General features: G+C 64.2%; 59 protein-coding genes and 1 tRNA gene (2 of these 60 cut by a window edge). 41 read left to right on the forward strand and 19 right to left on the reverse strand.

From position 1 onward, the window contains the following. Nucleotides 1–911 carry the 5' portion of an L-malyl-CoA/beta-methylmalyl-CoA lyase gene (locus B6V74_RS06355; protein WP_075773975.1) on the reverse strand. 46 nt of this gene lie to the left of the window's left edge, so 911 of the gene's 957 nt are visible here — the first part of the coding sequence; the start codon lies at nucleotides 909–911; the stop codon falls past the left edge of the window. A gap of 283 nt (nucleotides 912–1194) precedes the next feature. Between B6V74_RS06355 and dgcN the strand changes: the two genes are divergently transcribed. The 3 genes from dgcN (at nucleotide 1195) to B6V74_RS06370 (ending at nucleotide 4108) form a co-directional block, all read left to right on the forward strand. Beyond that, the gene (gene dgcN / locus B6V74_RS06360) at nucleotides 1195–2196 is read left to right on the forward strand and encodes an N-acetyltransferase DgcN (RefSeq protein WP_088722626.1); all 1002 of its coding nucleotides are present in this window, start codon (nucleotides 1195–1197) and stop codon (nucleotides 2194–2196) included. A gap of 69 nt (nucleotides 2197–2265) precedes the next feature. Next, nucleotides 2266–3228, forward strand: coding sequence for an N-acetyl-D-Glu racemase DgcA (dgcA, locus tag B6V74_RS06365; protein WP_088722310.1), 963 nt, complete (start codon nucleotides 2266–2268; stop codon nucleotides 3226–3228). Nucleotides 3229–3247: 19 nt separating this feature from the next. Then, the gene (locus tag B6V74_RS06370) at nucleotides 3248–4108 is read left to right on the forward strand and encodes a D-amino-acid transaminase (protein WP_075773977.1); all 861 of its coding nucleotides are present in this window, start codon (nucleotides 3248–3250) and stop codon (nucleotides 4106–4108) included. 90 nt (nucleotides 4109–4198) lie between these two features. On the opposite strand, the gene B6V74_RS06375 is transcribed toward B6V74_RS06370, so the two are convergent. From B6V74_RS06375 to B6V74_RS06385, 3 genes are all read right to left on the reverse strand, one after another. After that, nucleotides 4199–4690: a hypothetical protein gene (locus B6V74_RS06375; protein WP_088722311.1), complete on the reverse strand. Its 492-nt coding sequence runs from the start codon at nucleotides 4688–4690 to the stop codon at nucleotides 4199–4201. A gap of 214 nt (nucleotides 4691–4904) precedes the next feature. Beyond that, nucleotides 4905–5432, reverse strand: a complete 528-nt coding sequence (locus B6V74_RS06380) for a hypothetical protein (RefSeq protein ID WP_146694525.1) — start codon at nucleotides 5430–5432, stop codon at nucleotides 4905–4907. A gap of 61 nt (nucleotides 5433–5493) precedes the next feature. Beyond that, entirely contained in the window at nucleotides 5494–6240 is a 747-nt protein-coding gene (locus B6V74_RS06385) for an N-formylglutamate amidohydrolase (protein WP_088722313.1), read from the reverse strand. A gap of 136 nt (nucleotides 6241–6376) precedes the next feature. On the opposite strand from B6V74_RS06385, the gene pyk reads away from it, so the two are divergent. From pyk to B6V74_RS06435, 10 genes are all read left to right on the forward strand, one after another. Then, on the forward strand, nucleotides 6377–7822 hold the full coding sequence (pyk, locus tag B6V74_RS06390; RefSeq protein ID WP_075773982.1) for a pyruvate kinase: 1446 nt from the start codon (nucleotides 6377–6379) through the stop codon (nucleotides 7820–7822). A 36-nt stretch (nucleotides 7823–7858) separates the two neighbouring features. Continuing rightward, nucleotides 7859–8101 carry a hypothetical protein gene (locus B6V74_RS06395; protein ID WP_240497068.1) on the forward strand — a complete coding sequence of 81 codons (243 nt, stop codon included), beginning with the start codon at nucleotides 7859–7861 and terminating at the stop codon, nucleotides 8099–8101. Between the two features lie 143 nt (nucleotides 8102–8244). After that, nucleotides 8245–8445, forward strand: coding sequence for a 50S ribosomal protein L35 (gene rpmI / locus B6V74_RS06400; RefSeq protein WP_075773983.1), 201 nt, complete (start codon nucleotides 8245–8247; stop codon nucleotides 8443–8445). An 18-nt stretch (nucleotides 8446–8463) separates the two neighbouring features. Then, entirely contained in the window at nucleotides 8464–8829 is a 366-nt protein-coding gene (gene rplT / locus B6V74_RS06405; protein WP_075773984.1) for a 50S ribosomal protein L20, read from the forward strand. A gap of 404 nt (nucleotides 8830–9233) precedes the next feature. Further along, the gene (gene pheS, locus B6V74_RS06410; RefSeq protein WP_088722314.1) at nucleotides 9234–10307 is read left to right on the forward strand and encodes a phenylalanine--tRNA ligase subunit alpha; all 1074 of its coding nucleotides are present in this window, start codon (nucleotides 9234–9236) and stop codon (nucleotides 10305–10307) included. Beyond that, complete coding sequence (locus B6V74_RS18750; RefSeq protein ID WP_146694526.1) at nucleotides 10304–10933, forward strand: hypothetical protein; 630 nt, start codon at nucleotides 10304–10306, stop codon at nucleotides 10931–10933. Before pheS ends, B6V74_RS18750 begins: the two co-directional genes overlap by 4 nt. 77 nt (nucleotides 10934–11010) lie before the next feature. Beyond that, on the forward strand, nucleotides 11011–11442 hold the full coding sequence (locus B6V74_RS06420) for an ASCH domain-containing protein (RefSeq protein WP_088722316.1): 432 nt from the start codon (nucleotides 11011–11013) through the stop codon (nucleotides 11440–11442). Further along, nucleotides 11402–11695, forward strand: coding sequence for a YrhK family protein (locus B6V74_RS06425; protein WP_075773997.1), 294 nt, complete (start codon nucleotides 11402–11404; stop codon nucleotides 11693–11695). The genes B6V74_RS06420 and B6V74_RS06425 overlap by 41 nt, the downstream gene beginning before the upstream one ends. Before the next feature lie 10 nt (nucleotides 11696–11705). Next, a complete protein-coding gene (gene pheT / locus B6V74_RS06430) occupies nucleotides 11706–14114 on the forward strand; it encodes a phenylalanine--tRNA ligase subunit beta (RefSeq protein WP_088722317.1) in 2409 nt (802 codons plus the stop codon). A 350-nt stretch (nucleotides 14115–14464) separates the two neighbouring features. Beyond that, on the forward strand, nucleotides 14465–16087 hold the full coding sequence (locus B6V74_RS06435; protein WP_088722318.1) for a GMC family oxidoreductase N-terminal domain-containing protein: 1623 nt from the start codon (nucleotides 14465–14467) through the stop codon (nucleotides 16085–16087). Here the strand turns inward: B6V74_RS06435 and B6V74_RS06440 are convergent. Genes B6V74_RS06440 through B6V74_RS06450 form a run of 3 tightly spaced genes read right to left on the reverse strand, consistent with a single transcriptional unit; the run spans nucleotide 16063 to nucleotide 17625 of the window. Then, on the reverse strand, nucleotides 16063–16449 hold the full coding sequence (locus B6V74_RS06440) for a GFA family protein (protein WP_088722319.1): 387 nt from the start codon (nucleotides 16447–16449) through the stop codon (nucleotides 16063–16065). The genes B6V74_RS06435 and B6V74_RS06440 overlap by 25 nt on opposite strands. Then, complete coding sequence (locus B6V74_RS06445) at nucleotides 16449–17177, reverse strand: rhomboid family intramembrane serine protease (protein WP_088722320.1); 729 nt, start codon at nucleotides 17175–17177, stop codon at nucleotides 16449–16451. The genes B6V74_RS06440 and B6V74_RS06445 overlap by 1 nt, the downstream gene beginning before the upstream one ends. A gap of 40 nt (nucleotides 17178–17217) precedes the next feature. Then, the gene (locus tag B6V74_RS06450) at nucleotides 17218–17625 is read right to left on the reverse strand and encodes an META domain-containing protein (protein ID WP_075774002.1); all 408 of its coding nucleotides are present in this window, start codon (nucleotides 17623–17625) and stop codon (nucleotides 17218–17220) included. 167 nt (nucleotides 17626–17792) lie between these two features. Between B6V74_RS06450 and B6V74_RS06455 the strand changes: the two genes are divergently transcribed. Beyond that, nucleotides 17793–19760: a heme lyase CcmF/NrfE family subunit gene (locus tag B6V74_RS06455; protein ID WP_088722321.1), complete on the forward strand. Its 1968-nt coding sequence runs from the start codon at nucleotides 17793–17795 to the stop codon at nucleotides 19758–19760. A 3-nt stretch (nucleotides 19761–19763) separates the two neighbouring features. Further along, on the forward strand, nucleotides 19764–20240 hold the full coding sequence (locus B6V74_RS06460; protein ID WP_088719561.1) for a cytochrome c-type biogenesis protein: 477 nt from the start codon (nucleotides 19764–19766) through the stop codon (nucleotides 20238–20240). A gap of 261 nt (nucleotides 20241–20501) precedes the next feature. Here the strand turns inward: B6V74_RS06460 and B6V74_RS06465 are convergent, their stop codons facing one another. Continuing rightward, a complete protein-coding gene (locus B6V74_RS06465) occupies nucleotides 20502–21956 on the reverse strand; it encodes an NAD-dependent succinate-semialdehyde dehydrogenase (protein WP_088722322.1) in 1455 nt (484 codons plus the stop codon). Nucleotide 21957: 1 nt separating this feature from the next. Beyond that, complete coding sequence (locus tag B6V74_RS06470; RefSeq protein ID WP_075774006.1) at nucleotides 21958–23232, reverse strand: 4-aminobutyrate--2-oxoglutarate transaminase; 1275 nt, start codon at nucleotides 23230–23232, stop codon at nucleotides 21958–21960. Nucleotides 23233–23390: 158 nt separating this feature from the next. Between B6V74_RS06470 and B6V74_RS06475 the strand changes: the two genes are divergently transcribed. Further along, nucleotides 23391–23975 carry a cupin domain-containing protein gene (locus B6V74_RS06475; protein ID WP_088722323.1) on the forward strand — a complete coding sequence of 195 codons (585 nt, stop codon included), beginning with the start codon at nucleotides 23391–23393 and terminating at the stop codon, nucleotides 23973–23975. Between the two features lie 9 nt (nucleotides 23976–23984). On the opposite strand, the gene B6V74_RS06480 is transcribed toward B6V74_RS06475, so the two are convergent. Then, nucleotides 23985–24941: a LysR family transcriptional regulator gene (locus B6V74_RS06480; protein ID WP_075774008.1), complete on the reverse strand. Its 957-nt coding sequence runs from the start codon at nucleotides 24939–24941 to the stop codon at nucleotides 23985–23987. Between the two features lie 155 nt (nucleotides 24942–25096). Between B6V74_RS06480 and B6V74_RS06485 the strand changes: the two genes are divergently transcribed. From B6V74_RS06485 to B6V74_RS18935, 16 genes are all read left to right on the forward strand, one after another. Next, a complete protein-coding gene (locus B6V74_RS06485; protein WP_075774009.1) occupies nucleotides 25097–25882 on the forward strand; it encodes an ABC transporter substrate-binding protein in 786 nt (261 codons plus the stop codon). A 94-nt stretch (nucleotides 25883–25976) separates the two neighbouring features. After that, nucleotides 25977–26768, forward strand: coding sequence for a creatininase family protein (locus B6V74_RS06490; RefSeq protein ID WP_075774010.1), 792 nt, complete (start codon nucleotides 25977–25979; stop codon nucleotides 26766–26768). 10 nt (nucleotides 26769–26778) lie between these two features. Next, nucleotides 26779–27426, forward strand: coding sequence for an amino acid ABC transporter permease (locus B6V74_RS06495; protein ID WP_075774011.1), 648 nt, complete (start codon nucleotides 26779–26781; stop codon nucleotides 27424–27426). Nucleotides 27427–27473: 47 nt separating this feature from the next. After that, a complete protein-coding gene (locus B6V74_RS06500) occupies nucleotides 27474–28130 on the forward strand; it encodes an amino acid ABC transporter permease (RefSeq protein WP_075774012.1) in 657 nt (218 codons plus the stop codon). 16 nt (nucleotides 28131–28146) lie between these two features. Beyond that, nucleotides 28147–28917 carry an amino acid ABC transporter ATP-binding protein gene (locus B6V74_RS06505; RefSeq protein WP_088722324.1) on the forward strand — a complete coding sequence of 257 codons (771 nt, stop codon included), beginning with the start codon at nucleotides 28147–28149 and terminating at the stop codon, nucleotides 28915–28917. Beyond that, nucleotides 28914–30272, forward strand: coding sequence for an aspartate aminotransferase family protein (locus B6V74_RS06510; protein ID WP_088722325.1), 1359 nt, complete (start codon nucleotides 28914–28916; stop codon nucleotides 30270–30272). The genes B6V74_RS06505 and B6V74_RS06510 overlap by 4 nt, the downstream gene beginning before the upstream one ends. After that, nucleotides 30269–30961, forward strand: coding sequence for a CoA transferase subunit A (locus tag B6V74_RS06515; protein WP_088719567.1), 693 nt, complete (start codon nucleotides 30269–30271; stop codon nucleotides 30959–30961). The genes B6V74_RS06510 and B6V74_RS06515 overlap by 4 nt, the downstream gene beginning before the upstream one ends. Then, nucleotides 30948–31601, forward strand: a complete 654-nt coding sequence (locus B6V74_RS06520; protein ID WP_233242990.1) for a 3-oxoacid CoA-transferase subunit B — start codon at nucleotides 30948–30950, stop codon at nucleotides 31599–31601. Before B6V74_RS06515 ends, B6V74_RS06520 begins: the two co-directional genes overlap by 14 nt. A gap of 8 nt (nucleotides 31602–31609) precedes the next feature. Beyond that, nucleotides 31610–32902: an ArgE/DapE family deacylase gene (locus B6V74_RS06525; RefSeq protein ID WP_088722326.1), complete on the forward strand. Its 1293-nt coding sequence runs from the start codon at nucleotides 31610–31612 to the stop codon at nucleotides 32900–32902. A gap of 8 nt (nucleotides 32903–32910) precedes the next feature. After that, entirely contained in the window at nucleotides 32911–34086 is a 1176-nt protein-coding gene (locus B6V74_RS06530; protein ID WP_088722327.1) for an acetyl-CoA C-acyltransferase, read from the forward strand. A gap of 104 nt (nucleotides 34087–34190) precedes the next feature. Continuing rightward, nucleotides 34191–34967: an enoyl-CoA hydratase-related protein gene (locus B6V74_RS06535; protein WP_075774019.1), complete on the forward strand. Its 777-nt coding sequence runs from the start codon at nucleotides 34191–34193 to the stop codon at nucleotides 34965–34967. Between the two features lie 51 nt (nucleotides 34968–35018). Next, nucleotides 35019–35100: transfer RNA gene (locus B6V74_RS06540), tRNA-Leu, on the forward strand. 126 nt (nucleotides 35101–35226) lie between these two features. Next, nucleotides 35227–37008, forward strand: coding sequence for an ABC transporter transmembrane domain-containing protein (locus B6V74_RS06545; protein ID WP_088722328.1), 1782 nt, complete (start codon nucleotides 35227–35229; stop codon nucleotides 37006–37008). A gap of 169 nt (nucleotides 37009–37177) precedes the next feature. Next, a complete protein-coding gene (locus tag B6V74_RS06550) occupies nucleotides 37178–39067 on the forward strand; it encodes an acyl-CoA synthetase (RefSeq protein WP_088719572.1) in 1890 nt (629 codons plus the stop codon). 191 nt (nucleotides 39068–39258) lie between these two features. Next, the gene (locus B6V74_RS06555; RefSeq protein WP_075774022.1) at nucleotides 39259–40008 is read left to right on the forward strand and encodes a VPLPA-CTERM sorting domain-containing protein; all 750 of its coding nucleotides are present in this window, start codon (nucleotides 39259–39261) and stop codon (nucleotides 40006–40008) included. A 123-nt stretch (nucleotides 40009–40131) separates the two neighbouring features. After that, complete coding sequence (locus B6V74_RS18935; protein WP_157771605.1) at nucleotides 40132–40272, forward strand: hypothetical protein; 141 nt, start codon at nucleotides 40132–40134, stop codon at nucleotides 40270–40272. A gap of 102 nt (nucleotides 40273–40374) precedes the next feature. Here the strand turns inward: B6V74_RS18935 and B6V74_RS06560 are convergent, their stop codons facing one another. Together B6V74_RS06560 and ettA are read right to left on the reverse strand one after the other, a co-directional pair. Further along, nucleotides 40375–41184: a division plane positioning ATPase MipZ gene (locus B6V74_RS06560; RefSeq protein WP_075774023.1), complete on the reverse strand. Its 810-nt coding sequence runs from the start codon at nucleotides 41182–41184 to the stop codon at nucleotides 40375–40377. A gap of 191 nt (nucleotides 41185–41375) precedes the next feature. After that, entirely contained in the window at nucleotides 41376–43031 is a 1656-nt protein-coding gene (gene ettA / locus B6V74_RS06565; RefSeq protein ID WP_075774024.1) for an energy-dependent translational throttle protein EttA, read from the reverse strand. Between the two features lie 284 nt (nucleotides 43032–43315). On the opposite strand from ettA, the gene B6V74_RS06570 reads away from it, so the two are divergent. The 3 genes from B6V74_RS06570 to B6V74_RS06580 all read left to right on the forward strand — a co-directional run bounded on the left by B6V74_RS06570 (nucleotide 43316) and on the right by B6V74_RS06580 (nucleotide 45349). Continuing rightward, nucleotides 43316–43648, forward strand: a complete 333-nt coding sequence (locus B6V74_RS06570; protein ID WP_075774025.1) for a hypothetical protein — start codon at nucleotides 43316–43318, stop codon at nucleotides 43646–43648. Between the two features lie 275 nt (nucleotides 43649–43923). Beyond that, the gene (locus B6V74_RS06575; protein WP_088722329.1) at nucleotides 43924–44475 is read left to right on the forward strand and encodes a hypothetical protein; all 552 of its coding nucleotides are present in this window, start codon (nucleotides 43924–43926) and stop codon (nucleotides 44473–44475) included. 112 nt (nucleotides 44476–44587) lie between these two features. Then, nucleotides 44588–45349 carry an ion channel gene (locus B6V74_RS06580; protein ID WP_075774027.1) on the forward strand — a complete coding sequence of 254 codons (762 nt, stop codon included), beginning with the start codon at nucleotides 44588–44590 and terminating at the stop codon, nucleotides 45347–45349. A gap of 5 nt (nucleotides 45350–45354) precedes the next feature. Here the strand turns inward: B6V74_RS06580 and B6V74_RS06585 are convergent, their stop codons facing one another. The 3 genes from B6V74_RS06585 to B6V74_RS06595 form a co-directional block, all read right to left on the reverse strand. Continuing rightward, nucleotides 45355–45825, reverse strand: coding sequence for a CAP domain-containing protein (locus B6V74_RS06585; protein WP_088722330.1), 471 nt, complete (start codon nucleotides 45823–45825; stop codon nucleotides 45355–45357). Further along, nucleotides 45822–47207: a 30S ribosomal protein S12 methylthiotransferase RimO gene (rimO, locus tag B6V74_RS06590; protein WP_088722331.1), complete on the reverse strand. Its 1386-nt coding sequence runs from the start codon at nucleotides 47205–47207 to the stop codon at nucleotides 45822–45824. Before rimO ends, B6V74_RS06585 begins: the two co-directional genes overlap by 4 nt. Before the next feature lie 150 nt (nucleotides 47208–47357). Further along, nucleotides 47358–47960, reverse strand: coding sequence for a GcrA family cell cycle regulator (locus tag B6V74_RS06595; RefSeq protein ID WP_075774030.1), 603 nt, complete (start codon nucleotides 47958–47960; stop codon nucleotides 47358–47360). A gap of 220 nt (nucleotides 47961–48180) precedes the next feature. On the opposite strand from B6V74_RS06595, the gene B6V74_RS06600 reads away from it, so the two are divergent. Next, a complete protein-coding gene (locus B6V74_RS06600; protein WP_075774031.1) occupies nucleotides 48181–48975 on the forward strand; it encodes an ABC transporter permease in 795 nt (264 codons plus the stop codon). 20 nt (nucleotides 48976–48995) lie between these two features. Here B6V74_RS06600 and trpA read toward each other — a convergent pair whose 3' ends face one another. Next, complete coding sequence (gene trpA, locus B6V74_RS06605; protein ID WP_088722332.1) at nucleotides 48996–49787, reverse strand: tryptophan synthase subunit alpha; 792 nt, start codon at nucleotides 49785–49787, stop codon at nucleotides 48996–48998. 116 nt (nucleotides 49788–49903) lie between these two features. Next, complete coding sequence (locus B6V74_RS06610) at nucleotides 49904–50320, reverse strand: VOC family protein (protein WP_088719578.1); 417 nt, start codon at nucleotides 50318–50320, stop codon at nucleotides 49904–49906. 115 nt (nucleotides 50321–50435) lie between these two features. Here B6V74_RS06610 and ychF point away from each other — a divergent pair, with 115 nt between their 5' ends. After that, nucleotides 50436–51533, forward strand: coding sequence for a redox-regulated ATPase YchF (ychF, locus tag B6V74_RS06615; RefSeq protein WP_075774034.1), 1098 nt, complete (start codon nucleotides 50436–50438; stop codon nucleotides 51531–51533). Nucleotides 51534–51549: 16 nt separating this feature from the next. On the opposite strand, the gene B6V74_RS06620 is transcribed toward ychF, so the two are convergent. Together B6V74_RS06620 and B6V74_RS06625 are read right to left on the reverse strand one after the other, a co-directional pair. Beyond that, nucleotides 51550–52038 (reverse strand): cupin domain-containing protein, encoded by a 489-nt coding sequence (locus B6V74_RS06620; protein ID WP_075774035.1) that lies wholly within the window; start codon nucleotides 52036–52038, stop codon nucleotides 51550–51552. Between the two features lie 53 nt (nucleotides 52039–52091). Further along, complete coding sequence (locus B6V74_RS06625) at nucleotides 52092–53714, reverse strand: acyl-CoA dehydrogenase family protein (protein WP_088722333.1); 1623 nt, start codon at nucleotides 53712–53714, stop codon at nucleotides 52092–52094. Between the two features lie 120 nt (nucleotides 53715–53834). Between B6V74_RS06625 and msrB the strand changes: the two genes are divergently transcribed. From msrB to B6V74_RS06645, 4 genes are all read left to right on the forward strand, one after another. Continuing rightward, on the forward strand, nucleotides 53835–54275 hold the full coding sequence (gene msrB / locus B6V74_RS06630) for a peptide-methionine (R)-S-oxide reductase MsrB (RefSeq protein WP_088719581.1): 441 nt from the start codon (nucleotides 53835–53837) through the stop codon (nucleotides 54273–54275). An 80-nt stretch (nucleotides 54276–54355) separates the two neighbouring features. Beyond that, nucleotides 54356–55402 carry an aldo/keto reductase gene (locus B6V74_RS06635; RefSeq protein WP_088722334.1) on the forward strand — a complete coding sequence of 349 codons (1047 nt, stop codon included), beginning with the start codon at nucleotides 54356–54358 and terminating at the stop codon, nucleotides 55400–55402. After that, nucleotides 55402–55752: a hypothetical protein gene (locus B6V74_RS06640; RefSeq protein ID WP_088722335.1), complete on the forward strand. Its 351-nt coding sequence runs from the start codon at nucleotides 55402–55404 to the stop codon at nucleotides 55750–55752. The genes B6V74_RS06635 and B6V74_RS06640 overlap by 1 nt, the downstream gene beginning before the upstream one ends. After that, nucleotides 55740–55771 carry the beginning of a lipocalin family protein gene (locus B6V74_RS06645; protein WP_146694527.1) on the forward strand. It continues 484 nt past the right edge of the window, so 32 of the gene's 516 nt are visible here — the first part of the coding sequence; it begins with the start codon at nucleotides 55740–55742; the stop codon falls past the right edge of the window. Before B6V74_RS06640 ends, B6V74_RS06645 begins: the two co-directional genes overlap by 13 nt.

The raw sequence follows: 55771 nt of genomic DNA on the forward strand, positions 1-55771 counted from the left end.
TTGATCGACGCTATGTCAACGAGACGGCCTTTGTAAACCGTCGCGCCTTCCCCGCGTGCCTTGGCTTCTTCCATCGCTGCGAGGATTTCGCGCGCCTCGGTGACCGCCTCATCCGACGGCGTAAATACCTCATTTGCAAGGGAAATTTGTTTGGGGTGGATCGCCCATTTGCCGACCATGCCCAGAGTCGCCGAGCGGAGCGCCTGCGCGCGGAACCCGTCATCGTCGGAAAAATCGCCAAACGGGCCATCGACGGGCAGAATCCCGTGCGTGCGGCAGGCGGCGACAATCGCGGCCTGTGCCCAGTGCCACGGGTCGGACCAATGCTTCTCGCCGTTGCGCAGCATGTAGTAGTTTTCCTGCGTCCCGCCGATGCCGGTGGTCTGCATTCCCATCGAGGCGGCGAAGTCGGCCGCGCCGAGGCTCATCGCCTGCAGACGCGAAGAAGATGCAGCGATTTCCTCGACATGCGCGAGACCGGCGGCGCTTTCGATGATGACTTCGAGCGAGATTTTCTTGCTGCGGCCCTTCGCGGTTTCGATCGCCGTGACCAGCGCATCGACCGCATAGACATCCGCCGCACAGCCGACTTTCGGGATCATGATCTGGTCTATGCGCTCGGAACCTTCTTCGAGCAATTCGACCACGTCGCGATACCAGTAGGGGGTGTCGAGACCGTTGATGCGCACTGAGAGGTACTTGTTGCCCCAGTCGATCTCGTGGCTGGCCTGAATGATGTTGCGCCGCGCCTGCGCCTTGTCATCGGGGGCGACCGAATCCTCGAGGTCGAGATTGATCACATCGGCGGCGGAAGCGGCCATTTTCGGGAAGAGCTTGGTGTTCGAGCCGGGGCCGAAGAGCTGGCAGCGGTTCGGGCGGGCAGGGGGCGTAGGTTGAACGCGGAAGCTCATGAAGCGGCCTTTCGCAATGAAGTTACGTTTTTTGTTGCGGATTGGGTATATTGTTGCGCGGATGCATGCAAGGCGATTTTGCAGGCGCAGAATCGAGGCCGCACTGCAGCATCAGACGCGCCTCGAAATCCGCGTGATGCACGAAATTGCGTCGCGATGGCGCTTTTATCGAAGGATCTTCCGTTTTTGCGTGAATATTGCACGGAAATCCCCAAGAAATTTTTGCGTCGCGTCCTAATATCATCGACAAACAAAGACAAAACACAGGGAGACCCGCATGTCGCTGATCGACACCCCTTATCTGCTGTTTCTGGGCGATGCCCACGATCCATTGGCCGCGAAGGTGGCGCAGGGGATCAAGGACTGGCGGCCTGAATACGCCATCGGCCAGTACCGGATGGAGGGATGCCAAGCCGACATGGGCATCCCCGATCTGGATATCAAAGAGGCGGTCGCGAAGGGTTGCAAGACGCTGGTGATCGGCGTTGCCAACCGCGGCGGCGTGATTTCGCAGGCCTGGAAGAAAGTGCTCGTCGAGGCGCTGGAGGAAGGGCTCGACCTCGCGTCGGGGTTGCACAACCTGCTGCGCGACGAACCCGATCTGGTCGCCGTGGCCGATGCCTGCGGGCGTCAGTTGCATGACGTGCGCATTCCGGCGGTGAAATATCCGATCGCGAATGGCGAGAAGCGCACCGGCAAACGCTGCCTCGCCGTGGGCACCGATTGCTCGGCGGGCAAGATGTATACCGCGCTTTGCATGGAGCGCGAAATGCGCGAACGCGGCATGAAGGCCAGCTTCCGCGCCACCGGGCAGACCGGAATCCTGATCACCGGCGACGGGGTGCCGCTCGATGCGGTGATCGCGGATTTCATGGCTGGCTCGGTCGAATACCTGACACCTGACAACGATCCCGACCATTGGGACTTGATCGAAGGGCAGGGGAGCCTGTTCCACGTCTCCTATTCGGGCGTGACGATGGCGCTGATCCATGGCGGTCAGCCCGATGCGCTGATCCTCGCCCACGAGCCGACGCGCACCCATATGCGCGGGCTGCCGGGCTACAAACTGCCCTCGCTGCAAGAGCTCAGCGACATGGCGCTCGCGCTGGCTAAGGTCGCCAATCCCGCCTGTCAGGTGGTCGGCATCTCGGTCAATACCCAGAAGATGGGGGAAGACGAGGCCAAGGCCTATCTGGCCAAGGTCGAGGAGGAAATGGGCCTGCCCGCGACCGACCCGTTCCGCTTCGGCGCGGGCAAGCTGGTGGACGCGCTCGCCGCGATCTGATTGTCTCGCCTGTGACACCCGCCGGATGCCTCCGGCGGGGATATTCTGACCAAGTCGAAGGGGGCGCGGATGATCCGGGTAAGCCATGATACGTTCAAGCTGGCGCAGGTCTTCACTATCGCGCGCGGCTCGCGCACCGAGGCGCATGTACTGAGCGTGACCATAGAGCGCGACGGCAAGATCGGGCGCGGCGAATGCGTGCCCTATGCGCGCTACGGCGAAAGTCTCGACAGTGTGACGGCGCAGATCGAGAGCCTGCCCGAGGGGATCAGCCGCGCCGAGTTGCAGGATGCGCTGCCCGCCGGTGCCGCGCGCAACGCGGTGGATTGCGCGCTGTGGGACTGGGAAGCCAAGAAGAAGGGCGTGCCGGTCTGGGAGCTTGCGGGGCTGGAAAAGCCAGAACCGCAGGTCACGGCCTACACGCTCTCGCTCGACACGCCCGACAAGATGCGCGCGGCGGCGGCCGAACATGCGCACCGTCCGCTGTTGAAGATCAAGCTCGGCACTCCCGAGGATATGCGACGTCTGCGCGCGGTACGCGAGGGCGCCCCGGAAGCGAAGATCATCGTCGACGCGAACGAGGGCTGGGAGATGGAAACCTTCCTCGACATTCAGGGCGAGTTGAAAAAGCTGGGTGTCGCCCTTGTGGAGCAACCTCTGCCCGCGGCGGGGGACGAGGCGCTCTCGGAAATCGAGCGTCTGGTGCCGATCTGTGCGGATGAGAGCTGCCACACGCGCGACGGGCTTCTCAACCTCCGCGGTAAGTATGACGTCATCAACATCAAGCTCGACAAGACCGGCGGGCTGACCGAGGCGCTTCGGTTGCGGGCGCTGGCCCGCGCCGAGGGGTTCAAGGTCATGGTGGGCTGCATGGTCGGGTCGAGCCTCGCGATGGCTCCGGCGATGCTGGTCGCGCAGGGCGCGGATTACGTCGATCTTGACGGCCCGCTGCTTCTGGCCGAAGACCGCGACGTGCCGCTGCGTTACAAGGGCAGCGTGGTCGAGCCGCCGGAGCCGGAACTCTGGGGCTGAGTTTGCAAGGAGCGAGAACATGAGCCGGATCGTCTATCTCAACGGAGAGTATATGCCCGAGGAAGAGGCCAAGGTTTCGGTCTTCGACCGGGGCTTCGTCATGGGCGATGCGGTCTATGAAGTGACCTCCGTTCTGGATGGCAAGATCCTCGAATTTGAAGGTCACATGAACCGGCTCGCCCGCTCGTTGGCGGAGCTGGAAATGACGTGCGATCTGACCCGCGACGAATGGATCGAGATCCATCGCGAACTGGTCAAGCGTAACGATCTCGAAGAAGGGATGATCTACCTCCAGGTCAGCCGCGGCAATGCGGGCGATCGCGATTTCCACTACCCGCCAGAGGGCACGCCCCCGACCGTGGTGCTGTACACGCAGTCGAAGCCGAACCTCGCCGACGATCCCAAGGCGAAAGAGGGCATCAAGGTGATCTCGCTGCCCGACCTGCGCTGGCATCGCCGCGACATCAAGACGGTGCAGCTTCTTTACCCTTCCATGGCGAAGATGGCGGCCGAGAAGGCGGGCAAGAATGATGCGTGGTTCGTGGAAGATGGCTTCGTCACCGAAGGCTCGTCGAACAACGTCTATATCGTCAAGGACAACAAGATCATCACGCGGCACCTGAGCCACGACATCCTGCACGGGATCACCCGCGCCTCGCTGCTGAAATACGCCGCCGAAGCGCAGATGGAGATCGAGGAACGCCCGTTCACCATCGAGGAAGCGCAGGCGGCGGACGAAGCCTTCTTCACCTCGGCTTCGGCCTTCGTGATGCCGGTGGTCGAGATCGACGGCGAGACGGTGGGCGAGGGCGTGGTCGGTCCGGTCGCGGTGCGACTGCGCGAGATCTATCTCGACGAGAGCCGCAAGGCCGCGATCTGATCCGCTCCGAGGCGCAACATCCTGTAGTTAAAAAGAAAAGACCCCGGCCAGCCCAACCGGGGTCTTTTCCTGTCATGCGGGCGGTGTCTCTCAGGCCGCCGCATGAGCGCGGAATTGGAAGGCGTCGGGCGCGAGTTGCTCTGGCGCGACGCCGGTGATGACGAGCTCGGCCCGGCCGTCGATCACGACCAGCGTGCCTTCGGCGCAGGTGCGGAAGGTGATGTCGTCGTGGCGCGGCGCAGCGCCGGTGAAGTCGAGGGCAATCGCGTCTCCCGGCTCGAACCCGTCGATCCGCGGGAGCGGTTCGGGGCCCGCGGCAGGCGCAGGGTTTTCTTTTGTGTGGGCGCCGGCCTGTTGGTTCGAATGCGCCAGCAAGGTTTCGATGCGCGACATCACGGCAGCGTCGAGGTCTTCCGAGGCGTCCGACGCTTCGGGCGTCTGGTCCGACCGGGCGCCATGCGACGGGTCAGCGGCGATCGCTGCAGCGGCAGAGGCGACGCGAACCTGACGCTGGCGCGGCAGACCCTCGGCCCAGCCGAGAAGGCATAACGCGATGGTGGTGGCGATGAACAAGGCGAGCATGGTTTCTCCTGAACTTGCCCTGATCGTCGCGATATTTGATCGCTTGCGCAAAAGCTTTGTGACGCCGAAACCGCTCCATTGTTCAGATGTCGTTAACCATCGGCCGGCATGGCGCGGATTGGTGCCGTGTCCCGGGACGGTCGGATTTCGGGCGCTTTACCAAAACGGAAAGAGGCCGCGCGGTTGGCGGCCTCCGATACGATTCGAGTGGCGGTCAGGCGTAGCTCGGCTGGCCGTAATTGATCCCGTCGGTGGCGTAGATCGCGCCGCTCGCCGACTTCAGCGCGGCATATTCGACATCCTTGAGCGTCGCGACCGTCTGGCCGTTGATCGAGACGATGGAATCGGTGCCGCTTTGCGAGACGGTGAAGTCGGAGATCTGCGCGAGGTCGTCGACCTCGATGCCGAGATACTCGCCGGGTGCGGCCGGGATCGGGTCGGTCTGTCCGAAATCGGTCACCGTCACCGGCGCATCGCCCTCGTTCCAGTCGACCCCGAACCAATCCGACCCGGTGCCCCCGGTCATCGTGTCGCCGTCATCGCCGTTCAGGTAGTCGTTGTTGGCGCCGCCATCGAGCAGGTCGGGGGCACCGTCCAGATCGCTGGCATAGAGCTCGTCATCGCCATAGCCGCCATAAAGCGCGTTAGCCCCTTCCGCATCGAAGAGGTAGTCAGCGCCGAGGTTGCCGCGCAGCGTGTCGTCGCCCTGGCACTCACGAAAGCTTCGATGGAATGTGATCAAAATGTGGCTGCGCATGCGTCTGGCGGAAACGATGTGCGCCAGCAGTCGTCGCTGTCGCCGATTACAGTCCGCTCTGCGCCAGAACACGGGTCAGAATCGGCGCAAGGCGGTCCGCCCACGCCGCCTGCTGCTCCGGCGTCGCGATCAGGTCGTTGCGCAGCTCGATCAAAACGTTCGGGCGGCGATGCGCCAGCGCGTGACGGTCGATCGAGTCACCCTCCAGATGCCCAAGATAGGGCTGGTTGTCGCCCACGCAGAGATCACCCTCGGCCTCGAGGGCCGCGATCATCTCATAGGCGAGGCGCGGATCGGCCGGAGCGTGCAGGATGCCGACATCCCACGGCCGGGGCGGGCGCCCGCGCAGGCGAGGGGTGAAGGAGTGGACGGCACAGATCACCGTATCCTCGCGCCGCGCCGCGAGCCGGGCATATTCCGCATGATAAGGACGGTAGAGCCGGTCCAGTCGCCGCTCGACCTCCGCCGCGTCGGCATGACGGTTCGCGGGGACGATCGTGCCGTCATAAAGCTTCATCACCAGCGTGGGGTCGTCTTCGCCGCGGTTCGGGTCGATCACCAGCCGCGAGAAATCGCTGGCAATCATCGGCGAGTCGAGCCGCTCCGCCAGTGCCTCCGACAGCCCCAGCGCGCCGACGTCATAGGCTATGTGTCGCGCCATATCCTCGGCGTCGATGCCCAGGTCGCCACCGCCCACCCAGCCGGGCACGGTGTTGCGCGCATGATCGCACGTGACCAGCCAGCGTCCAGTGCGTGCCTCTCCCGTGATCGAATAGGGCTGTTTTTCGTTCATCTTCTCTTCACGCTTGCTCGATATGGCTCAGATAACGGGAAAGATTGCGCCACGCCAGTTGCGGCCCGGGGCAAATTGCGCCATACGCTTACTTGGCCCACGAAATGACATCAATTTGAACGGAAAACGAGGACGCATGAGACGCCTTCGCAACGTGAAGATCGTGGCTACGCTGGGCCCTTCTTCGTCGGATTATGACAGCATCAAAGCTCTGTTCGTTGCAGGCGCGGACGTGTTCCGCCTGAACATGAGCCACGGCAGCCACGAGGAACATCGCGCCCGCCACGCCATCATCCGCCAACTCGAAGCAGAGTTCGGCCGCCCGATCGCGATCCTCGCGGATCTGCAGGGCCCGAAACTGCGCGTCGGCACTTTCGCCGCGCATGGCGCCGAGCTAGAGGACGGCGACAAGTTCCGCTTCGATCTCGACGAGACGCCTGGCGCGACGCACCGCGTTTGCCTCCCGCACCCCGAGATTTTCCAGGCGCTCGAGCCGGGCTCGGAACTGCTGGTGAATGACGGCAAGATCCGCCTCGTGGTCGACGAATGCGGCGATGATTTCGCCAATTGCACCGTCACCGTGGGCGGTACGATTTCGGACCGCAAGGGCGTGAACGTCCCCGACGTGGTGCTGCCGCTGGCCGCGCTCTCGGAGAAGGATCGCAAGGATCTGGAATTCGCTTGCGAGATGGGTGTCGACTGGCTCGCGCTCAGCTTCGTGCAGCGTCCCGAGGACGTGCAAGAAGCGCGCGAACTGGCCAAGGGCCGTGCGGCGATCCTGTCGAAGATCGAGAAGCCTTCGGCGGTCCGCTGCTTCGACGATATCCTCAAGGTCTCCGACGGGATCATGGTGGCGCGCGGCGATCTGGGCGTGGAGCTTCCGGTGCAGGCCGTTCCGCCGATCCAGAAGCAGCTGATCCGCAAGTGTCGCACCTGGGCGAAGCCGGTGATCGTGGCGACGCAGATGCTGGAATCGATGATCGAGAGCCCGATGCCGACCCGCGCGGAGGTCTCTGACGTCGCGACCGCGATCTACGAGGGCGCGGATGCTGTGATGCTCAGCGCGGAATCCGCTGCAGGCAACTACCCGGTCGAAGCGGTCGAGACGATGAACAACGTCGCGATCTCGGTCGAGAAGGACCCGACCTATCGCGAGGTTATCGAAGCGTCGCGCCATGCGGCCCGCCAGACCGTCGCGGACGGGATCGTGGCCGCCGCCCGCGAGATCGCGGAAACCACGGATATCGCCGCGATCTGCGCCTACACGCAATCGGGCCAGACCGTCGGGCTGATCGCGCGGGAGCGTCCGCGTGTGCCGATCATCGCGCTGTCGCCGATCGAGGCGACGCTGCGCCGGGTCTCGCTGACTTGGGGCGTGCATGCCGTGCCGTGTGGCGAGCTGGAGCGGTTCAAGCAGGCCGTGGTCAACGCGGCCCGTGCCGCGCGCGATTTCGGCTTCGCCGACGAGACCCAGCAGATCGTGGTCACCGCCGGTGTGCCCTTCAACGTGCAGGGCACCACGAACATCCTGCGCGTCGCGCCCTGTGATGAGCGATTGATTTACCGCACCGACCCTGAGTAACCTTTCCCGAAAGGGGTGGTGACAAGGGCACAGGCGATGGATCTTTCTTCGATCGATACCGATCTCCTGCTGACGATCGGGCTGGCGATCGCGATCTTCGCGATCCCGGCCGCGATCTCCGCCTTCTCCGATGGCCGCCCCCCGCGGGCGGCCACCGTCGGAATCGTGGTGGCGGCCGTGCTGATCGTGGTCGCCTTCTACGCCCGTCCGGGTGGCTACACGCTCAGGATGGTGCCCGAAGCGGTGGCGCGCACATTGGCCCGCGTGGTCAATCGCTAACACGGTCCCCGGTGCCTTCGGCGGATCCGGATTTTTTCCTTGCCAAACCGCCCTGCGGCGTCTAACAGGCCCTCTCTGAACCCGCGCGGCCGGCCTATGTGGCATGCCGAGTCGCGCTTCCACACCCTGCAAAGGAGCTGTAAATGCCCAAGATGAAGACGAAATCCGCTGCCAAGAAGCGGTTCAAGTTCACCGCGACCGGCAAGGTCAAGGTCGGTCCGGCCGGCAAGCGTCACGGCATGATCAAACGCTCGACGAAATTCATCCGCGAAACCTCGGGCACCATGGTGCTCAGCGAGCCGGATACGAAGATCGTCAAGAAATACATGCCCTACAACCGCTGAATTCGGGAGACTTGAACAATGGCACGCGTCAAATCCGGTAAGGTCACCCACGCCGCGCACAAGAAAGTGCTCAAGAAGGCGAAAGGTTACTATTCCTCGCGCTCGCGCAACTTCCGCACTGCGACCCAGGCGGTCGACAAGGCGAACCAATACGCGACCCGCGACCGTAAAGCCCGTAAGCGCAATTTCCGCGCGCTTTGGATCCAGCGTATCAACGCCGCCGTGCGCGCCGTCGATGCCGATCTGAGCTACTCGAAGTTCATCTTCGGCCTGAGCAAGGCCGGGATCGAAGTGGACCGCAAGGTTCTCGCCGATCTCGCCGTGCACGAGCCGGAAGCTTTCGGCGCGATCGTCGAGCAGGCGAAAGCCGCCGCCGCCGCGTAATCGGCTGACGATAGAATTCGGGAAGGGCCGCTCCGTTTGGGGCGGCCTTTTTCGTTTCGAGTGGATGACCGGTCGGGGAGGGGCTCTGCCCCCCGCTCCTTCGGAGCCCCCCGGGATATTTGGATCAAGAGGAAGAAAAACGCCCGGCTCGGACCCATCATCGGGCGGCAGGCCGGGCGCTTCCCCTTGAGCGGTCATCGGCGTCCCCGCCTGTACCGCATCTCCGAGTGAACGCGATTCCAGTTAATGAACCGCTAACCTTCCTCTTGATGGAAATATCCCGGGGGTGAATGGCGAAGCCAGAGGGGGCAGCGCCCCCATCCGCCCTTTGCCTGCAAGCGCGAGGTTGCAAAGGCGCGCCGGCGCGGCTAACCCGTCTCCGAGGCAAATTCCCGGGGAATGATATGCAAGAGCTTCGCGATAAATACCTGAACGCCGTGGCCGATGTGACCGACGAGGCCGCGCTGGAAGAGATCCGTCTGGCCGCCTTGGGCAAGAAGGGCGAGATCAGCCTGAAGATGCGTGAGCTGGGCAAGATGACCCCGGAGGAGCGCCAGACCACGGGCAAGGCGCTCAACGTGCTGAAAGACGAGATCGACGCGGCGCTGCGCGCGAAGAAGGCGGCGCTGGCGGATGCGGCGCTCGATGCGCGGCTGCGCGAGGAATGGCTCGATGTGACGCTGCCGGGCCGTCCGCGGCGGCAGGGCACGATTCACCCGGTCTCTCAGGTGATGGACGAGGTCACCGCGATCTTCGCCGATATGGGCTTTGCGGTCGCCGAAGGTCCGCAGATCGAAGACGACTGGCACAATTTCGACGCGCTCAACATCGCGCCCGAACACCCTGCGCGGCAGGAGCATGACACGTTCTTCATGCATCGCGACGAGGGCGACGACCGCCCGCCGCATGTGCTGCGCACCCATACCTCGCCGGTGCAGATCCGAGCGATGCTGGAGCAGGGCGCGCCGATCCGCGTGATCGCGCCGGGCCGTGTCTACCGTATGGACATGGACCAGACCCACACGCCGATGTTCCATCAGGTCGAAGGTCTGGCGATCGGCAAAGACATCTCGATGGCAAACCTGAAATGGGTGCTGGAAGAGTTCTGCAAGGCCTTCTTCGAGGTGGACGGCGTCGAGCTGCGTTTCCGCGCCTCGCATTTCCCCTTCACGGAGCCCTCGGCCGAGGTCGATATCCGCTGCTCGTGGGAGGGCGGTTCGCTCAAGATTGGTGAGGGCGACGACTGGATGGAGATCCTCGGCTCGGGGATGGTGCATCCGAAAGTGCTCGAATCCGCCGGGATCGACCCGAGCGAATGGCAGGGCTTCGCCTTCGGCATCGGGATCGACCGCCTCGCGATGCTGAAATACGGCATCCCCGACCTGCGGGCGTTCTTCGAGAGCGACCTGCGCTGGCTGAAGCATTACGGGTTCAGCGCGCTGGATCTGCCGACGGTGGCTGGTGGGTTGAGCCGGTGAAATGGCGTGATGCGCACCGAGGCCTTAATTGGCCCGTTGCGGGTCTCCTAACGCTCATATGCATCGGAGGCGTTATCTGCCTGCCTACGGCAGCCACGGGTATCATCGGTGCAACCGCAGCTCTCATAATTGGTTTTGTGGCATATCCTTGGCAGAAGGCTCAGGATCGGAAAAACGAACGGCACCGCGAGCTGAGAGAGTTCTACTTTCAAACCGTCTCAGAGCTTGTGGAACTGCGGGGGTCGCTCGCTCGAGGGCCACGTCTAGCAGATGGTGCTTCTCAGTTGGATGCAGCTGAGAATTGGGCCGGCGATATCCTGTTTGAAGTAAATGTAATAGTGAGCAGGGTTTTTCTCGTTTCTGAAGAGCAGAAGACGATCGACGCTGCGATGGAAATGCAGCGCTTTACGCTGGATTTCTTGAGCGGATTCATGAAATTCGCTGAAAAGGAAATTGGAACTGGCATCTTAGGCGGTGCTGAATTGCGCGAAATATCAGCTAAGTACTGGCAACAAACGCGACAGGCCTACGACGCCATGCAAACGAAACTAGAAACGTCCTTTGCGAGTGAGGTTCATGGGCGCGAAATGAAAGTTGAGCATTCGCCATTTGAAAGCGATAATTGAGAAGTGGCCTGATCCAGTTTCGCTAGTGCTAAAGTGATTTTCGCTTTCTGCTTCCCCAACCCCAAAAGGAAGCCCCCATGCCCACCCCCATCACCTTCACCTTCGGCGACAGCCGCGCGCTCTGCGACCAGCTCCTCGCCCTGATCCGCCAAGGCAAGAAGACCGCCACCTGCGGTGCGCTCACTTACTTCACCGAAGGGGGCGAGGATATGCCGGTGGTCGGTCGCCGCGATATCGCGCTCGATTGGGACGGCAAACCGGCGGTGATGATCGAGACCATCGAGGTCACGATCCGGCGGTTTTGCGATGTGGATGAAGACTTCGCGCTGGCCGAGGGGGAGAACGAGACGCTGATCGGCTGGCGGCGCGATCATCAGGCCTATTTCGAGCGTAACGGAGGTTTTAACCTCGAGATGGAACTGGTCTGCGAGCGGTTTCGCTTGATAGAGGACTATCAAGGAGCCTCCAATGTCACAGAACAAACGCCTCTTCGACACCCCGAAGCATGAACAGACCCCCGAGCAGCGCCGTTTCGTCGCCATCACCGAGATCGCCTATACGGTCGTGGATTTCGGCGCGGCCTTCTGTTTCGTCGTGGGGTCGATCTTCTTCTTCTACGACAGCCTGATGGTCCCGGGGACGTGGTTGTTCCTGATCGGGTCCATCCTTTTCGCGGCAAAACCCTCGATCCGGCTCTGGCGGGAGTTGAAACTCCTTGAGATGGGGGATTACAAGGACCTCGCTCTGCGCAGAAAATCCTGAGGGAAGTCCGATGAAATTCACCCTGTCCTGGCTCAAGGATCATCTCGAGACCGAGGCCACCGTCGATCAGATCGCCGAGGCGCTCACCGATCTGGGTCTCGAAGTCGAGGAGGTCGTCGATCCGGCGGCGAAGCTCGAGACCTTCACGCTGGCCAAGGTGCAATCCGCCGAGCAGCACCCCGACGCCGATCGTCTCCGGGTCTGCATGGTCGAGACCAACGAGGGGGTGAAGCAGATCGTCTGTGGTGCGCCGAATGCGCGGGCCGGGATCACGGTCGTGCTGGCCAAGCCTGGCGATTACGTGCCCGGCATCGACGTGACGCTGTCGGTGGGCAATATCCGCGGTGTGGAAAGCCACGGCATGATGGCCTCCGAACGCGAGTTGGAACTGTCGGACGAGCATAGCGGCATCATCGAACTGCCGTCGGGCGAGGTGGGCCAGAAGTTCACCGACTGGCTGGCTCAGAACCGTCCCGAGGCGGTCGATCCGGTGATCGAGATCGCGATCACGCCCAACCGCCCCGATGCGCTTGGCGTGCGCGGTATTGCGCGCGATCTGGCGGCGCGGGGGCTGGGCAAGCTCAAGCCGCTCGACGTGCCGAAGGTCGAGGTTGCGTTCGATGCGCCGATCTCGGTGACGATCGACCCGGCGCTGAAGGACAAGGGCTGCCCGCTGTTTGCTGGTCGCGTGATCCGCGGTGTGAAGAACGGGCCGTCGCCCGACTGGCTGCAAAAGCGACTGCGCGCGATCGGTTTGCGTCCGATCTCGACGCTGGTCGATATCACCAACTACTTCACCTATGACCTGAATCGGCCGCTCCACGTCTTCGACATGAAGAAGGTGGCGGGCAATCTGGTCATCAAGCCGGCCGAGGGCGGCGAGGAATTCCTCGCGCTCGACGAGAAAACCTACACCGTGCGCGCAGGCGATATGGTGATCTGCGACGACAAGGGCGTCGAGAGCCTTGCCGGGATCATGGGGGGCGAGGAGTCCGGCGCGGATGAGGACACGGTCGATGTGTTCCTCGAGAGCGCCTATTGGGACCCGATCACCATCGCCGCCACGGGCCGTGCGCTGAAGATCAACTCGGATGCGCGGTATCGGTTCGAGCGCGGCGTCGATCCGGCCTTCACGCTGCCGGGGCTCGATCTGGCGGCGAAGATGGTGGTCGATCTGTGCGGTGGCGAAGTGTCGGAGCTGGTGATGGACGGCGCGGTGCCGGATGTCAGCCGCGCTTACAAGCTGGACCCGGCGCGGGTGATTTCGCTCGTCGGCATGGACATTCCCGAGGCCACGCAGCGCGAAACGCTGGAAGCTCTGGGCTTCACGCTGCAGGGCGACATGGCGACGCCGCCGACTTGGCGTCCGGACGTGCTGGGCTCGGCCGATCTGGTCGAGGAAGTGGCGCGGATCGCTTCGCTGACCAAGCTCGAAGGCAAGCCGATGGGCCGCGAGACGACCGGCGTGCCCGGCGCGATCCTCACCCCGATGCAGCAGCGCGAGCGGATGGCGCGGCGCACCACGGCGGCTTTGGGGTACAATGAGTGCGTGACCTACAGCTTCATCGACGAGGCCTCCGCCAAGCTGTTCGGCGGTGGCGCGGATGCGACCAAGCTGGAGAACCCGATCAGCTCGGAGATGACGCATATGCGTCCCGACCTGCTGCCGGGTCTGCTGCAGGCGGCTGCCCGCAATCAGGCGCGCGGCATCGCCGATCTGGCCTTGTTCGAGGTCGGCCCTGCGTTCAACGGCGGCGAGCCGGGCGAGCAGGTTCTGCAGGCGACGGGGCTTCTGGTCGGTCACTCCGCGCCGCGCGATCCCTTCGGCTCGCGCCGTCCGGTGGACCTCTATGATGCGAAGGCCGATGCCGAGGCCGTGCTGGCCGCGGTCGGCGCGCCGGCCCGCGCGCAGATCAACCGCAAGCTCGATGCGTGGTGGCATCCGGGCCGCGCAGGCAATGTGGCGCTCGGGCCGAACCTGCTGGCGACCTTTGGCGAGGTGCATCCCAAGGTGCTGCGCGAGCTGGGCGTGAAAGGCCCGGCGGTCGCCTTCACGATCCGTCTGGCGAACATCCCCTTCCCGAAGAAAAAGGGCGCGACGCGGCCCGCGCTGCAGATTTCCGATCTGCAGGCGGTCGAGCGCGATTTCGCCTTCGTCGTGGATGCGGATGTCGAGGCGCTGACGGCGGTGAACGCGGCGATGGGCGCCGACAAGAAGCTGATCGAGAGCGTGAATGTCTTCGACCAGTTCACCGGCGCCAAGGCCGAGGAACAGATGGGCGCGGGCAAGAAGTCGATCGCGCTGACGGTGCGGATGCAGCCCGCCGACAAGACGCTGACCGATGCCGAGATCGACGCGGTGAGCAAGAAGATCGTCGAGAAGGTGAGCAAGGCCACCGGCGGCACGCTGCGCAGCTAAGGTTGTCCTCGAGAAAGTTTGGAGCGCCCGGTCGGAGAGACCGGGCGTTTTCTTTTGCGTGCAGCGGAGGGCGGGGCCCGACCGCCGGGTGGGCACATTGCCCTCGGAGGTTGGCACTTTATCCCCGTCACATCCGGGCGACCTCGAACCGCGCGCTGCCGTCATAAAAGCGCCCGCCCGAGGGGGCGGTCGGGCGCTGCCTTGGCCGCTGACGCGGCTGATCCGGGCAATCAATTCCAGTCGAAGTCACCCGAGGCTCGAACGCGCCCCTCAACGCTCCGACCTAGCGTCACGCTTCCTTATCTTCCGAAACCCGTTAGGCTTTTCGCGAACGAGGGAAGGAGGAGCCCTTGCGGTTCGATTATCTCATTCTGGGCGGCGGCTCGGCAGGCGCTGTGCTGGCGGCGCGGCTGTCGGAGGACGCCGCGGTGACCGTCTGTCTCGTCGAGGCAGGGCGCGAGGCGCGCGACATCTTCGTGCGTGCGCCTGCGCTTGTCGCCACGATGGTGGCGGGGCGACCGCCGATCCACAACTGGGCGCTGCGCACCACGCCGCAACCGGGGCTCAACGGGCGGCGCGGGTTCCAGCCGCGGGGCCGGGGGCTTGGCGGGTCGTCGGCGATCAACGCGATGCTCTATGCGCGCGGCCAGCCCGAGGATTACGACGGTTGGGCCGAGGCGGGCGCCGAGGGCTGGGACTGGGAAACCGTGAAGCCATGGTTCCTCGCCTCCGAGCGGAATGCGCGCGGGGCGTCGGACTCGCATGGTACGGCGGGGCCATTGCAGGTCGGCGATCAGCGGCGGCCCCGGGCGATCAGCCGCGCTTTCATCGAGGCGTGCGGCGCGGTGCAATGCCCGCCGAACGAGGATTTCAACGGGCCGCGACAGGAGGGGGCGGGGCTTTATCAGGTCACGCAGTTCTGGGACGGTCCGCGCAAGGGCGAACGCTGTTCGGCGGCGGCGGCCTATCTGCATCCGGTGATGGATCGGCCGAACCTGACCGTGCTGACACGTGCGCGCGCTGAGAAGATCGAGATTGCGGAGGGCCGTGCGACGGGGGCAATCGTCCGGCAAGGCCGCAAGCGGATGAAGATCGAGGCGGTGCGCGAGGTGATCGTATCGGCGGGGGCGTTCGGCTCGCCACAGCTGCTGATGCTGTCCGGGATCGGGCCTGAGGATCATCTGCGTGAGGTCGGGATCGTGCCGCGTCTCGATCTGCCGGGCGTGGGGACAAACCTTCAGGATCATCTGGATTACGTAATCAGCTACACGTCGCCCCGGCGCGATGTCGTAGGCCTCAACCCGCGCGGACTGCTGCGGCTGGCGCGAGCGGCGGGCGCGTGGCGCAAGCATGGCGAGGGGCTGTTCGCCTCACCCATGGCCGAGGGCGGGGCCTTCCTGCGAAGCGACCCGAGGCTCACCCGTCCCGATCTGCAGATCCATTTCGTCGTCGGTATCGTCGATCAGCACATGCGCAAGCCGCATCTGGCCGATGGCTGGTCGGCTCATATCTGCCCGCTGCGGCCTCAGTCGCGCGGCACGCTGCGGCTGGCCTCGAGCGATCCGCGCGCGGCGCCCTTGATCGACCCCGAATATCTCTCCGATCCGCGCGACGCAGAGCTACTGCTGAAGGGCGCACGGCTATTGGACCAGATCGCCGAGGCGGAGCCGCTTCGTCCGTGGCGGGGGCGCAGGTTCTATCCGCATGACGGAACGGATGAAGGGCTGATGGCCGATATCCGGGCGCGGGCAGATACGATCTACCACCCGGTCGGCACATGCGCGATGGGGCAGGGCGACATGTCGGTGGTCGATCCTGAGCTGCGGGTGCGTGGGATCGACGGGCTGCGCGTTGTCGATGCCTCGGTGATGCCGCATCTCATTTCGGGCAATACCAACGCGCCGACGATCATGATCGCCGAGCGCGCGGCCGCGTTCATCCGAGGGGATCAGTCGGCGCGATCGGTCGGGTGATTGACGCCGTCGTTCCACGGCACCGGGCCCAGATCGCGCGGGTTCACCCCTTCCAGACAGGCGGCATTCACGCCGTATTGGTTCGGGTTCGAGCGGCGCTGGTGATGGGTGTAGATGCCGCAGGTTTTGCAGAAGTAATGCTTCGCGGTCATCGTGCCGAATTGATAGAGCGTCAGGTTGTCCTCGCCCGTTAAGATGCGGATGCCCGAGAGCGGGGCCGAAACCGCCACCGCCCCGCGCCGACGGCAGAAAGAGCAATCGCAGCGCCGCTTGGTGTTGAGCCCGTCGGAAAGCGTCACTTCCATCTCCACCGCGCCGCAATGGCAGATCAGGCGGTGGGGCGACTGGATTTCGGGCAACATCAGCGTCTCCGTGTGACTGTGGGAATATTGGTCTGGCTCTCGCGCGCCTCTGGGAAGGGCGGGTGGCCATGGGTGAGCCGCCAGAAGAGCGGCCCGCCGAGCCGGAGCCATAGCGGCAGGGTCAGAAGCACGCCCGCCACGAAGCCGCCGATATGGGCCATGTGAGCCACCCCGCCCGAGGCGCTCGAGGTCAGCTCGTTGAACAGTTGCAGCGTGAACCAGAGACCCAGAACCAGCCAAGCGGGCGTGGCCCAGATCTTGAAGAAGACGAGGAAGTAGAACAGCACGTCGATCCGCGCCTTCGGATAGAGCAGCAGATAGCCTCCCATCACGCCTGCGATCGCGCCCGAGGCGCCCACCATCGGCACGGTCGCATCGGGGTTCGCTGCGATCTGCGCGAAGGCGGCGGCCAACCCGCAGGCGAAGTAGAACAGCAGGAAGGCGATGCGGCCCATCCGATCTTCGAGGTTGTCGCCGAAGACCCAGAGGAACAGCATGTTGCCCGCCAGATGCAGGATACCGGCATGCAGGAACATATGGGTGAAAAGCCCGTGCCACGCGACGCCATGGGTCACGGCGGCAGGCCAGAGCGCGTTGTCGAGCCAGAGTTCCCGCAGATCGCCGCCCCATGGCGCGGTCATGACATAAACCACGATATTGATCGCGATCAGGGCCCATGTGACCCACGGGGTATTGTACGAAGGATTGTGATCGCGGATCGGGAACATCGCCCGAGAGGGCCACGCGCAGGGCCCTCGGTCAAGGCGCTTATTGCGTGGCTTCGATCACCGTCTCGCCCTGCGCGATCAGCTCCAGCCGGTCCTGCGACAGTTTCACCGTATCGACGCGGGCCATGGCCGAGTGGAAGGCCTTCTCGACACCCATTGCGGGCTCGGGGCACATCATCCGCGTGCCCGCCAGTTCACCGACTCGCACTCGGCCGTCCTTCTCCGAGATCCGGCCGTTGTAGTGATTGCAGCCGGCCTTGCCTGCCACCAAACCCTTTTCGGGGTGGGTGAGGGTGACCTCCACGCCATTGGGGATCGGTTTGCCGTCAATCGACACCACTTCCCAGATCGCGTTCGGTGCGATCGCCTCAAGAGGGTCGCCCGGCTCCGACTGGCATCCCGTCACCAGCCCCAAGGCCAGCAGCGGCCCGATCACGATCGCACGCATATTTAGCTTCCCTCTTGCTCTCACGCGCCTTGCTTAGACCTTGGGGATGGGGTGCGCCATTCACGGCCCCGTGATCTCGCGTGGGAAAGTTGCGACATCGGCGCGCATCCTCCTTGGCCCGAAGGCCGTATATCTCTATGCTCTCGCCCCGCGACAGGAGGAGTCCCATGATCAACGAACTCGGGCATTTTGCCCTGATTCTCGCCTTTGCGGTGGCCATCGTGCAGGCCATCGTGCCAATCGTCGGCGCACAGAAAGGCTGGCGCGGCTGGATGGCGGTGGGCGAACCCGCAGCGACGGCGCAGTTTTTGCTCATCGCGGTGAGCTTTGCGGCGCTGACCCATGCGTTTGTCGTGTCGGACTTCTCGCTGAAGCTGGTCTGGGCGAATTCCCATACCGACAAGCCAATGCTCTACAAGATCACCGGCGTTTGGGGGAACCACGAGGGCTCGATGCTCCTCTGGGTGTTGATCCTGTCGCTCTTCGGGGCGGCGGCGGCCGTGTTCGGTGGCGCTCTGCCACCGCGGCTGCGGGCGCGTGTGCTGAGCGTTCAGGCGTGGATTGGCGTCGCGTTCCTCGGCTTCATCATCTTCACCTCCAACCCGTTCCTGCGTCTCGCGGAGCCGCCTTTCAACGGCGAGGGGATGAACCCGCTGCTGCAAGATCCGGGTTTGGCCTTCCATCCGCCGTTCCTCTATCTCGGCTATGTCGGCCTCTCGATGTCGTTCTCCTTCGCGGTGGCGGCGCTGATCGAAGGCCGGGTGGACGCGACCTGGGCGCGCTGGGTGCGGCCGTGGACGCTGGCGGCGTGGATATTCCTGACCATCGGCATCGCGCTGGGCTCTTGGTGGGCTTATTACGAGCTTGGCTGGGGCGGCTTCTGGTTCTGGGATCCGGTGGAGAACGCCTCGTTCATGCCGTGGCTTCTGGCCGCCGCGCTGCTGCACTCGGCCATCGTGGTCGAGAAGCGCGAAGCGCTGAAATCGTGGACGATCCTTCTGGCGATCATGGCTTTCGGCTTCTCGCTGATCGGCACCTTCATCGTGCGTTCGGGCGTGATCACCTCGGTGCATAGCTTCGCCTCCGACCCGCAACGCGGCATCTTCATCCTCGGCATTCTCGCCCTCTTCGTGGGCGGGGCGCTGACGCTCTATGCGTTCCGTGCGAGTTCGATGCAGGCAAAGGGCGTGTTCTCGATGCTGTCGCGGGAAACCGCGCTGGTGATCAACAACATCCTGCTGGCCGTCGCAGCCCTCGTCGTCTTCGTTGGCACGGTCTGGCCGCTGGTCGCGGAGATGTTCTTCGGGCGCAAACTTTCGGTCGGCGCGCCGTTCTTCGATCAGGCCTTCACCCCCTTCATGGTGATCCTCGCCCTGATCCTGCCGATCGGCGCGATGATGCCGTGGAAACGCGCGCGTCTCGGCCGGGTGGTGAAACCTCTGGTCCCGGCCTTCGTGCTGGCGCTGGCCCTGGGCGGGCTTGCCTGGGCCGTCGAGAGCGGCAATTCGCTTCTTGCCCTCGTCGCGGTGTTCCTCGGCAGTTGGCTGGTCTTCGGCGCCATGACCGAGTTGTGGCAGCGTTCGGCCCGCAGTTTCGGGCGCCTCAAACGCCTGCCGCGCGCCGACTGGGGCAAGGCCACGGCCCATTCCGGCCTTGGCATCACCTTCATCGGCATCGGCCTGCTGACCGCCGGCCAGCTCGAGGATATCCGTGTCGCCAAGATTGACGAGCCTTTCACCGTCGGCGGCTACCAGATCACGCTGACCGAAGTGCACAAGGAGAAGGGGCCGAACTATACCTCGCAGATGGCGACGATGCTGGTCGAGAAGGACGGCAAGAAGATCGCGACGATGCATCCCGAGAAGCGCATCTACCCGGTGCAGCGGATGCCCACGACCGAGGCCGCGATACACACCACGCCGCTGCGCGACATCTACCTCGTGATCGGCGATCCGCAGGATCAGGGCGGTTACGCGGTGCGCACCTATATCAAGCCCTTCGCGGACTGGATCTGGGCGGGCGCGATCATCATGGCGTTGGGCGGGCTTCTGAGCCTGTCGGACCGTCGTTACCGTGTTGCGGCGGGGGCGCGCAAATCGCGTGCGACCTCGGCGCACGCTTCTCCGGCGGAGTGAACGATGCTCAGGAAAACCCTTCTTGTCGTGACGCTGGTTCTCTCGGCGCTGATCTCGCTCGGGCCTGCACTGGCGGTGCAGCCTGACGAGATCATGAAGGACCCGGCGCTTGAGGCGCGGGCACGCGAAATCTCCAAGGTGCTGCGCTGCCCGGTCTGTCAGGGCGAGAATATCGACGATTCCAACGCCGAGGTATCGCGCGATCTGCGGCTGCTGGTGCGCGAGCGGCTCAAGGCGGGCGACACGAATAGCCAGGTGATCGATTACATCACCGCTCGCTATGGCGAGTATGTGCTGTTCGAGCCCGAAAAGCGCGGGGCGAACCTGCTGCTGTGGTATCTCGGTCCGGCGGCGTTGATCGTGGCGCTGATTGGCGGGTTCTTCTATGTCCGCTCGCGCCGCGGGGCGTCCGAGGGGCCGGCCCAGCCCGATCTCTCCGATGAAGAGCGCAAGCGCCTTGAGGAGCTGATGGGCGAGTAGGGGAGCAGGGCGCGCGGCGGCCCGTGGGGTGGCGCATCGCGACCTTGGACGGCAGGCGCTTTATACCAGCCACGCCCCTCCATCAAATGAGCGTCGCGCGCGGTCACCAATTCCCCAGCCCGTCGGGACGGGCCGCCGCGCGTCCTGCGCCTTCGGTGCGCTCCGGGCGCAGGCGCTCTTCAGTCCGCGTTTTAAAATGAAAGAAGCGGCGGGAAAGCCCGCCGCTTCTCTATTCTCGCCCTGATGTCTCAGGTGCAGCGGTCACTCGATCCCGCCGAGGCACATGTATTTCAGCTCGGTGAAATCTTCGATGCCGTATTTCGAGCCTTCGCGACCCAGACCGGATTGCTTGATGCCGCCGAACGGGGCTACCTCGGTCGAGATCAGCCCGGTATTCACGCCGACGATCCCGGTCTCCATCGCTTCGGCCACACGCCAGACGCGGGCGAGGTCACGGGCGTAGAAATAGCCCGCCAGTCCGAATTCCGTCGCGTTGGCCATCTCGATCGCCTCGGCCTCGGTCTCGAAGCGGATCAGCGGGGCGAGCGGCCCGAAGGTCTCCTCGCGCGCGACCCGCATCTGTTGCGTCACGCCGGTCAGCAGCGTCGGCTCGAAGAAGGTGCGCCCTAGGTTCGAGCGGTGCCCGCCAGCAGCTACCTGCGCACCTTTCTCGGTCGCGTCCGCGATATGCGCCTCGACTTTGGCGAGCGCGTCCGCGTTGATGAGCGGCCCGGTGGTTACGCCCGGCTCGAACCCGTTGCCCGGTCGTAGGGTCGCAAGCCGCGCGGTCAGCTTCTCGGCGAAGGCGTCATAGACGCCGGCCTGCACGTAGATCCGGTTCGCGCAGACGCAGGTCTGTCCGTTATTGCGGAACTTCGCGATCATCGCGCCATCGACCGCCGCATCGAGATCGGCGTCGTCGAAGACGAGGAATGGCGCGTTGCCGCCCAGTTCCAGGCTGATCTTCTTCACCGTCTCCGCCCCTTGGCGCATCAGGATCTTGCCCACGCGGGTCGAGCCCGTGAAGGTAATCTTGGCGACCTTGGGATTGGCGCAGAGCTCTTCGCCCATGCCCGCCGCATCGACGCCGGGGATGATGTTGAAGACACCCGCGGGGATGCCCGCGCGCTCGGCCAGAACGGCCATCGCGAGGGCCGAAAGCGGCGTCAGCTCGGAGGGGCGCCCAACGAAGGTGCAGCCCGCCGCCAGCGCCGGGGCCAGCTTGCGCGCGATCATGGCGTTGGGGAAGTTCCACGGCGTGATCGAGCCCACCACGCCGACCGGCTGGCGGATCACGAGAATGCGCTTGTCGCGCTGGTGGCCGGGGATCACGTCGCCATAGACGCGCTTGGCCTCTTCGGCGAACCATTCGAGGAAGCTTGCGCCATAGGCGATCTCCCCCTTGGCCTCGGCGAGCGGTTTGCCCATCTCGGCGGTCAGGATCGCCGCGAGGTCGTCCTGATTTTCCATCATCAGGTCGTGGAAGCGCCGCAGGTAGCCCGCGCGCTCCTTGCCGGTGAGCGCGGCCCAGTCCGGTTTCGCGGCATGGGCGGCCTCGATCGCGGCGCGCGTGGCGTCCACGTCGAGATCGGCGACCTTGGCCACCAGTTCTCCTGTGGCTGGGTCGGTCACGTCAAACGTCTTGCCCGTTTCGATCCACTCGCCGTTCAAATAGGCGCGGGTTTCCAGCAGGCTCGGGTCGTTCAGTTTGAGCATGTCAGCCCTCCTTCGCGGCGGTCATCGCCTCTTCGAGGATGTCGAGCGCCTTGGCCATCTGCTCGTCGGGGATGGTGATCGGCGCGAGGAAACGGATCACGTTGCCATAGACGCCGCAGGTCAGCAGCAGCAGGCCCCGGTTGAGCGCTTCGACACGGATGCGCTGGGTCAGCGCGGCGTCGGGCTTGCCGTCCGTCATCAGCTCGACCGCGACCATGAAGCCGGGGCCACGGATCTCGGCGATCTCCGGCATGTTGGCGCGGATCGCCTCCAGACGCTGCTTGAGGCGCGAGCCAAGCTCGTTGGCGCGGGCGCAGAGGTCTTCCTCCTCGATCACGTCGAGCACCGCGTTCCCGGCTGCGACGCCCAGCGGGTTGCCACCATAGGTGCCGCCCAGCCCGCCCGGGTTCGCCGCGTCCATGATTTCGGCGCGACCTGTCACCGCCGCGATCGGAAGGCCGCCGCCCAGACCCTTCGCCATGGTCGTGATGTCCGCGGCCACGCCATAGGCGTCCATCGCGAACATCGTGCCGGTACGCGCGAAGCCGGTCTGCACCTCGTCGGCGATCATTACGATGCCATGCTCGTCGCAGAAGGTGCGCAGCCGTTTGACGAAATCATGCGGGGCCGGGTTGAAGCCGCCTTCGCCCTGCACCGGCTCAAAGATCACCGCAGCGAGGCGCGTGGGATCGAGATCGGTTTTGAACAGGCTCTCCATCGCAGCGAAGCTGTCATCGGTCGACACGCCATGCAGCGCGTTCGGGAAGGGGACGTGGAACACGTCGGGCATCATCGCACCGAAGCCCGCCTTGTAAGGCGCGACCTTGCCGGTGAGCGTCATCGTCATGAAGGTCCGGCCGTGGAAACCACCGCCGAAAGCGATGATCGCGTTACGGCCGGTATAGGAGCGGGCGATCTTGATCGCGTTCTCGACCGACTCGGCCCCGGTGGTGACGAAGATCGACTTCTTGTCGAAATCCCCCGGCACCTTCTCGTTGAGGCGTTCGGCAAGGCGCACATAGGGTTCGTAGGGCATCACCTGATGGCAGGTATGGGTGAAGGCATCGAGCTGGGCTTTCACCGCCTCGATGACTTTCGGGTGGCGGTGGCCGGTGTTCACCACCGCGATCCCGGCGGCGAAATCGATTAGCTCGCGGCCATCGGCATCGGTGACGGTGGCGTTCTCGGCGGAGACGGCGAAGTTCTGGGTCTGCACCCCCACGCCCCGGGCAAGGGCGGCGGCGCGGCGGGTTTCGAGGTCGGCATTGCTGGACATGGGTACTCCTGAGGTGCTGGAGAATCACGGAATGATGCGACGCTAGTGTTTAACGAATGGCTGTTCAATGTTTAGTTTGTTAAACGTAAGGCGACGGCGCGCGCGCTGGAAATCCGCCCGCCCGCACTCTAGAACAGGCAAAGGACAGGAGGCTTGCGGTGAGCGAATTCGACGTGGGCGGACGGCTTCGGGCGATCCGCGAGGACAAGGGATTGTCGCAGCGCGAGCTGGCGCAGCGGTCGGGCGTGACCAACGGGCTTGTCTCGCTGATCGAGCGCAACAAGACCTCTCCCTCGATCACCTCGCTGCGCAAGATCCTCGAAATCCTCGAAATGACGCTGGCGGAGTTCTTCGACAGCGACACGCCGTCCGAGCCAGGCAAGTTCGTCTTCCGGCACTCCGAGCTGACCGAGATCAACCCTGGCCGGATCTACCGCTCGGGCGGCGCGGCGCTCGATGCGCTTTCGCTGAAACGCGCGGGCAAGTCGGGGCAGACCAACCTTCTGCTGCTTTACGAGAGCTATGAGCCCGGCGCCGATACCGGGGCGGAGGCCTATGCCCACGAGGGCGAGGAGGGCGGGTTTGTCATCGAGGGCGAGTTGCTGCTGACGGTGGGCGAGACCACCGAGCTGCTGCGCGCGGGCGACGCCTACCTGTTCGACAGCCGCTTGCCGCACCGTTTCCGCAACGTGGCCAAGGCGCGCTGCGTGGTGGTCTCGGCCGCGACACCGCCCACCTTCTGAGACGCGCGCTCAATAATAGGTGCGCTCTTCCAGATCGCTCTCGGCCATCATCGCATCACAGGCCGCGAGGAATGCGGTTTCCGCGCTCGACTGCTTCCGCTGCGGGTTGGTGAGCAGGTAGATATTCACCATCGGCAACCCGTCATAGGGCGGCAACTGGCGCAGCCGCCCGGCCTCGACATCGCGATGCGCGACATGCAGCGGCAGCGCACCGATCCCGACACCTGCCACGATCATTCGACGCAGCTCGTGAAGGTTCGACGACACCCCGCGCCAGCTCGGCGCGAGCTTGGCCCGCGCGCGGAGCAGTGAGACGGGGTGAAGCGGGCCGTCCTCGGTCTCGGTCTGGAACGACACCGAGGTTTCGCCCTCGATCTCCGCGAGCGAGATGTTCTCGCGCTCGAAAAGCGGGTGCCGCTTGCCGCAGAACAGGCCGAAATATTCGCGGTAGAGCACCTGTGCGCGCAGGTTCTCGGGGGTCTTGTGAAGCAGGCAAATCCCGAGGCTCGCCCGATTCTGTTGCACCCGATTCACCACTTCCTCGCTCTCGGCCACGGTCATCGAGAAGGTCACCTTGGGATGTTCGGTGGCGAAATCATGCAACACCGCGTCGTAGTGATCGGAGATGACATGTGACGTCGTGGTGATCGCGATATGGCCCCGCAACTCCTCTGCGCCGGTCTCCAGCAGGGAGGGGATCTGCGACACGGCGCCGAAGATCTGCGCGCATTCCTGATAGAGCAGGTTTCCCGCCCTAGTGACCTTGAATTCATTCGGTTTTCGGATGATCAGCTCATGGCCGGTACGTTCCTCCAGCCGCTTGAGCGCGGCCGAGATCGTGGGCTGCTTCAGACCCAGCAGATAGGCCGCACGCGAGATGCCCCGCTGCTCCACCACGACCATGAAAGTCCGCAATAGGTTCCAGTCGAGATGCCAGGGGAAACGTTGTTCGTAGGGTTTGACCATAGCCCAGATCTATAATGAAGATTTCAATTATTTATTTGCGCAATGGCGGTCGCCATGCAAGCGTTCCCGTCAACGAGGCTCCGGATGGGGCGCTCGCCGTGGCGGGACGCGCCGGAAACAAGGCCGCCCGCAGTCATGACCAACAGGAGAGATCCATGACCAACCGCAGAACCGTTCTCAAGACCCTCCTCGGGGCCAGCACGCTCGCCGCCACCGGCATTTCGCTGCCCAGCCTCGCCGCGGCTGACGAGCTCGAAAGCCTCAAGGAAAAGGGCGTGATCCGGATCGCCATGTCGGGCGCCTACCCGCCCTTCAACTTCATCAACGATTCGAACGAGGTCGTGGGCTTCGATCCGGCCATCGGTGAGGAGATCGCCAAGCGCATGGGCCTGAAGACCGAGATCGTGACGACCGCGTGGGACGGGATCATCGGCGGTCTGCTGGCCAACAAGTACGACGCCATCGTCGGCTCGATGTCGATCACCCCCGAGCGCGAGAAGGTCGTCGATTTCGTCGGTCCGTATTACACGACGAAACGCGCGATCTTCGTCCTGCCCGACAGCCCGATCAAGTCGGTTGCCGATCTGAAGGACGTGACAGTCGGTGTGACCCTTGGTGAAACGCACGAAGAGTGGGCGCGTCAGCAAGGCTATAACGTGAAGACCTACAAGGGTCTGCCCGAGCTGATCCTCGAGCTTCAGAACGGTCGTGTCGACGCGATCATCAACGACTCGATCGCGGCGATCCTCGCGATGAAGAAGAACGACTACAAATACCGCATCCTCGACGATCTGAAGACCGACGCGATCGGTGCTGGCATCGCGATCCGCAAGGGCAATCCCGAGTTGAAAGACGCGATGCAGAAGGCGCTCGATTCCATGATGGAAGACGGCACCTACGAGAAGATCGCGATGAAGTGGATCGGCGCTGACATCCGCTGATCGGCGCGTCCCAAGGAATGGTGGGCAGCCCGTCTTCTGACGGCTGCCCTGCCTCCCGCAATCTTCGATGGATTCCCGAAAGGACACGGAACGGATGACCGCCGAATATGGAAAGCTGACCTGGGAGCAGGTCCGCGACGCGGACAAGGATCGTGTGGTGATCCTGAATGTCTCTGCGACGGAAGATCACGGGCCGCATATGCCGCTCGATACGGACACGGTTCTGGGGATGGCGGTGGCCAATGGCGTTGCCGAAGCCGCGCCCGACGAAGTATTCGTGATGCCCGCGATCCCCTATGGCTTCAACGAGCATCACAAGGACTTTCCGGGTGTCATCTGGATCCAGCCGGAGACGCTGATCAACTTCGTCTGCGATGTGACCGAGTCGCTCGCGCATCACGGCTTCCGCCGGATCCTGCTGCTGAACTCGCACGGGTCGAACCACCCGATCCTCGATCTCGCGGCGCGCAAGACGGTCATCCGCACCGGCATCATCTGCGTCTCGGCATCGTATTGGAACCTGTGCAGCGACCGTATTCAGGGCCTGCGCAAATCCGAAGTGGGCGGCATCGCCCATGCCGGGGAATTCGAAGCTGCGATGTACAAGCATCTGCATCCCGATCTGGTCGATCTCGACAAGGCCGAAAGCCAGAACCTGCACGATCCCGACACCAAGTTCTTCAATCTCGATTTGGCGGCCGGTGGCGGCAAGGCGATGCTGATGCGCTGGTGGTCCTCGGTCTCGCCCGATGGAACCATGGGCGATCCGACCGTCGCCGATGCCGAGACCGGCAAGGCGTTCCTGGAAGCGGCGATCGAGGAGACGACAGCGCTCGTGCGCGAGATACGCGCGCTGCCGATCCTGCCACGCCGCGATCATCATTGAGGGGAATGCCGTGGATATCGAACTAATCCTCAAGGTCTATCCGTACTTCCTGAAAGCCGCCGTGATCACGGTCGAACTGTCGGTCCTGACCATCGTGCTGGGGCTCATTTGCGGCGCAATTGGCGCAGCGTTCCGGCTGTCGCGCTTCTTCCTCTTGCGCTTCATAGGCGGCGCCTATGTCAGCTTCTTTCGCGGCACGCCCGCGCTGATCCAGCTGTTCCTGCTGTATTTCGGCGGCCCGCAGGTCGGCATCCAGCTCGATGCGTTTCAGGCCGGTGTGATCGGGCTGGGCGTCAATATCGGGGCCTACATGACCGAGACGATGCGGGGCGCCATCGTCGCGGTGGACCGCGGGCAGACCGAGGCCGCGCGCACGCTGGGCCTGTCGAAGGCGCAGGCCTTCCGCAAGGTGACGCTGCCGCAGGCGCTGCGCCTGATGATCCGGCCGCTCGGCGTCAACATCAACGCTCAGATCAAGGGCACCGCGCTGGTCTCCGCGATCTCGGTGGTGGAGCTGACCTACACCGCGCAGCGCTACATCGGTTCGACTTACAAGCCGTTCGAGATGTTCTTCCTCGCGGGGATACTCTACCTCGTCATCATCACGGCGGTGGGCAAGGGCATCGCCTTCCTCGACCGCAGGGTGCGCATCCAATGATCCACGCATCCGCCCCCCTTTCCCGCCCGCACGAGAAGGAGTGAGCCATGGGTCTCGATTTCTCCGTCATCCCGCCTTTCTACGGCACGCTCTTGCTGGGTGTCCTGTGGACCATCGCCATCACCGCCGCCTCGGCGCTGCTGAGTTTCTTCGGGGGCATCCTGCTCGCGGTGATCGCGCTCTATGCACCTGCCATCATCCGCCTGCCGGTGCGCTTCATCGCCTGGCTTTTCATGGGCACGCCGCTGCTGCTGCAACTCTTCCTGATCTATTTCGGGCTGGTGCAGATCGGCATCGACCTTCCGGCCTTCGTGGCGGGCGTGATCGGCCTCGGCTTCCACTTCGCGGTCTATAATTCCGAACTGATCCAGACTGCGATGGTCGCGGTGGACAAGGGCCAGATGGAGGCCGCACGCACGCTGGGCCTGTCGCGCAGGCAAGCGCTCGTCAAGGTGGTGGTGCCGCAGGCGGTGCGCGACGTGCTGCCGCCGATCGGCAACAACATGATCGCGCTTCTGAAAGACTCGGCGCTGGTCTCGGTGATCGGGGTGTCGGAACTGACGCTCTCGGCGCAGCGCGCCATCGGCCAGACCTACCGCGCCTTCGAGTTCTACGCGGCTGCGGCCGTTCTCTACTACATCATCAATCTCGGCATGGAGGCGGTGATCCGCTGGTTCGAGAACCGCAACCGCCTCTATCGCTGATCCGGGAGATATCGACATGACCGAGACGCAATCCTTCGTCGAGATCCGCCACGCCCAGAAATCCTACGGCTCGCTGGAAGTGCTCAAGGATATCTCGCTCAACGTGGAGCGCGGCCAGATCGTCGCGATCATCGGCCCTTCGGGCTCGGGCAAATCCACGCTGCTGCGCGCCATCAACGATCTCGATCCGCTGACCGGCGGCGAGGTCTGGCTCGACGGGGTGCAGGTGAACAAGTCCCTGCCGCATAACCAGTACGAGAAGCACATAAACAAGATGCGCCAGGACATCGGCATGGTGTTCCAGCACTTCAACCTGTTCCCGCATCTGAGCGTTCGGGACAACGTCACGATGGCGCCGAAGCTGCTCAAGAAGATCTCCGACAAGGAGGCCGACAAGCTCGCCGAGGAGCAGCTCGATCATGTCGGCATGCTGGAGCGGATCGATTATTACCCGGCGCAGCTTTCGGGCGGTCAGAAGCAGCGTGTGGCGATCGCCCGCGCGCTGGCGATGCGGCCGAAGCTGATGCTGTTCGACGAAGCCACATCGGCGCTCGATCCCGAGCTGGTGGAAGAGGTGAACCTGGTCATGAAGAAGCTCGCGCAAGAGCACATGACCATGATCATCGTCACCCACGAGATGGATTTCGCCGCCTCCGTCTGCGACCGCGTGCTGTTCATGGACAAGGGCGTCGTGGTCGAGGAGGGGCCGCCCGAGCAGGTCTTCAAGAACCCGACCCAGGAACGGACCCGGAATTTCCTGCGCAAACATCTCGAAGGTGCAAAATGACGACTGAAAAGTCTCACCTGTTCTATCAGTCGCGCCAGCCGCGGCCTTTCCTCGAACGCTCCGAGGGGATCTACCACTACGACGAGAACGGGAAACGCTATATCGACGGCTCTTCGGGGGCGATGGTCTCGAATATCGGCCATTCCAACCCGCGCGTGCTGGAGAAGATGAAGGCGCAGATGGACCGTTCGACCTTCGGCTACCGGCTGCATTTCCGCACGCACCCGTCCGAGGATCTCGCCGCACGCGTCGCCGCGCGGATGCCGGAAGGGCTCGACAAGGTGTTCTTCGTGTCCGGCGGCTCCGAGGCGGTCGAAACCGCGATCAAGCTCGCACGGCAATACGCGGTCACGCAGGGCGAGGAGAGCCGCTACAAGGTGATCTCGCGGCTGCCATCCTACCACGGCGCGACGATGGGCTCGCTCGGCGTCACGGGCAGCCCGATCTTCACCGGGAAGTTCGCGCCGATGTTCACGGAGATGCCGAAGGTTCCGGCACCGACCTGCTATCTCGACCGCGACAACCTTACCGAGGAAGAACGCGGCATCAAATATGCCGAGATGCTGCGCGAGAAGATCGAGGCCGAGGGCCCCGAGACGGTACTCGCCTTTTTGATGGAGCCGGTGGGCGGGGCTTCGACCGGCGCGCTGGTGGCGCCTGACAGCTACTATACCCGCGTGGCCGAGATATGCGAAGAATACGGCATCCTGCTGATCTATGACGAGGTGATGACCGGGGCAGGCCGCACCGGCAAGTTCCTCGCCGCCGAGCATTGGGGGATCACCCCCGATATCGTCGCGATGTCGAAAGGCTTCGGCGCGGGCTACGCGCCTCTGGGTGCCGTGGTCGCACGTCACGACATTGTCGAGACGCTCCTCGACGCGGGCGGCTTCCTGCACGGCTTCACCTATGCGGGCAACCCTCTGGCCTGCGCGGCGGGTCTCGCGGTGCTTGACGAGATGGAAGAGCAGGATCTGATCGGCAACGCCGCGCGGATGGGCGATGTTCTCAAGGCGCGGCTGACCGCGCTCATGGATCGCTACCCCTTCATCGGCGACGTGCGCGGCAAGGGCCTGCTGCTGGCGTTCGAACTGGTCTCAGACCGCGAGACGATGAAGGTTCTGCCGAAAGAGTGGAACGCGCATGTCGAGCTCGTCGAGCTGGCTTATGAGCGCGGCCTCATCATCTATTCGCGTCGCACGCGAAGCGGCTATGAGGGCGACCATTTCCTCGTATGCCCGCCGCTGATCGTGACCGAGGCGCAGATCGACGAGATCATCGCGATCCTCACCGACGCGCTCGACGCCTTTGCCGCCAATCACGACCTGCCGGTGGTCGAGGAGGTCAGCGCATGAAGCTGCCCGACAAATCCATCGCGATGGAAGAGGTGGTGGCGCAGATCCCCGACGGCGCCACGGTGCTGGTGGGCGGCTTCGGTGTGCCCGGTACCCCCTTCGCGCTCCTGCGCGAGTTGGCGCGTCAGGGGCAGCGCGACCTTGTTCTGGTCAAGAACGATGCCAACGAGGCGGGCATGGGCATCGACCACCTGATCGCGGGTGGACAGGTGCGCAAGCTGATCGTCACCCATCTCGGCCTTAACGCCAACGCCATCGCGGCGATGAACGAGGGCCGGATGGAGGTCGAGTTCTGCGCGCAAGGCATCCTCGCCGAACGTATCCGGGCCGGAGGTGCCGGACTCGGTGCCATCCTCACCGACATCGGCATCGATACGGAATTGGCGCAGGGCAAGCAGATCGTCGAGATGAACGGTCGTCCGATGCTGGTCGAGTCCGCTCTACGCGGCGACGTGGCGCTGGTCCATGCCGCGCGCGCCGATTGCTTCGGCAATCTCGCCTATGCCGCGACCGCGCGCAATTTCAACCCGCTCATGGCGATGGCCGCGAGCCGCGTGATCGCGGAGACCGAAGAGCTGCTACCGCTGGGCGGGCTCGATCCGGACGCGGTCGAAAGCCCCGGCGCCTTCGTCGACCACGTCGTGAAACTCGACGCGATTTCCGAGGAGTATGGCATTGTCAGACGCTAGAGCTCGCATGGTGGCCCGCGCCGCGCGCGAAATTGCGCCCGGCATGGTCGTGAACCTTGGCATCGGCTTGCCCACCAAGGTGGTCAACCACCTGCCTTCCGACTTCCCCGTCTGCCTGCATTCGGAAAACGGGCTGACCGGGATCGGGCCCACGCTGTCGCCGGAACGCGCCGACCGGAACCTGATCGACGCGGGCGGGGCCTATGTCTCGACGATCCCCGGCTCGGCCTTTTTCGACAGTGCAGTGAGCTTCGCGCTGGTGCGCTCGGGACGGCTCGACCTGACGCTGCTCGGTGCCTTCGAGGTCGCGCAGAACGGCGATCTGGCGAACTGGAAGATCCCGGGCAAGTTCTCCCCCGGCGCGGGCGGCGCGATCGAGCTGGCGCAGAAAGCGCGCCGTGTCGTCGTGATGACCACGCATTGCGACCGCAAGGGCAATCCGAAGCTGCTCGAGACCTGCTCTCTGCCGCTCACCGCGAAGGGACGGGTGGCGCGAATCTACACCGACTTGGCGGTGGTGGACGTGACCGATCAAGGCTTCGCGCTGGTCGAACTGGCTGCGGGCATTTCCGAGGCGGAAATCCGCGAGGCGACCGGCGCGCCCCTTGCGCTGCCGCAAGGCGACATTCCCAGATTCTGAGGCATGACATGGATACCGAGCTTAAAACCCGCATCCTCTCGGCGGTCGACGCCGCATTCGATGACGAGACCGCGTTTCTCTCCGAGCTGACCGCGCACCCGTCCACCCGTGGGCAGGAGCAGAGCGCGCAGGACTTCATGGCCGCTGCCCTCGATGAGCGCGGCTACGAGGTGGATCGCTGGCAGATCGACGTCGAGAAAATCCGCGACATGCCGGGTTTCTCGCCGGTGATGAGCGATTACGAGGACGCGGTGAATGTGGTGGGCACCCATCGCAGCCAATCGCGGAAGGGGCGCTCGCTGATCCTCAACGGCCATATCGACGTGGTGCCTGCGGGGCCTCTGGACATGTGGGACGCGCCGCCGTTCGAGCCGCATGTCGCCGATGGCTGGCTCTATGGGCGCGGCGCGGGGGACATGAAGGCGGGGTTGGTGTCGAACCTCTTCGCGCTCGATGCGCTGCGCAAGGCGGGTTTCGCCCCCGGGGCGGATGTGTTCTTCCAATCCGTCGTGGAAGAAGAGTGCACCGGCAACGGCGCGCTGGCCTGCCTTGAGCGCGGTTACCGCGCCGACGCCGCGCTGATCCCCGAACCGTTCGAGGAAAAGCTGGTCGACGCGCAGCTCGGCGTGGTCTGGGCGCAGGTGCACCTGAAGGGTCTGCCCACGCATGTGGCCTATGCCGGCACCGGCGCCAATGCGATCGAGGCCGCAATCCCGCTGATCGAGGCGCTGCACGGGCTGGAGGAGCGCTGGAACGCGCCGGGTTGTCGGCACGGGGATTTCGCCCACGTCCATCATCCGATCAACCTCAATATCGGCAAGATCCAGGGCGGCGACTGGGCGTCCTCCGTTCCGGCCTGGTGTATCTTCGACATGCGCATCGCGATCTATCCGGGTCAGGACATCGCCGCCGCACGCGCCGAGATCACCGAGACCATCATGGACGCCGCGCGCTCCAACGCCTTCCTGAAGAACTCGCTGCCCGAGATCGTCTGGCACGGCTTCATGGCCGAGGGTTATGCGCTTTCCGACGACCACTCCGCCACGGCGACGGCTGCGATTGGTGCTCTCGAAGGGGCGCATCGCAGCGTCAACGAGAGCGATCTCGACCGCGTGGCGATCACCGCGACCACCGATGCCCGTTTCTTCGGGCTCTATGCCGACACGCCCGCGCTGGTCTACGGGCCGCGCGCCGAGGCGATCCACGGCTTCAACGAGCGCGTCGAGCTGGAAAGCATCCGTCGCATCACCCAGAGCACCGCCCTGTTCATAGCGGACTGGTGCGGGCTCGAAACCATCTGAGGATACCCATGCGCGACGCTGTCATCGTCTCCACCGCCCGCACGCCCATCGGCAAGGCCTATCGCGGCGCGTTCAACAATCTCGAAGGCCCGGCGCTGGCCGCTCATGCCGTGCGCGCGGCCGTCTCCCGTGCAGGCCTTGAGGGCGGCGAGATCGCCGATGCGATCTTCGGCTCGGCCCTCACGCAGGGCTCCACCGGCGTCAACGTGGCGCGCCATATCGCGCAGGCGTCGGGCCTGGCCGACTCCGTGGCGGGCGTCACGCTGGACCGGCAATGCGCCTCGGGCCTCAACGCGATCGCGGCGGCGGCTCATGGCGTGATGACGGGCGAGATGGACGTGGCGCTTGCGGGCGGGCTCGACTCGATCTCGCTGGTGCAGAACGAGCATTGGAACGGCTATCGCTACCGCAGCCCCGGTGTGTCCGACGCCTATTACATGTCGATGATCGAGACGGCGGAGGTCGTGGCCGAACGCTATGGCGTAACCCGCGAGGCGCAGGATGCCTATGCGCTGCAAAGCCAGACGCGCACCGCCGCCGCGCAGGAGGCCGGTCGCTTCGATGCCGAGATCGTGCCGGTCGAGGCGGTGAAGCTGGTGAAGGACAAGGCCACGGGCGACGTCTCGGAGCAGTCGGTGCGGCTGGAACGCGACGAATGCAACCGTCCGCAGACCACGCTGGAGGGGCTTCAAGGGCTCAAGCCGGTGCTGGGCCCCGACAAGTGCGTGACCGCAGGCAATGCGAGCCAGCTCTCCGACGGCGCGTCTGCCTGCGTCGTGATGTCCGCCGAGGAAGCCGCGCGGCGTGGGCTGGCGCCGCTGGGCGCGTTCCGGGGCATGGCGGTTGCGGGCTGTGCGCCTGACGAGATGGGCATCGGTCCGGTCTTCGCGATTCCGCGCCTGCTGGAGCGTGCGGGGCTCTCCATCGACGATATTGACCTGTGGGAGATCAACGAGGCCTTCGCTTCGCAGCTTCTCTATTGCCGCGACTGGCTGGGCATTCCCGACGATAAGCTCAACGTCAATGGCGGCGCGATCTCGATCGGCCATCCCTATGGCATGTCGGGCGCGCGCATGGCGGGCCATATCCTGCTGGAAGGCAAGCGCCGCGGTGCGCGCTACGGCGTCGTGTCGATGTGCATCGGCGGCGGGCAGGGGGCTGCGGGCCTGTTCGAGATCTTCTGAATAAATCGGTGTGGGCGTTGCGCGTGTGACGCCCCGTTCCGCTTTCCCTTCGCGTGACCCGCGTTATCGTGGGCGCGCGACAAAGAGGGAGGCGCGTTTTCCAGATGGTGTTCAAGGTTATCCGTTACGAGGTCGAAGAGCAGGTCGCGGTGATCACGCTCAACCGGCCCGATGTGATGAACGCGCTTAACGCGCAGATGCGCGCGGAAATCCTCGAGGCGGTGAAACGCGCCGAGGATGAGGCACGGGTGATCGTGCTGACCGGCGCGGGCCGCGCCTTCTGCTCGGGGCAGGATCTGGGCGATGGCGTCTCGGCGGCCGGGCTCGATCTGGAGCGGGTGCTGCGCGACGAGTACGAGCCGATGCTCAAAGCGATCTACGAGAGCCCGCTGCCCGTGGTCTCCGCGGTGAACGGGCCTGCGGCAGGGGCGGGTGCGAATATTGCGCTGGCCGCGGATGTGGTGATCGCCTCGGAAGCGGCGAGCTTCATTCAGGCCTTCACGCGGATCGGGCTGATGCCTGATGCGGGCGGCACCTATTGGCTGCCGCGTCAGGTGGGCTTTGCCCGCGCAATGGGCATGGCTCTGTTTGCCGACAAGATCACGGCGCGGCAGGCGGCCGATTGGGGCATGATCTGGGAGGCCATCGCCGAGGTCGATTTCGACCACCACTGGCGCACCCGGGCGGCGCATCTGGCCAATGGTCCGACGGCGGCCTATCGCGCGGTGAAGCGCTCGCTGCGCGAAGGTTACAGCAATGATCTGTCGACCCAGCTGGAACTGGAAGCGGAGCTGCAGGGCAGCCTCGGTCAGAGTCACGATTTCCGCGAAGGCGTGACGGCGTTCCTCGAGAAGCGCGCGCCGAAATTCGAGGGGCGTTGAGCGCCCAGCGGCCTTGCCAAGTCGCCGCGCCCGCGCTAGCCAGAGCGCGCTGCGGGCGTGGTGGAATGGTAGACACACGGGACTTAAAATCCCTTGGGCATTGCCCGTGCCGGTTCGAGTCCGGCCGCCCGTAGCCTTCCTGCGAAAATGTGAGCTATCGTGAGGCCGTCCGGGCATGCGCGTCCCGCAGGCTTTGCCAATCGAGGCTTGCCCGCAATGCCCCCGCCGCCTAAACCCGTCGTCAAGCAAGGGGGAATTCATGGCTCGCAGACCGACGGGACCGGCCGATGACCGGCCCAAGACGAAGAAGATCGGCGCGCTCAAGGGGCTCGGCCCCTTCATCGCACCTTACAAGGGGCTGGCCTTCGGGGCGCTCTTGGCGCTGATCGCCACCGCCACGATCTCGCTGATCCTGCCGCTCGCGGTGCGCCGCGTGGTGGACGGATTCCAGAAGGGCGCGGCGCTGCTGGATCAGTATTTCTTCGCCGCGCTGGTAATCGCGGGTCTGCTCGCGATCGGGACGGGGCTGCGCTACTACCTCGTGACGCGCTTCGGCGAACGGGTCGTGGCCGATATTCGCAAGGCGGTGTTCGACCGGGTGGTCTCGATGAGCCCCGCCTTCTTCGAGCGCATCCTGACCGGCGAAATCATCTCGCGCATCACCACCGACACCACGCTGATCCTCTCGGTGATCGGCTCGTCCGTTTCGGTCGCGCTGCGCAACGTGCTGATCCTGATCGGCGGGTTGATCATGCTGCTCTTCACCTCGGCCAAGCTGACCGGGCTGGTGCTGCTGGTCGTGCCGGTGGTCGTGGTCCCGATCGTGGTTCTGGGCCGCCGCCTGCGGGTGCTGGGCCGCGAGAACCAGGACTGGATCGCGAATTCCTCGGGCTCGGCCTCGGAGTCGCTTTTGGCGGCGCAGACGGTGCAGGCCTTCACCCATGAGGCGATCACCCGCGAGAAATTCTCCGACGTCACCGAGAAAGCCTACCTCTCCGCCAAGAAACGGATCGGCACGCGGGCGGTGATGACCGTGATCGTGATCTTCCTTGTCTTCGCCGGCGTCGTGGGCGTGCTCTGGATCGGCGCGCGCGACGTGCGCGCGGGCGAGATGAGCGTGGGCGAACTGGTGCAATTCGTGATCTACGCGGTGATGGTCGCGGGTTCCGTCGGGGCGCTGTCGGAAATCTGGTCCGAATTGCAGCGGGCGGCCGGCGCGACCGAGCGTCTGGTGGAGCTGCTGCAAAGCGAGGACTCGGTGAAAGACCCCGAGCATCCGGTGCCGCTGCCGATGCCGGCGACCGGCGCGATCCGGTTTGAGGATGTGAGCTTCCACTACCCGTCGCGGCCGCAGGCCTCCGCGCTCGACCATGTCGATCTCGACATCGCGCCGGGCGAGACGGTCGCGCTGGTCGGGCCCTCGGGCGCGGGCAAGACGACCGTCGTGCAGTTGATCCAGCGGTTCTGGGATCCCGAAACCGGCAAAGTCATGATCGACGGCTACGACCTGCGCGACATGGCGCGGCATGATTTCCGTCAGGCGATCGCGCTTGTGCCGCAGGATCCGGTCGTCTTCGCGGCTTCGGCGCGCGACAATATTCGCTTTGGGCGTCCGGATGCGACCGACCACGAGGTCGAGGAGGCCGCGCGCGCGGCCCATGCCTATGACTTCCTCGAGGCTCTACCCGACGGGTTCGACACCTATGTCGGCGAGCGCGGCGTGATGCTTTCGGGCGGGCAGAAGCAGCGTATCGCGATTGCTCGCGCGATCCTGCGCGACGCACCGATCCTGCTTCTGGACGAGGCGACCTCGGCGCTCGATGCAGCCTCGGAACGCGAAGTGCAGGCGGCGGTCGATCAGTTGGCCAAGACGCGCACCACGGTGATCGTGGCGCACCGTCTGGCCACCGTGAAAAAGGCCGATCGGATCGTCGTCTTCGAGGAAGGCAAGATCGTCGCGCAGGGCACGCATGACAGTCTCGTGGCCGAGGGTGGTCTCTATGCGGAACTGGCGAAGCTGCAATTCACCGAAGGAGCGTGAGAGGCGTTCGCGCCTTTCCACCTTGAACCCGGACGCTTGTTTCCCCACGTCAGATTTTGCGTGACGTGACGTTTTGGCTGCGGCGTAACTCTTGCCGTGGCGGGCGCTTTTGCCGCATCCTGCGCGTGGCCCGTCAGTGGAGGATCGCGGCGGCCCCGGGAGGAGAATAATGCAGAAATTCGCGACAGTTGCCGACCGTGATGCGGTCGAGGCCGAGAAACCCTGGGAGGCTCGCAACCGCCCCGAAACGCTTTACGGTTTTCTCAGCGAGACCGCCAAGGCCCATGGCGATCGTCCGGCCCTGTCATTCCAGATCATGTCCGGCCCGACCGACAAGGCGGAGACGCTGACATGGTCGCAACTGCACGGCAAGGTCACGCAGGCCGCGAACCTGCTGCGCCATCTGGGCGTCGGGCCGACCGACACGGTGGCCTATCTGCTTCCGAATTCGCTGGAGACCGCGACGGTGCTGCTTGCGGGGGCCACGGCCGGGATCGTGAACCCGATCAACCCACTTCTCGAGCCCGAGCAGATCGGCGCGATCCTGCGCGAAACCAAGGCGAAGGTTCTCGTCACCCTGAAGGCGTTCCCGAAGACGGACGTGGCGCAGAAGGCGGCTGAAGCCGTGCGGCTTGCGCCGAATGTCGAGGCTGTGCTCGAAGTCGATCTCAACCGCTACCTCTCGCCGCCGAAAAGCTGGATCGTGCCCTTCGTGCGTCCCAAGACCGAGGTGAAGCACAACGCGAAGGTGATGAGCTTCAACGGCGAAGCCGCGAAGATGCCCGGTGACAGGCTGATGTTTGACAACCCCAACGAGGATCGCGTCGCGGCCTATTTCCACACTGGCGGCACCACCGGCATGCCCAAGGTCGCGCAGCACAAATATTCCGGCATGATCTACAATGGCTGGCTCGGTGGTCGGCTCCTGTTCAAGCAGGACGACGTGATGATGTGCCCGCTGCCGCTGTTCCATGTCTTCGCGGCCTATCCGATCCTGATGTCGGCCATCGCCTCGGGCGCGCATGTCATTTTCCCGACCCCTGCGGGCTATCGTGGGGAGGGGGTGTTCGACAATTTCTGGAAGCTGATCGAGCGCTGGCAGGTGACCTTCCTCATCACCGTGCCCACTGCGGTCTCGGCGATGGTGCAGCGCAAGGTCGATGCCGATATCTCCTCGCTGCGGACCGCGCTCTCGGGCTCTGCGCCGCTGCCGATCGAACTTTACAACCGCTTCAAGGCGGCGACCGGGGTCGAGATCGCGGAAGGCTACGGCCTGACCGAAGCGACTTGCCTGGTGTCTGTCAATCCGGTGGACGGGATGAAGAAGGTGGGCTCCGTCGGGATTCCGATGCCCTATACCCATGTGCGCATCCTCAAGAAGCGCAACGGCACGTTCGACGAATGCGGACGTGACGAGGTCGGCGAGATCTGCGTCGCCAATCCGGGCGTCTTCGAGGGCTCGACCTATACCGAGCCGGACAAGAACCACGATCTGTTCGCCGAGGAGCGTTTCCTGCGTACTGGCGATCTGGGCCGCATCGACGAGGACGGCTATCTCTGGATCACGGGCCGCGCGAAGGATCTGATCATCCGGGGCGGGCACAATCTCGACCCGGCAGAGATCGAGGACGCGCTGCTGAGCCACCCGGCCGTCGCTTTCGCGGGCGCGATCGGCCAGCCGGACAGTTTCGCGGGAGAGCTGCCCTGCGCCTATGTCGAGTTGGTGGCGGATGCCGAAGTGACCAACGAGGAGCTGATGGAGCACGCGAAAGCGAATATACACGAGCGCGCCGCGATCCCCAAATACCTGGAGGTGATGGACGAGTTGCCGAAGACGGCGGTGGGCAAGATCTTCAAGCCCGACCTACGCAAGAAGGCGATCATGCGGGTGCTCAATGGCGAGCTGGAAAACGCCGGCATCAAGGCGCATGTGATCTCGGTCACAGAGGACAAGAAACGCGGTCTGGTGGCGCATGTCGCGACCACTGGCGACTGCGATCAGGACGCGCTGGCCCATAAGCTGGGCGAGTTTACCGTGCCGTGGGACTGGGCACAGTAAGCACCCCTTCAGATCTCTGCCACCCATTGCGCCGCCCTCAGGGGCGGCGCTTCGATTATGGAGACATCGTGGCGGTGCATCGCGAAATTGCCCCCGACCGGCCCAAGTAGGTTCCGATTCCAATGGTTAAAGAAAGTTAAAGAAGCCGCATTCGAAAGGACGGATCGGCACCATTGAGATCGAGTGTAACGATGTTCCGGATTACCATTGCCCGTTTCGTGAAACGCGCCCTTGCCCTCTTTGTGGCGAGCGTTCTGTACAGTTCCGCCGCGCAGGCGGTGACCGTGGACCTGATCACGAACGGTGATTTCGAGACCGGTAACCTCTCGGGCTGGAGCACATCGAGCACCGCCTTCGCCGATGACTTCCAGATCAATAACGGGCGGTTCAACCCGCGCGGGCCGACGCGGCGCGTCGATCCGATTTCGGGCAATTACGACGTGATGAACGAGCAGACCGGCTACGGTGTATCGACGTTGACGCAATTCTTCGCGGTGCCCGATCAGGTGATCAGCGCCAGCTTCAACTTCACCTATCAGATCGTGAACCATTACCTGTTGGGCTACGATGACCCGAACCAGCAGTTCCGCGTGAGCCTGATCGACAACGCGGGGGCGGTGATCTCGCAGATTTTTGCGACGCAGCCGGGCGATGCGACGACACAGGGTGCGACGGCGCTGAGCTACGACCTGACCAGCTACCTGCAGGCCGGGGTGGGCTCGACGCTGGGAATCCAGTTCGATGTCGAGACGAATTACTACTATATGAACGCCTCGCTGGACGAGATCGCGATGATGGTCGAGACGCCCGCGACGGTGCCGCTGCCCGCCTCGGTCTGGATGATGCTGGCTGGGCTGGGGCTTTTCGTGGGGCTTGGCTGGCTCGGTCGCCGGCGCGCGCGCGACCCGGTCGCAAATTGCGACAGCTTTGCCGCCGCGTAACAGGCCGTGAAAGCGTCCCGACAACGCCACCGACATATCCACAGCCCGCCACGTAAGCGCCTCAATTGAGCGGAAATCTGAAAGGGTGACGCCAGAACGGCGTCGATGCAAAGGAGACACGGAATGAGCCGCCTGATTGCCCTTTTCAGCTTCTTCAAGCGTCGGGAGGACCGTATCGAAGTGAGGATGAAGGCCCTTGGCGCGATGCCCGCGCCCCGCCGCAGCCGCGTCTCGCCCTTCGCCGAGATGCCGAAGCCTCAGTAAGAGCCGCGCGCCTTAGTGCAAGACCAGTGCCAGTGACGAAACGCCCGAGGGTCATTCCCAGCGGGCGTTTGTTTTTTCCGCTTTTCGCGCCGGGAGAGGGCCTCAGAAGTCGACCGCGACGCCAGGCAGGTCCAGCTCCTTCATCAGGTCGCGCACTTCCTGACGGGCCGCCACGTTGGAGATGTTGAGGCTCTCGACGCCGAGGTCCTTCAGGTCCAGAAGCGTCAGCCCCCGCGGGAACAGCTCGCGGAAGATCACCCGTTCGGAGAAGCCGGGCGAGACGCGGAACCCGATGCGCTTCGAGAGCTGTTCGAGCGCCGCGCCCACCTTGCGCTTGTTGTGCATCTGCTGGGCGCCCACGCGGTTGCGCAGCACGATCCAGTCGATCGGCTTCAGACCCGCCTTCGCGCGCAGCTGCCGCGCCGACCAGACCATCTCGGAATAGATCGAGGGGCCGATCACCTTCGAGGTCACCGGATCGATCCGCGCCAGCAGGTCGAAATCGATGAAACTGTCATTGAGCGGCGTGACCAGCGTATCGGCCAGGGAATGCGCGACCTGAGACAGCCGCGTATGCGAGCCGGGGCAGTCGATCAGGATGAAGTCGCAGGACGGCTCCATCTCGGCCACGGCGGTAGACAGACGGTGGTCATAGGGGTTCTCGCCCGGACCCAGCGTCGAGGCGTCCACCTCGGGCAGTTCGCGATAATCGGGGCAGGGCAGGTCGAGCCCCTCGCGATCCATATAGGCCAGCCGGTTCTCGATATAGCGCCCGAAGCTGCGCTGCCGCAGATCGAGATCGAGCGCCCCGACTTTCCATCCCATCCGCGCCAAGGCGGTCGCCACATGCATCGAGGTGGTGGACTTCCCCGACCCACCCTTTTCGTTGCCCATCACGATGATATGCGCCAAGTCCCATCCCCGCTTTGTCTTGTGTCTTGTCCCTTATCAGACACTATAGATGGCAATAGGGAACTGGGGAAGGTGGCGCGCGAGGGGCGAGGTGCCGTGGCCTAGAAACACTGCGTTTAAGCAACAGAGAAAAGCGCAGAGCATGGTTATGCTCTGCGCTTTCGCTTTTCGTTCGAAGTGTGGGTCGGAACTTACCGGCTGAACTTCTTGTACTTCACCCGCTTCGGCTCGACCGCATCGGGGCCGAGGCGACGGATCTTGTCTTCTTCGTAATCCTCGAAGTTGCCCTCGAAGAATTCCACATGGGCGTCGCCCTCGAAGGCGAGGATGTGGGTGCAGAGGCGGTCGAGGAAGAAGCGGTCGTGCGAGATGATGATCGCGTTGCCGGCGAAGTCTTCGATCGCGGCTTCCAGCGCCTGCAGGGTTTCGACGTCCAGATCGTTGGTCGGTTCGTCGAGCAGCAGCACGTTGCCGCCCTCTTTCAGCAGCTTGGCCATGTGTACGCGGTTGCGCTCACCGCCCGAGAGGAGACCCACCTTCTTCTGCTGGTCGCCGCCCTTGAAGTTGAACGCGCCGCAATAGGCACGGCTGTTGACCTGCGCGTCGCCCAGTTCGATGAGTTCGGCCCCGCCGGAGATTTCCTCCCAGACGGTCTTGTTCGCATCCAGCGCGTCGCGCGACTGGTCGACATAGGCGAGCTTGACGGTCTCGCCGAGGGTGATCTCGCCGGTGTCGGGCTTGTCCTGACCGGTGATCATGCGGAACAGCGTGGATTTACCGGCGCCGTTCGGGCCGATCACGCCGACGATGGCGCCCGGCGGGATCGAGAAGGACAGGTCCTCGATCAGTTGCTTGTCGCCGTAATGTTTCGAGATGCCCTCGACCTCGATCACCTTGCCGCCCAGACGCGGGCCGTTCGGGATGATGATTTGGGCCTTGCCGACGCGCTCGCGCTCGGACTGGTCCGCCATCTTTTCATAGGCCGAGATACGCGCTTTGGACTTCGCCTGACGGGCTTTCGCGCCGGCGCGGATCCACTGAAGTTCCTTCTCGAGGACTTTCTGCTTGGCCTTGTCCTCGCGGGCTTCCTGCTCGAGGCGCTTGGCTTTCTGCTCCAGCCATGCGGAGTAGTTGCCCTCATAGGGGATGCCGCGGCCGCGCTCGAGTTCGAGGATCCACGAGGTGATGTCGTCGAGGAAGTAACGGTCGTGCGTGACGCAGAGGATCGTGCCCTTGTATTCGATCAGGTGCTTTTGCAGCCACGCGATGGTTTCCGCGTCGAGGTGGTTGGTCGGTTCGTCCAAGAGAAGCATGTCGGGCGCTTCGAGCAGCAGCTTGCACAGCGCGACCCGGCGGCGCTCACCGCCCGAGAGGGTTTCGACGTCGGCGTCGTCCGGCGGGCAGCGCAGGGCCTCCATCGCGACGTCGACCTGGCTGTCGAGATCCCACAGGTTCTCCGAGTCGATCTCGTCCTGCAGCTGGGCCATCTCCTCGGCGGTCTCGTCCGAGTAGTTCATTGCCAGCTCGTTGAAGCGCTCCAGCTTGGCCTTCTTGGCGGCCACGCCTTCCATGACGTTGCCGCGCACGTTCAGCGCCGGGTCCAGATCGGGCTCCTGCGGAAGGTAACCGACTTTCGCGCCTTTCGCGGCCCAGGCCTCGCCCGAGAAATCCTTGTCGATGCCGGCCATGATGCGCAGCAGCGTGGACTTACCCGCGCCGTTTACGCCCACGACGCCGATCTTCACGCCGGGAAGGAAATTCAGGCGGATGTTTTCGAAGCATTTCTTGCCACCCGGATAGGTCTTCGAGACACCATCCATGTGATAGACATATTGATAGGACGCCATAGTCGACCTCGTATGGAATAAGGGGTTTGGGCGCCTTCTATGCGGAAAGCCGGGATAGGGAAAGGGGGCGTGGCGGGAGCCTACGGGCGAGCCTGCCGCTTCTGTCGCGGAACTGTCAATTTTCAAGGTGCGCAGATGCGCAGAACTGTGTTTGAAATCGCCAGTTTCCTGCGAATGCGAACGATCCTAGATCAGCGTCATCGCCGAGGGCACAGACGCTTCCCCCCCTGTCGCTTCGCTCTCGGTGAGAAGAACAACATGCGTATTCGTATAGGAGAGTAACCATGAAAACGCTTATCACGACTTCCGTCCTCGCCCTCGCCCTGAGCACGTCGCTGGCTGCTGCCGGCGGTGACGGCTACGGCTCCATCGCGCCCTCGATGTCGCAAAGCTCGTCGGCCAGCAAAGGCTCGGCTGTTGGCGAAGTGACCCCCGGCAAGGCCCAGATCGCGGCCCAACTCGGTCTGAACCCGGCCGAATACACCACCGCCGAGCTGTTCCGCATCCAGAACGCGCTGCGCAACGGCAATCGCGACGAGGCGAAATACGTCATCAACCACACCAACCGTCAGCCGGTCGACGTGGCGCCGCAGCCCGTGATGGGCCGTGACGCGTAAGGTCGACGCAGTGTTCTGACCGAAAGCGGCTCCCTCGCGGGGGCCGTTTCTATTTGTGCGAACCTGCCATTTTCTTTCGACAAAATTTGTTTTCACATATATTCCAAATACTTCACGGCGTCTGGAACGGGCGAGAGTTCCCTGTGTATATGTGTCTGAGTGAACATGGGAGCGGGCCGAAACGGCCTTTTGTGCGATGATTGGGTTCATAAGTCGGGGCCATCGGCGCCAGACGGTGCCGCGGAAAATCAACCTGCTGATGAAAGGATTTCATCATGACCCGCAATCTTCTGACTACCGCTATCGCAGCGCTCGCCCTCACGGCAGGCTCCGCCGGACTCGCTTCGGCCGCCACGACCTATAACGGGCCTGACAATAATTCGGACCTGGGTGTCATCGCGCCGTCGATGACGCCGCAAACCCAAGGGTCATCGATGGTCGTCAACGCGACCAATCAGGGCAGAGCGCAAGTTGCCGCAGAGTTGCAAACCTTTGCCGGTCTCAACAATGTCGATCCCACGCAATATTCGGTGGGAGAGTTGCAGAAAATGCTCCACGCAGCGCGCAAGGGCGATACTGCCAAGCTGGCCTACTACCGCAGCCACGCGGACCGGCAACCGGGCGGTCCCGGCCTCGGCAGGACCACGCCGGGCAAGACCCAGATGGCTTCGCAGCTTGGGCTCAACCCCGACAACTACACCGTTGCCCAGCTTCAGCGCATCCAGCATGACGTGCAGCGCGGCAACTATGGCGACGCCCATTTCATCGTGACCCAAGGCGCTTCGTCGCAACCCACGACGATGCACTTCGCGCCGAAGGCTTCCTGACCTGACGTCGCCTGACTTGACGAAAGGGGCGGTCCTCCAGGGCCGCCTTTTTCATGCGCTTTGACAGGGCGGTCAAAGCCTGTATCCCTGAGCGAGACCTATGGGAGAGAACATGCTCGAAACGCTAAGGCATTATTACGAGGGCGAGAGCCACCGGGCGCATGTCTTCCGCTACGGGCTTCTGATTTTCGACCTCTTGACGATCGTCTTCGTCATCGTGACCTCGTTCTTTCCGCATTCCAGCACCATAGGCGCGATCGATGCCGTGATCGGCGTCGTAATCGTGGCGGATTTCCTCGCCCGTTACGCGATCTCGGGCGAGAAGGTGCGGTTCTGGACCCGCGCGCCGACCTGGGCGGACCTGATCGCGATCGGCTCCTTCCTTGCGCCGATCGCGGGGCAGGGGTTGGGCTTTCTGCGAATCCTGCGGACGCTGCGGCTGTTGCACACCTACCAATTGCTCGCCCGGCTGCGGGCGGATTTCTCTCTATTCCGGCACCACGAAGAGATCATCGTCGCGGCGATCAACCTTCTGGTTTTCCTCTTCGTCATGACCGGGCTGATCTATTCGACGCAGGTGCGGATCAACCCGGAGATCAAAAATTACGCCGACGCGCTCTATTTCACCGTCACCACGCTGACGACGACGGGCTTCGGCGACATCACCCCCAAGGGCGAATGGGGGCGGATGATCTCGGTCGCGATCATGATCTTCGGGGTGACGCTGTTCCTGCGGCTCGCTCAGGTTCTGTTCCGGCCAACGAAGGTGCGTCACGAATGCCCGACCTGCGGGCTGAAACTGCACGATGCCGATGCGGTCCATTGCAAGCATTGCGGCGAGGTCATCCATATCGACACCGAAGGGATAACCTGAGCGCCTCAGCAGGGCTTGGCGAGCACCATCACGTACCACGGGCCCTTGCCGTCGCGCTTGGGGACGACCGCCACGCCGATCCGCGTCACGCCGCGTAGCAGGATGTTGCGGCGATGGCCGGACGACTTCATCCAGGCGTCGAAGGTCTCGCCCGGATCGCGCTGGCCCATCGCAACATTCTCGGCGATCAGGCAGGCGTGAAAACCCGCGCGCTCCGCGCGCGTGAGTGGGGTCGACCCGTCGGAGCCCGTGTGGGCAAAGAAGCCGCGCCGGGCCATGTCGCAGCCCTGTGCCGCGGCTGCCTGTGTCAATTGAGGGTCCATCGCGAGCGCGTTGAGGCCCTGCGCCTGTCGCTGTTGCGAGGTTGCCTGCGCGATCTCTCGCCCCTGCGCGGCATCGATGGCGCACTCGCCAGCCTGCGCCGCGAGCGGGAACAGGCCGAGAAGCAAGGCGGACAGGGCGAAAATTCGGATCAAACGAGTCGTCCCCAGAGATCGTATTCCGAGGCCTCGTCGACCTCGACCGTCACGATATCACCGGGGCTGAGATTCTCGAAATCCTCATCGATGAACAGGTTGCCGTCGATCTCGGGAGCATCTGCCTTGGTGCGGCAAGTGGCGCCTTCCGCATCGACCGCATCCACGATCACCTGCTGCACAGAGCCCACCTTTGCCTGCAGCTTCGCCTCGGAAATCGCCTGCGCCTTCTCCATGAAGCGGTTCCAGCGGTCCTGCTTCACCTCGTCGGGCACATGATCGGGGAGGCTGTTCGAGCGCGCGCCCTCGACATTCTCGTATTGGAAGCAGCCGACGCGATCGAGCTTCGCCTCGTCCATCCAGTCGAGCAGGTACTGGAACTCGTCTTCGGTCTCGCCGGGATAGCCGACGATGAAGGTCGAGCGCAGCGTGATATCCGGGCAAGCCGCGCGCCATGCCACGATCTCATCGAGCGTCTTGGCCGAGGCCGCGGGCCGCGCCATCCGTTTGAGCACGCCCGGATGGGCGTGCTGGAACGGGATGTCGAGGTAAGGCAGCACGCCGCCACCGTTCTCCTGTGCTTCCGCCATCAGCGGGATCAGATTGCGCACATGCGGGTAGGGATAGACGTAATGCAGCCGCACCCATGCGCCGAGCGACCCCAGATCGCGGGCGAGATCGGTGATATGCGCGCGGTGGCCCCGCTCTTCGGCATGTTTGATATCGACGCCGTAAGCGGAGGTGTCCTGCGAGATCACCAGCAATTCGCGCACGCCCGCACCGACCAGCTTCTCGGCCTCGCGGACGATCGCATGGGCCGGACGACTGACGAGGCGGCCGCGCATGTCAGGGATGATGCAGAACTTGCACTTGTGGTTACAGCCCTCGGAAATCTTGAGGTAGCTGTAATGGCGCGGCGTCAGCTTCACGCCCGCGGCGGGCAGGAGGTCGACGAAGGGATCGGGATCGGGCGGCACGGCCGCATGGACCGCGTCGAGAACCTGCTCGTATTGATGCGGCCCGGTCACTGCGAGCACGGACGGGTGCGCGCCGGTGATATATTCGGGCTCGGCACCGAGGCAGCCAGTTACGATGACCCGACCGTTCTCGTTCAACGCCTCGCCAATGGCCTCGAGGCTTTCCGCCTTGGCGCTGTCGAGAAAACCGCAGGTGTTCACGATGACAGCATCCGCGCCCGCGTAATCGGGCGAGATCGCGTAGCCCTCGGCGCGCAGTCGCGTCAGGATGCGTTCGCTGTCGACCAGCGCTTTCGGACAGCCAAGCGAGACCATCCCGATCAGCGGCTGACCGGGGCGGGGGGCATCCGCGATGCGCGCGCGGGGCGCGAGATCGGGACGCAGGTTCGGAGGGTTCGTGCTCATGGCGCGCGATATAGCCTTTGCAGGGCGCCCCGAAAAGCCCCTCGCATCGAGGCAGCGTCGGTTGGGGCGGCGGGATTGCGGCGTGTGTGACCGGTTCAAAAGAAAAGGGCGCCTCGCGGGGCGCCCTTCGATATCTCGGGGGAAGCGGCCTCAGCGGCGACGGTCGCGGCGCGAGCTCATCGGCTGGAAGGCGACGCCGACATGGGCCTCGCAATAGGGCTTACCGGATTGGCTCGGCAGGCCGCAGAACCAGAATTCCTCGGTCGCAGGGTCGCCGATCGGCCATTTGCATGTGCGCTCGGTCAGCTCCATCAGGCCAAGCTTCTTGGCGTGTTTCTCGACCTCGCCGACCTTGGCCAGCGCGGCCGGGTCGATCTCGTTGGCCGACGGCTGCGGCGGCAGCGGCTGGCCGGCGGGGATGATCGCCTTGCGTGCGGGCGCGGCCGACGGGGCTGCGGCCTGAGCGGGCGCGGGGCTCGCCGGTTTCGCGGCAGGTTTGGGGTCCGGCGCCTCGGCCGCGGGCTGCGCGGCGGGCTTCTCGGGTTTCGCCTCGACCTTCTCGGGCTTGGCTTTCGGCTCGGGTTTCGCGGGCTCTGCTGCGCCGCCGGTGCGGTTCGACAGGCCGAGGCGATGCACCTTGCCGATCACCGCGTTGCGCGTCACACCGCCCAGCTCTTTCGCGATCTGGCTGGCCGATTGGCCTTCGGTCCACATCTTCTTGAGCAATTCGACGCGTTCATCGGTCCAGGACATGGGCATCCTTCCTTGGTTTCCTGCAAGTCCGTCTTGCAGGCCATTCCAGTTTCAATCCCTATTTTAGCGGGAGAGCGCAGAGATACAATCGCGGGGCCCGCTTTTCAAGGGCTACGAGGCGGTCCGGGCGCGTGCGCAAGCGGGAAACCGGCTGTGCGCTCGCTGCGTTGAGCTGCGGGCCGCGAGCGTGTAGGGAGCGGTCAACAACGGGAGTATCAGGATGTACGAGATCGGTGTGCGCCGTTTTGGCGCGGTAAACTGGATGGGCCTGCGGATGTTGGGCTGGCGCGAGATTCGCCGCTTTCTCGCGGTCTGGCAGCAGACGGTGTTGGCGCCGCTGATCACCGCCGGGCTGTTCCTGACCGTCTTCGCGCTGGCCTTCGGGCGCAATCGGGCCGACGTGCTCGGCGTCGATTTTCTGCATTTCATTGCGCCGGGCATCCTGATGATGACGGTGATCCAAAACGCCTTTGCCAATACGTCCAGCTCGATCGTGATCGCGAAGGTGCAGGGCAATATCGTCGACACGCTGATGCCGCCGCTTGCGCCGTGGGAAATCCTCGTGGGGTATCTGACCGGCGCGGTAGCGCGCGCGCTGATCGTGGCGGTCGTGATCTGGATCGGGCTGTTTGTCGTGCTGGGGCAGGGTGTCGCACATCCGCTCTGGGCGCTGGCCGCAGTCGTCTTCGGCGCTGCCTTCCTTGGCGGGCTGGGCATTCTGGCGGCGGTGTTTGCCGACAAGTTCGACCAGATGGCGGCGATCACCAACTTCATCATCACGCCGCTGTCGTTCCTGTCGGGAACCTTCTACTCGGCCAAGGCGTTGCCGCCGGCCTTCCAGATCCTGACCCATTACAATCCGGTCTTCTACCTGATCGACATGGCCCGCTTCGGCTTCCTCGGTGTGTCCGATGCGTCACCGTGGCACGGTCTGGCGGTGATCGGCGTGGCGCTGATCGTGGTTCTGGGACTCGGCTGGTACTGGTTGCGCATTGGCTATCGCATGAAGCCCTGAGCCAGTCGCGGCGCGGCGACTTACGCCGAGTGCGCGCCGCCCGCGAGGCCTTTCACGAAGTCCAGAACCTCGGCCACCGGCTTGCCCTCGGCGATCTCTTTCACGATGGCCGAGCCCACGACGCAGCCATCGGCCACGCCCGCGATGGTCTTGGCCGCGTCGGGCGTCGTGATGCCGAAACCAACGATCACCGGCAGATCGGTCTTGGCCTTGATCCGTGCGACTTCCGGGCCGACCTCGGTCGCCTGCGCGGCCTGAGAGCCGGTAATCCCCGTCACCGAGACGTAATAGACAAAACCGGACGTGTTCTGCAGAACCTTGGGCAGGCGCTTGTCGTCGGTCGTCGGCGTCGCTAGGCGGATGAAGTTGATCCCGGCAGCCTGCGCGGGGATGCAAAGCTCCTCATCCTCTTCCGGCGGCAGGTCGACCACGATCAGCCCGTCGATGCCCGCGGCCTTCGCATCTTCGAGGAAGCGATCCACGCCGCGCGAATAGATCGGGTTGTAATAGCCCATCAGCACGATCGGCGTGGTGTCGTCGGTCTTGCGGAATTCCGCCGCCATGTCGAGCGTCTTCTGCAGCGTTTGCCCGCCGTCGAGCGCGCGCTGCCCCGCCAGCTGGATCGTCGGACCGTCGGCCATCGGATCGGTGAAGGGTACGCCCAGCTCGATGATGTCGACGCCTGCCGCCGGCAGGCCTTTCATCACCTCGAGCGAGGTTTCCAGATCCGGGTCGCCCGCCATGATATAAGAGACGAAGGCTTTCTTGCCCTCTTCCTTGAGGCTGGCGAATTTGGCGTCGATGCGAGTCATGGCGTCCCTCCGGCTGGTCCCGAAGCGGTTTGCGCGAAGAGGGCGGGAAAATCAATGCCTCGCGCGCGTGATCGAATGCCACGACGGCCCGCGCATACTGCGGCGACGGACCGCGCCTACATCTTCGAGGGGCCGTTGATCATCCACGCCGTTCCGAAACGGTCACGCAGCATTCCGAACCCGTCGGCCCAGAACGTGTCGTCGAAAGGCATCATGACCTCCTCGGCCCCATCCATCAGCCGCTCGAAGATCGCCTTCGCGGCCTCCCGGCTGTCCGAAACATGCGAGATCGAAACCGAGCTTTGCGGACGATCGCGCCCCTCGGGCCAATCCGAGGCCATCAGCGCGCCATCTCCGAGCTTGATCAGCGCATGCATGATCCGCACCTTGCCGCTATCGCTCATGCCTTCGCTGGCCTCGGGCATGTCGCCATAACGCATGAGGAAGGGGGGCTCGGTGCCGAAGAGGTCGGCATAGAAACGCATCGCCTCTTCGCAGTTTCCTTGAAAGTGGATGTAGGGTTCGAAACTCATCGCGGTCACCTCCCTGAACACGAAGGCCAGCCTATCACGATTCCGGCCCTCGCGCGCGCTTGCACCGGGGGCGGCCAATGAATAAGAAGCGCGCAGCCACAAACAGGAGGGCGAAATGGGTTTCAAGATGGGTATCGTGGGTCTGCCGAACGTGGGCAAATCCACCCTCTTCAACGCGCTGACCAAGACGGCGGCCGCGCAGGCGGCGAATTTTCCCTTCTGCACGATCGAACCGAATGTCGGCGAAGTGGCCGTTCCCGATGAGCGGATCGACACGCTGGCCCAGATTGCAGGCTCGAAAGAGATCATCCCGACCCGTATGACCTTCGTCGATATCGCCGGCCTCGTGAAAGGCGCCTCGAAAGGGGAGGGGCTGGGCAACCAGTTCCTCGCCAATATCCGCGAAGTCGATGCCATCGCCCATGTGCTGCGCTGCTTTGAAGATGGCGACGTGACCCATGTGGAAGGCCGCGTCGATCCGGTGGCCGATGCCGAGACCATCGAGACCGAACTGATGATCGCCGATCTCGAAAGCCTCGAGAAGCGTATCGCGAACCTCGCCCGCAAGGTGAAATCCGGCGACAAGGAAGCCAAGGAGGCGATGCGCCTTCTGGAGCAGGCGAAAGAGGCTCTGGAAGCCGGTCGACCCGCGCGCACCGTCGAGGTGTCCGAGGACGACCGCAAGGCGTGGAACATGCTGCAGCTGCTGACCGCCAAGCCGGTTCTCTATGTCTGCAATGTCGAGGAAGGGTCCGCCGCGACCGGCAACTCGAAATCCGAAGCGGTCGCCAAGATGGCCGCCGAGCAGGGCGCGGGCACCGTGGTGATCTCGGCCAAGATCGAAGAGGAAATCTCGCAGCTCGACGCCGAGGAAGCGGAGATGTTCCTCGAAGAGATGGGTCTGGAAGAGGCCGGTCTCGACCGGCTGATCCGCGCGGGCTACGACCTGCTGGGCCTGCAGACCTATTTCACCGTCGGCCCGAAAGAGGCCCGCGCCTGGACGATCCGCAAGGGCACGCTGGCCCCGGCGGCGGCGGGCGTCATCCACGGCGATTTCGAACGCGGCTTCATCCGCGCCGAGACGGTCTCCTACGACGACTACGTTGCCAACAAGGGCGAGGCGGGCGCGAAAGAGGCCGGCAAGTTCCGCGTCGAGGGCAAGACCTACGAAGTCAAAGACGGCGACGTCCTGCACTTCCTGTTCAACGCGTGAACCTCGGCTGGGGGCGTCACTTCTTCGCCCCCGCCTTGACCTCCGTGATCGCGTCGACATCCACGATCTGCCACGGCATCCCCGCATTGCGGTAGAGCCGCTTGGCCTTGTCGGGATAGTCGCCCACGTCATGGGGTAGGCGCTGGCCCACCACGAGCAGCCGCAACATCTCCGATCCGGTATTCTCGATCGTATGGGCCGCGCCGCCCGCGCGGTAGCCGATGAAATCGCCCGGCCCGATCGCGTGACGCTCTTCGCCGATCCGCGCGGTCGCCTCGCCGCTGAGCACGAAGATCGCCTCGTCCTCGTGGTGGTGGCGGTGAAACTCGGTGGTCTCGCAGCCGGGTTCCACTTCGATGATATGCACCCCGATCCCGGTCAGCCCCGTCGCATCGCCAAGGCTCTTGTTGATCCGCCGAGCATTCGGGTTGAGGAAATGCGTCTTGGCCAGCCCCTCCATCGCCGCGATCTCATCGGCCCGGATCAGATATCGGTCTTCGCTCATCGCGCCCCTCCTTCTCCTTGATCCAAATATCCCCGCCGGAGGCTTCCGCAGTCTCAGCCAGCGATCCGGTCCAGAATAGCAGAGACATCGCTGCCCGCCATCGCCCCCGTGGTCCGGCCCGCCTCGCCCGCAAGCCGCGTCGCGACGAAGGCGTCGCTCACCGCAGCAGGTGCATTTCGGATCAGCAGCGACGCGGTCAGGAGCAGCGCGAGCCGTTCCGCGAACCAGCGCGCCTCGGCCTCGGGTGGGAGCGCAGGCCAGCGGGCGAGGTGATCGGCCAGCGCCGCGTCATAGCGCGGATCGGTGCCGCGCGCCGCGTCCAGCTCGGTGCGCAGCATCTCCGCCGCCAGCGGCTCTTTCGCGAGGGTCCGCAGGATGTCGAGACAGATCACGTTGCCCGAGCCTTCCCAGATGCCGTTCAGCGGGGCCTCGCGGTAGAGCATCGGCATCGGCGTGTCCTCGACGTAGCCGATGCCGCCCAGCACCTCCATCGCCTCGTAAGTCACCACGGGGCAGCGCTTGTTACCGTAATATTTCGCGAGCGCCACGCCGATCCGGGCGAAGGCGCGATCCTCGGGGCGGGCGCTGTCGAAGGCCTGCGCCACGCGCATCCCCAGCGTCAGCGCGCCTTCCCAATCCAGCGTCAGATCGGCCAGCACCGCGCGCATCAGCGGCTGGTCAATCAGGCGCCGCTGGAAGGCGGCGCGATGCGTGGCCCAGTGATGCGCCTCGGAGATCGCCGCGCGCATCAGCCCCGCAGGCGCGAGCGCGGTGTCGAGCCGGGTGTGATGCACCATCTCGATGATCGTGGCGACGCCCCTGCCTTCCTCGCCCAGAAGATGGGCCAACGCGCCCTCATATTCGATCTCGGAGGACGCGTTGGAGCGATTGCCCAGCTTGTCCTTCAGCCGCTGGATTCGGATCGCGTTGCGCTCGCCTTCCAGCCAGCGCGGGACGAGGAAACAACTCAGTCCCTTGTCGGTCTGCGCCAGCGTCAGGAACCCGTCCGACATCGGCGCGGAGCAGAACCACTTGTGGCCGGTCAGCCGCCAATGCCCGTCCGCCGGCTCGGCGCGGGTGGTGTTCGCGCGCACGTCCGAGCCGCCCTGCTTCTCGGTCATCGCCATGCCGAGCGTCGCGCCGGTCTTCTCGCCCACCGGCAGCACGCGCGGGTCGTAGCTGCGCGCGGTCAGTTTCGGGCGCCAGATCGCGGCGATCTCGGGCGTGGCCTCGAGCGCGGGCACCGCGGCATAGGTCATCGTCATCGGACAGCAGCTGCCGGGCTCGACCTGGCTCGCGAGATAGACCATCGCGGCGTGGGTGGCGTGGCCGCCCTTCGCGCCTTCCCACGGCAGCGCGGCGTAGCCCGCGCCGATTCCAGCCTCCATGAAGCGATGATAGGCGGGGTGAAAGCGCACTTCGTCAAGCCGTCGTCCACCCATGTCGAACAACCGCAGCTCCGGCAGGTAGCGGTTCGCGTCGCGCCCGGCTTCGCGCATCTCGGTCGTGCCGAGGGTCCGGCCGTAATCCGAGAGCGTATCTGTCTGACCGCCCGCCCGCGCGACGGCCTCGCGTAGAGGCGCATCCGCGCCGAACAAATCGACGTCGCCGCGCGCGGGCGGCTGGTTCTCGACGTGATGGGTGGGCAGATCGGCGCGGGGATCGGGCGTGGTCATGGCAAACTCCTCCTGATCCGGATGGTAGGCGCGCGCCGTAAAACATGCGAGTGAAACGCGGCGGCAGGGCTTTTCTCGCGGCCGCCGCCGCCTAGATCAGGCGCGAAAGGGAGACCCATCATGAGCAAATGGCAGAAATCCGACGACGCGATCGCGAAACTCACCCCCGAGCAATACCGCGTCACGCAACAAAACGGCACCGAGCGCCCCTTCACGGGCGAATATGACGACCACTCCGCCAAGGGCATCTATGTCGACGTGGTCTCGGGCGAGCCGCTTTTCGCCTCCTCGACCAAATACAACGCGGGCTGCGGCTGGCCGTCCTTCACCAAGCCCTTGATCGACGATCATGTCGTGGAGCTGACCGATACCAGCCACGGGATGACGCGCGTCGAGGTGCGCTCGAAACATGGCGATAGCCATCTGGGCCATGTCTTCCCCGACGGCCCGCGCGATCAGGGCGGTCTGCGCTATTGCATCAACTCCGCCTCGCTGCGCTTCGTGCCCTATGAAGACATGGAGGCCGAGGGCTACGGCGAGTATATGGACCGGGTCGAATAAGCACCGGGTCAGGGGTCTTTACCTTCCCGCGGCCCGGTGGCAGGGTCCGCGCAACATCAAATGACAAAGGGGGCGCGGGAATGCGCAAGCTGGAACTTGGTCAAAGCGGGATCATGGTGTCCGAGATATGCCTCGGAACGATGACTTGGGGCAGCCAGAACACCGAGGCTGAGGGCCACGATCAGATCGACTTCGCGCTCGACCGCGGGATCAATTTCCTCGACACCGCGGAAATGTATCCGGTGAACCCGGTCAAGGCCGAGACCTTGGGCCGGACCGAGCAGATCGTGGGCACTTATCTGGCCAAGCGCGGCAAGCGCGACGATCTCGTGGTGGCGACGAAGATCACCGGCGAAGGCTCGCACGCGATCGAGGGAGGCCCGGTAATCAGCCCGACCCGGATCCGGCAGGCTGTGACGGACTCGCTGACCCGGCTGCAGACGGATTACATCGACCTCTACCAGTTCCACTGGCCCAATCGCGGCTCCTATCACTTCCGCAAGACGTGGCGCTTCAATCCGTCGAAGCAGCCCTCGAAGCAGGAGGTGCTCGACGATATGAGCGCCTGTCTGGAGACGCTCGAGGCGCTGCGCCAGGAAGGCAAGATCCGCGAATTCGGTCTGTCGAACGAGAGCGCCTGGGGCACCGCGCAATGGCTGGCACTGGCTGCGGCGGGTAAGGGGCCGCGCGTCGAATCGATCCAGAACGAGTATTCGCTGATGTGCCGCTATTATGATCTCGATCTCGGCGAGCTCGGCCAACAGGAGAAGGTGACGCTGCTGGCCTATTCGCCGCTCGCGGCCGGTATCCTGACGGGCAAATATTCCGGCGACGTGATCCCCGAGAATACCCGTCGGTCGCTGGTCAACAATCTCGGTGGGCGGGCCAATCCGCGCGCTTTCGAGATCGCGGACCGCTATGTGGCGCTCGCCAAGGAGTTCGACCTGCACCCGGTCACGATGGCGATCGCCTGGGTGATGAGCCGTCCCTTCCCGGTGATCCCGATCGTCGGCGCGACTTCGGTCGACCAGCTCAAACCTAACCTCGACGCGGAAGGGGTGGAACTGCCGAAGGAACTGCTCGACAAGATCGCGGAACTCCATAAGCACTACCCGATGCCCTATTGATGCGGGCGGCGTCGATCCTTCTGGGTGCTGCACTCGCCCTCGCGGCCTGCAAGCCTTTCGGCGCCACGGACGGGGGCGATACGGCAGAGCAACTGCCGCTGGTCGGGCAGGAAAAGATCGATGCCGGTAAATTCGAATGCGTCGCGCGCGGCGGCAACTGGGTCGCGCGCGACGGGGCGTTCATCTGCGTGAAGATGACCTCCGATAGCGGCAAGAGCTGCCAGGCGGGCAGCGAATGCGAGGGCGAATGCCTCGCGCGCTCCAAGACCTGCGCTCCGGTAACACCGCTTCTGGGCTGTAACGACGTGATGAGCGAGGCGGGCTACCCGATGCAACTATGCGTGCAATGAGCTGGGCGAAGATCGCCGC

This window comes from Thioclava sp. F42-5, from assembly GCF_002213195.1.
GTDB lineage: Bacteria > Pseudomonadota > Alphaproteobacteria > Rhodobacterales > Rhodobacteraceae > Thioclava > Thioclava nitratireducens.

Coding starts and splice junctions, on each gene's coding strand:
- B6V74_RS06525 (WP_088722326.1), top strand. CDS start 31,610: ATGGATACCGAGCTTAAAACCCGCATCCTCTCGGCGGTCGACGCCGCA.
- B6V74_RS06480 (WP_075774008.1), bottom strand. CDS start 24,941: ATGGTCAAACCCTACGAACAACGTTTCCCCTGGCATCTCGACTGGAAC.
- B6V74_RS06515 (WP_088719567.1), top strand. CDS start 30,269: ATGAAGCTGCCCGACAAATCCATCGCGATGGAAGAGGTGGTGGCGCAG.
- B6V74_RS06580 (WP_075774027.1), top strand. CDS start 44,588: ATGCTCGAAACGCTAAGGCATTATTACGAGGGCGAGAGCCACCGGGCG.
- B6V74_RS06530 (WP_088722327.1), top strand. CDS start 32,911: ATGCGCGACGCTGTCATCGTCTCCACCGCCCGCACGCCCATCGGCAAG.
- ychF (WP_075774034.1), top strand. CDS start 50,436: ATGGGTTTCAAGATGGGTATCGTGGGTCTGCCGAACGTGGGCAAATCC.
- B6V74_RS06625 (WP_088722333.1), bottom strand. CDS start 53,714: ATGACCACGCCCGATCCCCGCGCCGATCTGCCCACCCATCACGTCGAG.
- B6V74_RS06465 (WP_088722322.1), bottom strand. CDS start 21,956: ATGCTCAAACTGAACGACCCGAGCCTGCTGGAAACCCGCGCCTATTTG.
- B6V74_RS06455 (WP_088722321.1), top strand. CDS start 17,793: ATGATCAACGAACTCGGGCATTTTGCCCTGATTCTCGCCTTTGCGGTG.
- B6V74_RS06440 (WP_088722319.1), bottom strand. CDS start 16,449: ATGTTGCCCGAAATCCAGTCGCCCCACCGCCTGATCTGCCATTGCGGC.
- pyk (WP_075773982.1), top strand. CDS start 6,377: ATGAGACGCCTTCGCAACGTGAAGATCGTGGCTACGCTGGGCCCTTCT.
- B6V74_RS06620 (WP_075774035.1), bottom strand. CDS start 52,038: ATGAGCGAAGACCGATATCTGATCCGGGCCGATGAGATCGCGGCGATG.
- B6V74_RS06610 (WP_088719578.1), bottom strand. CDS start 50,320: ATGAGTTTCGAACCCTACATCCACTTTCAAGGAAACTGCGAAGAGGCG.
- B6V74_RS06600 (WP_075774031.1), top strand. CDS start 48,181: ATGTACGAGATCGGTGTGCGCCGTTTTGGCGCGGTAAACTGGATGGGC.
- rimO (WP_088722331.1), bottom strand. CDS start 47,207: ATGAGCACGAACCCTCCGAACCTGCGTCCCGATCTCGCGCCCCGCGCG.
- B6V74_RS06545 (WP_088722328.1), top strand. CDS start 35,227: ATGGCTCGCAGACCGACGGGACCGGCCGATGACCGGCCCAAGACGAAG.
- B6V74_RS06570 (WP_075774025.1), top strand. CDS start 43,316: ATGAAAACGCTTATCACGACTTCCGTCCTCGCCCTCGCCCTGAGCACG.
- B6V74_RS06490 (WP_075774010.1), top strand. CDS start 25,977: ATGACCGCCGAATATGGAAAGCTGACCTGGGAGCAGGTCCGCGACGCG.
- B6V74_RS06470 (WP_075774006.1), bottom strand. CDS start 23,232: ATGTCCAGCAATGCCGACCTCGAAACCCGCCGCGCCGCCGCCCTTGCC.
- pheT (WP_088722317.1), top strand. CDS start 11,706: ATGAAATTCACCCTGTCCTGGCTCAAGGATCATCTCGAGACCGAGGCC.
- B6V74_RS06375 (WP_088722311.1), bottom strand. CDS start 4,690: ATGCTCGCCTTGTTCATCGCCACCACCATCGCGTTATGCCTTCTCGGC.
- B6V74_RS06485 (WP_075774009.1), top strand. CDS start 25,097: ATGACCAACCGCAGAACCGTTCTCAAGACCCTCCTCGGGGCCAGCACG.
- ettA (WP_075774024.1), bottom strand. CDS start 43,031: ATGGCGTCCTATCAATATGTCTATCACATGGATGGTGTCTCGAAGACC.
- pheS (WP_088722314.1), top strand. CDS start 9,234: ATGCAAGAGCTTCGCGATAAATACCTGAACGCCGTGGCCGATGTGACC.
- dgcA (WP_088722310.1), top strand. CDS start 2,266: ATGATCCGGGTAAGCCATGATACGTTCAAGCTGGCGCAGGTCTTCACT.
- msrB (WP_088719581.1), top strand. CDS start 53,835: ATGAGCAAATGGCAGAAATCCGACGACGCGATCGCGAAACTCACCCCC.
- B6V74_RS06420 (WP_088722316.1), top strand. CDS start 11,011: ATGCCCACCCCCATCACCTTCACCTTCGGCGACAGCCGCGCGCTCTGC.
- B6V74_RS06445 (WP_088722320.1), bottom strand. CDS start 17,177: ATGTTCCCGATCCGCGATCACAATCCTTCGTACAATACCCCGTGGGTC.
- B6V74_RS06575 (WP_088722329.1), top strand. CDS start 43,924: ATGACCCGCAATCTTCTGACTACCGCTATCGCAGCGCTCGCCCTCACG.
- B6V74_RS06460 (WP_088719561.1), top strand. CDS start 19,764: ATGCTCAGGAAAACCCTTCTTGTCGTGACGCTGGTTCTCTCGGCGCTG.
- B6V74_RS18935 (WP_157771605.1), top strand. CDS start 40,132: ATGAGCCGCCTGATTGCCCTTTTCAGCTTCTTCAAGCGTCGGGAGGAC.
- B6V74_RS06505 (WP_088722324.1), top strand. CDS start 28,147: ATGACCGAGACGCAATCCTTCGTCGAGATCCGCCACGCCCAGAAATCC.
- B6V74_RS06550 (WP_088719572.1), top strand. CDS start 37,178: ATGCAGAAATTCGCGACAGTTGCCGACCGTGATGCGGTCGAGGCCGAG.
- B6V74_RS06370 (WP_075773977.1), top strand. CDS start 3,248: ATGAGCCGGATCGTCTATCTCAACGGAGAGTATATGCCCGAGGAAGAG.
- B6V74_RS06385 (WP_088722313.1), bottom strand. CDS start 6,240: ATGAACGAAAAACAGCCCTATTCGATCACGGGAGAGGCACGCACTGGA.
- trpA (WP_088722332.1), bottom strand. CDS start 49,787: ATGACTCGCATCGACGCCAAATTCGCCAGCCTCAAGGAAGAGGGCAAG.
- B6V74_RS06555 (WP_075774022.1), top strand. CDS start 39,259: ATGTTCCGGATTACCATTGCCCGTTTCGTGAAACGCGCCCTTGCCCTC.
- B6V74_RS06500 (WP_075774012.1), top strand. CDS start 27,474: ATGGGTCTCGATTTCTCCGTCATCCCGCCTTTCTACGGCACGCTCTTG.
- B6V74_RS06640 (WP_088722335.1), top strand. CDS start 55,402: ATGCGGGCGGCGTCGATCCTTCTGGGTGCTGCACTCGCCCTCGCGGCC.
- B6V74_RS06450 (WP_075774002.1), bottom strand. CDS start 17,625: ATGCGTGCGATCGTGATCGGGCCGCTGCTGGCCTTGGGGCTGGTGACG.
- B6V74_RS06595 (WP_075774030.1), bottom strand. CDS start 47,960: ATGTCCTGGACCGATGAACGCGTCGAATTGCTCAAGAAGATGTGGACC.
- B6V74_RS06635 (WP_088722334.1), top strand. CDS start 54,356: ATGCGCAAGCTGGAACTTGGTCAAAGCGGGATCATGGTGTCCGAGATA.
- B6V74_RS06510 (WP_088722325.1), top strand. CDS start 28,914: ATGACGACTGAAAAGTCTCACCTGTTCTATCAGTCGCGCCAGCCGCGG.
- rplT (WP_075773984.1), top strand. CDS start 8,464: ATGGCACGCGTCAAATCCGGTAAGGTCACCCACGCCGCGCACAAGAAA.
- B6V74_RS06425 (WP_075773997.1), top strand. CDS start 11,402: ATGTCACAGAACAAACGCCTCTTCGACACCCCGAAGCATGAACAGACC.
- B6V74_RS06395 (WP_240497068.1), top strand. CDS start 7,859: ATGGATCTTTCTTCGATCGATACCGATCTCCTGCTGACGATCGGGCTG.
- rpmI (WP_075773983.1), top strand. CDS start 8,245: ATGCCCAAGATGAAGACGAAATCCGCTGCCAAGAAGCGGTTCAAGTTC.
- B6V74_RS06535 (WP_075774019.1), top strand. CDS start 34,191: ATGGTGTTCAAGGTTATCCGTTACGAGGTCGAAGAGCAGGTCGCGGTG.